Source organism: Collinsella sp. TF09-1AT (genome assembly GCF_003436895.1).
Classification (GTDB): domain Bacteria; phylum Actinomycetota; class Coriobacteriia; order Coriobacteriales; family Coriobacteriaceae; genus Collinsella.
Genome location: NZ_QSRC01000006.1, coordinates 57,672 through 114,156 on the forward strand (window position 1 = coordinate 57,672; position 56,485 = coordinate 114,156).

A 56,485-nucleotide genomic window follows, 5' to 3' on the forward strand; every position below is an offset into this window, starting at 1 on the left:
TGCAGGTCGATGGCGTTAGACATGTGGTGCAGGCCGGTAATAACCAGCGGCGCATAAAACGCACCAAAGAGAGCGCCGAACAGGGCGCGGAACGGGCCGGTGATGCCGGCGTAAATGATGGCGGAGACACCGCTACCGAGCCACCAGCCAATGGGTCCAAGGACAAAGTGGGCGGCCATGACGGCAAGCAGCAGGCTGCAGAATGGAACGACGATCATCGAGACGACCTCGGGCGTGATCTTGCGGAAGAAACGCTCCAAGAAGCCAAGTGTAACTGCGGCGAGAATCGCGGGGATGACCTGCGCCTGATAGCCGATCATATTGACCTGGGCAAAGCCAAAGTCCCACTGCGGAATCTGATCAGCCGGCGTGCCGGCAACGGAATAGGCGTTAAGAAGCTGCCCGGAGATAAGCGTCAAACCCAAAACGATACCGAGCATAGGCGTGCCACCCATCTTTTTGGTGACCGACCAACAGATGCCTACTGGAATGCCAGTATGGAAGACCGCCTCGCCAATCAACCATAAAAAGCTGTCGACGCCAGCCCAAAATTGACTCAGCTGCACGAGCGTCTGCGTACCGTCGCCAAACACATACAAAGAATCGATGCAATTGCGGAAACCGAGAATGAGGCCGCCGACGATAACAGCGGGAATGATGGGTGCAAATACCTCGGCGATAACCGTCATGGCGCGCTGAATGGGACTCTGGTTTTGGACGGCGGCAGCCTTGGCTGCGTCCTTGCTCACGCCCTCGATTCCGGCGATCTCAGTAAACTCCGAATAGTAGGCTTTGACGTCGTTACCAATTATGACCTGGAACTGCCCAGCCTGCGTAAAGCTGCCCTTGGTATAGGGAAGCGCCTCGATACCCGGCACGTCGGCCTTCGATTCATCGTTGAGGACAAACCTCATACGCGTCATACAGTGGCTCACAGCGGCAATATTGTCCTTGCCTCCCACCAGCTCGAGCAGCTTGGTCGCGTCGTCCGCATACTTACCCATGCGTTCCTCCTTCTGCGCTTTTCAACAGAACACTGTAGGTGGCCCACCCGCCTTTAAATGACAACTTATTTGAATAAGTTGTTTGACAGCAACTAGTTTAGCCAGATTGGTTCTACGTTTCTTGACTTATTTGAATAAGTTGCTGAACGGTCGATTTTTCACTGCGAACGGAGAGCATCGGATTCGAACGGTATACTGAAATACAACTTATTTAAATGATTCAAAGGACAGCTATGAAGGCCATCTGGCAAGGCATCTACACCGATATCAAAGGCGACATTCTTGAGGGAACGTATCCTTTTCAGTCGTTTCTCCCCTCCGAGGCCCAACTCGTCCAAAAATACGAGTGCTCGCACAACACACTTCGACGCGCCCTCACGGCTCTCGCCGACGAGGGGTTGGTGCAGCCGATCCATGGCAAGGGTGTCCGCGTCATCTGGCGCCCGCGAAGCCGCGCCCTCTTTGAAGTTGGCGGCATCGAGACATACGACGAATCCATCAGGCGCCTGGAGCTTGATTCCGAAACAAAGGTGACGCTCTTTGAGCAAGTCAAAGCCACCGAAAAGGCAGCCCACAGAACAGGGTTTGAAATCGGGTCAGATCTCATTCATCTCGAGCGCGTTCGTTCCATAGCCGGTTGCCCAGTCATTCACGATGAAAGCTATTTTTTGGCAAGCGACGTACAGGGGCTCGATGCCGATAAGGCCTCAAGCTCCATTTATCGATATCTCGAGCAGGACCTTGGCCTTAAGATTGCCCAAAGCCGTCGCGAAATAACCGTCGAACCCGCCACCAAGCGCGACTATGAGCTGTTGGACCTTCCCGAAGGCTGCTACATGGCCGTTATGTCCAACCAAGTCTTTACCGCCGCCGGAGAAATGTTCGAATACACCTGTTCGCGACACCGCCCCGACTACTTTGTCTTTCATGACATCGCTCGACGCAAGTAGCAGCGAAAAACGGCTCAAATCCAAACCCGGATTTGAGCCGTTATTACTACGCATCTGCGATGTTACGTAACCAAACCAGCAATAAACCTAGTCACGCGTCAGCTTGCGGTGGATGCGATGCGGCTGAGCTGCGTCCTCGCCCAGGCGCTCGATGCGGTTGGCCTGATAGGCCTCGAAGTTGCCCTCGAACCAATACCAGTTGCCCGGATTCTCGTCGGTGCCCTCCCACGCCAGAATGTGCGTGGCGACGCGGTCCAGGAACATACGGTCGTGGCTAATGACCACCGAGCAGCCCGGGAACTCGAGCAGCGCTGCCTCGAGCGAGGACAGCGTCTCGACGTCGAGGTCGTTCGTGGGCTCGTCGAGGAGCAGCAGGTTGCCGCCCTGCTTGAGCGTAAGCGCCAAGTTCAGACGATTGCGCTCGCCACCGGAGAGCACACCGGCGCGCTTCTGCTGGTCCTGGCCCTTAAAGCCAAAACTCGCCACATAAGCGCGGCTCGGAACCTCGGTCTCGCCGACCATCATGTGGTCCAGGCCGTCCGAGACGACCTCCCATAGGTTCTTATCGGGATCGATGCCGGAACGGTTCTGGTCGACGTAGGAAATCTTGACGGTCTCGCCCACCTCGAGCTCGCCCGAAGTCAGCGGCTCCAGACCCACAATCGTCTTGAACAGCGTGGTCTTACCGACGCCGTTGGGGCCGATCACACCCACGATGCCGTTGCGCGGCAGGGTGAACGAAAGATCGTCGATGAGCACGCGGCCGTCGAACTCTTTGTGCAGGTGATGGGCCTCGAGCACCTTGTTGCCCAGACGCGGACCCACAGGGATGCGGATGTCGGTCCAGTCGAGCTTCTGGCTTGCGCGGGCCTCGGCCTCCATCTCCTCGTAGCGAGCCAGACGGGCCTTGTTCTTGGCCTGGCGGGCCTTGGGCGAGCTGCGCACCCACTCGAGCTCGGCCTCCATGCGCTTGGCGAGCTTGGCATCGCGGTTGCCCTGAGCCTCGATACGCGCGGCCTTGGTCTCCAGATACGTGGAGTAGTTGCCCTTGTAGGGGTAGAGGTGGCCGCGGTCGACCTCGCAGATCCACTCGGCGACGTTATCCAGGAAGTAGCGGTCATGCGTGACGGCAAGCACAGCGCCCTGATAGTTATGCAGGAAGTGCTCGAGCCACAGGATCGACTCGGCGTCCAGGTGGTTCGTGGGCTCGTCAAGCAGCAGCAGGTCGGGAGCCTCGAGCAGCAGCTTGCACAGGGCCACGCGGCGGCGCTCGCCGCCGGAAAGCACGTTAACCGGCATGTCAGAATCGGGCAGCTGCAGGGCGTCCATGGCCTGGCCGAGCTTGGAATCGATATCCCAACCGTCGGCGGCGTCGATCTCGTCCTGGAGCTTGCCCATCTCGGCCATGAGGGCGTCCATGTCGCAATCCGGGTCGCACATCTCCTCGCCGATCTTGTTGAAGCGATCGACTTTGGCGATCATGTCACCAAACGCCATGCGCACGTTCTCGATGACGGTCTTGTCGTCGTCGAGCGGCGGCTCCTGCTGCAGGATTCCTACGGTGTAGCCGGGGGTGAGCCTGGCATCGCCGTTGGAAACTTCCTCGATGCCAGCCATAATCTTGAGCAGGGTCGACTTGCCCATGCCGTTGGGGCCCACGACGCCGATCTTGGCACCGGGATAGAAGCTCAGGGTCACGTCGTCAAGGATCACCTTGTCGCCATGGGCCTTGCGAGCCTGATACATGCTGTAAATGAACTCAGCCAATGTCCGTTTCTCCTTATCTAGCTGCGGAAATCTTCTCCCCCTGTCCGTTTTGGAAAAGCGGGGGGCAATCCGCGCGTTCTAATAAAAGGGGGCATGGTCGCCCACACCCCCTAATACTACCTGGGAAAAGTCCCCCGGAACAAAATATGAACTGCGTACGCTAGTTTTCCGCAACCTTAGCGAACAGCCCGCTGAGACTTGCGCCACAGCAGATACGAGTAGACGTAGGCAGCTCCGGCCAATCCAAACGCCAGCACCGCGATCACTGTGGCGACGACTTCACTCGATAGCACGCTGCCCGCTACACCCATCACAATCAGACCAACGCCCAGCACCATAAAGCAGGCGCCACCAAAACGCTGTGTACGGCGCCAGTTCTCGGGGTCGGCAAGCGCCCAAGGCGTCTTGATGCCCAGCGTGTAGTTTTGCTTCACACGCGGCAGGTAGTTGCCCATTCCAATAAAGAGCAAACCGATAGCGCCCGATACCAGCAAATTGACCGTGCCAGCAGCAGGCACCACACCCCATACGGTAAGCTCCCCCAGCCAGCTTATGGCACACATGGCCAGCGTGAAGGCGATTACGAAACCCTGATAGAACTTGCCCGAAGTCCGATACGCCTCGCCCTTGGGGTCGATGCGCGGCACCACGTAGAACACCGCCAAAAGCACCAGCGGCAGTGCGCCGAGCGCAGAGGCCATCCAACTGGGACCCCAACCGTTAACGGCGCCGCTCGCTCCCCAGTGCGCGGGAATCTGCGCAGGCAAGCTCGGCATCACCATAAGGTGTGCCGCGACATTGGCAACGCACAGCACCACGAGCACGGCCCACACGCGCGGCGATACCCCCGTGGCGTGAATGCCCTTGTTTTCGTTATTCATCCTTACCACCTTCAGTGTTTCTAAAGCTCATAAACCAGCCAATCAAGTCCTGCATGACAGTGGTGTTTAAGCTGTATACGATGTTTTGACCATGACGCTCGTCGGTCACCAACCCAGCGTTTTTAAGCGTCGCCAAATGATGGCTCAATGACGGTTTGCTGATGTCAAAATGCTCGGCAAGCTCTCCGGCCGTACAATTGCCCTCGCGCAACAGTTCCAAAATGTGACGCCGTGTAGGATCGGCCAGCGCTTTAAAACCCTCTCCCGGCATAGGACCTCCTCTCAGTATTTCGTTCGACGCGCACACTATACTCAATATTTAGATATTTGTCTAACTATCTAATCTTATACTCAAAAAAATAGCTGCCCCCGCGTAATGCGAAGACGGCCACTTCTCACGCTACAAACGTGTTTGGGAGTTGGCCAACCCGCGGCAACGGGTGCCACCTGCTTCATCTTATGCGAATCCCGGTCTCGTTTCAACAAACCCCTAGGGCTCAAATGGAATCGCGATAATACCTATAATGGCGATAGCCAAAACACGACCCGCTTCCCCATCGGAGGATATCTATGACCGAAACCGCAGCTGCAGCTCCCGTCGAGACACGCGACACCAAGCTCGAGATTATCATGGGCCGCGAGGCGCTCGATAAACTCGCCAACGCCACGGTGCTGGTGCTTGGCTGCGGCGGCGTGGGCTCCAACTGCTGCGAGGCACTTGCCCGTGGCGGCATCGGTCATTTTGTGATCTTGGACAAGGACATCATCGCGCCCAGCAACATCAACCGCCAGGCTATCGCCTTTCACAGCACCATCGGCAAGCGCAAAGTGGATGTAATGGAAGCCATGATCAACGACATCAACCCCGCCGCCGCTGTCATCAAACGTACCGAATACCTGTTGAGCGACAACATCGATGAGTTCTTCGCAAGTGTTTTGGAGCAGACGGACGGCAAGCTCGACTACGTCGTCGACGCCATCGACACCATCTCGGCCAAGCTCACCATTGCCAAATATGCTCAGGACCACGACATTCATTTGGTTAGCTCCATGGGCGGGGCCAACAAGCTCCACCCCGAATGCCTGCGTTTTGCCGACATTTTTGACACCGTGCGCGACCCTATGAGCCGCATCATGCGCAAAGAGTGCAAAAAGCGTGGCATCAAGAGCCTTCGCGTGTTGTTTAGCTGCGAGGAATCGGTTAAGACACAGCCTCGCGACCCTTCCAACATCCACGAGCGTACCGAGCTGGGAACCGCGAGCTTTATGCCGCCCATCATGGGCCAGATGATCGCCGGCGAGGTTATCCGCCAGATCAGTGGACGCGGCACCGAGCGTGTGCGCGCCGACGGCCAACGCCTGGACTAGCGGAGTGCGCCGAGATGGAGCCCCGGTTATTTGATGCACACTGCCATCTTGATTTGATGGCTCACCCGGACGCCGTTGCCGATGAGGCAACGGCGCTGGGCTTGGGTCTATTTGATTGCGGCGTCGATCCACGCGACTTCGCTAGCGCACATGGGCGAACCCGTCGCCCTCCTACCGTCATCAAGGGTATCGGCCTCCATCCCTGGTGGCTCGCCGACGGGCGATGCGGCAACGCAGAAATTGACCTGCTCTGTCAAATTGCCGTCCAAGAGCGCTACATCGGCGAAGTCGGACTCGACCTTTCCGCGCGCTTTGCTGGAAGTGAGCCGCTACAAATACAGGCATTTGACCGACTCTGCGATGCGCTCGTGCAGCATCCTCTTACCGGGCGCGTAATATCAATTCACGCCGTTCGTTCGGCAGGAGCCGTACTGGACGTCCTCGAATCGCATGGACTACTCATCCCAAACTCCAACTCCCCCGCTATCATCTTCCACTGGTTTAGCGGCACTTCGGACGAACTCGCCCGCGCGCGTAATGCGGGCTGTAATTTTTCCGTCAACGAACGCATGCTTGCGTCTAAACGTGGACGCGAATATGCCCGGCAGATTCCACTCGATCGTTTACTGCTCGAGACCGATGCGCCGGCCGAGCCAAACGCAGAAACAAGCGCGCAATCGCTCATCAAATCGCTCACAAGAACCTCAGAACGCATCGCCTCGCTCAAAGACTGTGACGCAAAGCGCATCGAGTCGGCAGTTTTAGCAAATGCGCACTCTGTTTTTGACCTTCGCTAACCCCTGTGGGAAAAAATGCCAAGGGACATGCGAATCGCACCACGCAGTCCCTATTGGAAGGCAGTACAATTCGGCAGCATTACACCAATTCATGCATGAGATCACGGTTGCGCGCATACAATTCGTCAAAGATATGGCGGCGCGACGCATATAACTCGCGGGCAGCCATATCGGGCACGATTGTTTGCGCAACGCCAAGGACTTGGGCGAGCTCATCCCATGATGCATGGGCGCCACCTGCGAGAGCTGCCATGATGGCATCACCGAAGCATGCGCCCACTGTAACCTTGGCAACCGAGACCTCGCGCCCACATACGTCGGCGATAGCTTGCATCCAAACTGGATTCTTGGTTCCACCTCCGACAAGCATAATGCGCCCAATTGGCAGCCCATGCTCTCGCTCGATAATGTCGACATGGGATGCAACGGTATACGCGACGCCTTCCAAGGCGGCGCGAACCATATGGGCTCGCGTATGCCTTCCGGTCAGGCCAAAGAAGACGCCGCGTGCCTCGGGACCGTTGAGCGGAGTACGCTCCCCCGTAAAGTACGGCAGACACAGGAGCCCATCGGCACCCGGCGCCACATCGGCGGCATCATGCGCCATAACCGAATATGCATCGGGGCCACCGTGGCCCTCGGCCTCTACGGCGTCGCAATACAGCTCTTGGCGCAGCTACGATGCGAGCACACCCGCCGTATTGGTCCCCGCGCAGATCCCGTAAGTTCCGGGAATGATAAACGTCCCTGACCACAGGCGGGCATCATCGACCATATGATCAGCTAAGTAGATGAAATACGCCGTGCTCCCCAACTGAACCATCATATCGCCGGGACGGAATACACCCGTCGAAATGGCCTCGGCACCAGAGTCGCCCGTTCCCACTAAGACAGGTGTCCCCGCCGCGAGCCCCGTCGCCTCAGCCGCACGCTGCGACGCTCGCGGACCTCATCGGCAAGCTCGCCCGAAGCGCCACGACCGGCAGCCGAACCGCCGACGACCATCGCATCCGGTAGGCAATTAAGGAGAAGTGAATCGGCAACGTCCACAGTCGAGCGGTCGTTGAGATACCCCCCATTACAGTCTGAAATAGGCCATCGATAAATTTCGATGGCGAGCATTCGGCGCATTGCCTACGATACGGGCAAGCCCCGAGGGGCCGCCGATCGGGCGCCTCCGGATGGCCGTCTGCCCCTGCCCCGTAGAGGGCCCGGGGGGTGTTGCCACCGGGGGCGCTCGCCGCTCCGGACGACTGATAGGAAACTGCCGGGCGCAAGCGCCACGGCCAGGTAATGTGGGTGTCGCGGGGAGGGGTTCCGATCGGCCTACCGATTGGAGGATACCACCGTGGCACCAATTAGAATGCCGGAAGCCGTCATCGGGCTCGATGTCGGGAAATCGTCCCACTGGGCATGCGTCGCGACTCGAGATGGCGAGGTGCTGTTGAGCACCCCCGTCGCGAACAGGGAGGACGACCTGGACTCGCTGTTCGGCCGCTTCCCCGATGCGCTCGTGGTCGTCGACCAGTCGCGCAACATAGGCGCCCTCGCGCTCGCCCGCGCCAGGGCGGCCGGGATGTCGGCGGCGTACCTGCCGGGACTCGCGGCGCACGGGGCCGCCAGGCTCTTCGCCGGCGACGCCAAGACCGACGAGCGAGACGCGATGGTCATCGCGAAGACGGCGCTCGGCATCCCCGACGCGCTCCTGCCGGTCGGAGACCCAGGTCCGACAATTGCGGCGGCGAGGGCGCTGGCCGCCCAGAGGAACTTCCTGACCTGCGAGAACACTAGGAATAAGAACCGGCTGCGCAGCATCCTGCTGGAATCGTGCCCCGCCTTCGAGGCACTGGTCGACCTGTCCGACGGGTGCCAGCTGAGGCTCATGGCATCCCTCGGCGGGGCCTGGTCGGTAGCCGACGCCGGGCCCCGCAGGGCGGCGGCGCTCACGCGTGGGGCGGCGCGCGGTAAGATCGAGGCCCTCGTCCGCTCGACAACCTCCTCGACAAGGCCGGATGCGTCGGTCGTCGCCGCCGAGGACCGGGCGGTGAAACTGCTCGCGCGCAGGATATCCGAGAACTCGGCGGAGATCGAGGCGATCACGGCGGAGATCTCCGCCCTGCTCGAGGGCGACGATACCTACCGATGCCTCCTGACGGTGCCGGGCATCGGGCCCAAAACCGCTTCCGAGCTTGCGATCTCCATCGACATCGAAGACTTCCCCAGTCACGACAGGCTCGCGTCGTACTGCGGCCTGGCGCCGCGCAACCGCCAGTCGGGAACCTCGATCTCCTCGGTGACGGCATCGCGCCAAGGCAACAAGAGGCTGAAGAACCTGCTCATATTCTCATGCAACTGCCTTACCCGGACAGAGGGGAGATGGGGCGACTACTACACCAGGTGCCGAGAGCGGGGCATGTCGCACGGCAAGGCGCTCAAGGCGCTGGCGCGAAAGAGACTGAAGGTCATCTACGCGGTCATGCGAGACAGGGTGCCTTACGCAGCCTAGCCGAAACGCACCGAGCAGACTGAAGCCCACCGGCCTAATGGCTTGGCGTCAGCATGCCGCGATCCGGTCGCACGGAGAGCATTTCCCAGTTGACAAAACTATAGGAACACCCCCCGCTCGTGATGAAGTGAAAAAGCTTAAGGTCGTCCAAGCGCAGCGCCGCCTTGCGACGCATGTTGTTAGCATAATCTCGGTTAATCAGCCCGAGATCACCGGCCCAGGCACCGCAAAAAATGCAGCGCGTGAACTGCGCTTGGCGGCCTCCACGACCCGCGATACGATTCCACCCGGATAATACAACGGATCACCTGACAGAGGACGCAGACTAAACTGAAGGGACTGACCCCGGAGGAGTTCCGGAGCCAGTCCCTTGCGGCGTAGTTCTTATTTAAGCCGTCCAAGTTTTGGGGTGCAGCTCATTATTGCAGGAACGTTATTCCCCCAGCACCTCGACGTACACTTTTCGCTTCTGCGGACCGTCAAACTCCGCAAGATAGATGTTCTGGGCACCTCCGCACACGATGTGGCCATCTTGGACGGGAAAGAAGCAACTGTTTCCACAAATCATGCTCTTGATATGCCCACAGGAGTTGTTGCCGGTGGCTCCATAGCTCGGCAGGAAATGTGCATGCGCATAGGGAGCATCGAGTGGGGCGATGCGATCAAGCGTCTCCATAAGATCCGTCTCCACGCAGGGCAGCCCCTCGTTTACCACGATTCCACAGGTCGTATGCGACAAAATAATCGCTGCCAAGCCATTCGTCACCGAGCTGCGCTCGATGGCAGCGTGCACGTCTTCGGTAATATCGATGAACTGGTCCGGAGCAGTCGATAGATAGCTCAATGTCTCGAGCGTCACCATGTTCACTCATCCCCTTCAAGAAAACGCAGGGCATTACCCCAGTAGAGCCTTTCTCGCGCATCATCGCGCATGGACACGGTATCGAGCGCCCGCTTGAGTTTGAACGCACGGAAGCGCGGCGTATTGCTGGCGAACATCACTTGATGCGATAGCGCACGCTCATACCACAGCGGCCCCATATCGACCGTGAAAAGACGCTGCATCATCTCCTCGGGCGAATCGATGTAAGTGATAGAGGTGTCCGTGTAGCAGTTGGGATACTTGAGCAGCATCGCCACGGTCTCGCGCACCCAGGGCCAGCCAAAGTGTGTCAAACTAAAACGCACATTTGGATGCGTTGCGATTGTGTGCTCAAATGCAAGCGGGTTACTGCGCGAGAGCTCTGCACCCGGTTCCCAAGACATACCGGCATGGAAAACCACCGGTTTGTTATAGCGCTCGCACAGCTCGTAAAGCGGCTCGGCCGCGGCATCATCGGGGGCAAAACCTTGCTTTGCCGGATGCAGGCAAAGCCCCTTTGCCCTCAACTCGGTAAAGGCGCGCTCCAATTCGTCTGCGGCACCGCTCACCTGCGGATCTACGCTCGCAAATCCCCACAGACGATCGGGATGCGCGGCAACCAGCATGGCAATCTGGTCATTGGTGCCAAAATGCCCTCCGCATGCCGTGGTTACATCGAGCGGCATGAGCACGCTCTTCTGCACATCGCAGACGTCCATCTCGACTTGAAGCTCATCCCAATCCATGGGGCCCATATGCCCCATACCAAATTCTCGTGACCAAAAACCGAATCCATCGGGCTCATCACCCGGCGTACAGATCTCGCCGTAGAGCATGGGCTGAACCAACATGTCGATAACCATTTCGTACTCCTTTCCAGGCATTTGACCCTAGTACGGCTCAAAAGAGCCGATGACGCGGGAGGACAGCTCAGCGCCCGCCTTCATACACGCCGGAATATCAAGGCCATCGATCACGCCCTTGGTAAACCCGGCAATATACGAGTCGCCGGCACCCACGGTATTAACGACCTTCTCCGCCGGTACGATCCCGCACTCATAGAAGCGCTCACCGTCATAGGCAATGCTTCCCTTCTCGCCAAGCGTGGCAACCGCAACGCGCGGTCCCAATCCCTGCACGTGACGTACCCAGTCTCGTAGCTCCGGAGTGTCCTCTTCAAACGACATGAACGCATAGTCAACGTAGGGAAAATGATTCTCGCAGGCATATTCGGGATCCCGGCTGAACACCGAGAAGTCCATAACCACCGTCTTGCCCGCATCATGCCATTCGGGCAGGAGGTCCAAACAATTGCCAAACAGGTCGGTGTGAATGATGTCATGTTCTAGGATAAACGCCCGGTCATCTTCATTCGGTCGATATGTCTCCATAACACCATCGATTGCTTCGAGATGCACACGATCGACGCCGTCTTTCAATGCCATGAGCATCACCGAAGTGTCGCCATCCTCCACCCGCAGGTGTGAGATATCGAACCCCTCAGCGGCCAGCGCCTCCCTCATCTTGTCTCCGTACTCGTCCTTGCCGACAACCGACACGGCGGATACCGAAACGCCCATTCGTGCAAGATGGATACCCCAGTCAATGCCGTTACCAGTCGGATAGAACACGCCGATGTTTTGATAGACGTCCGCGCAGCAAAAACCAGCCGCACACGCTTTAATACCCATACTCTTCTCCAATGTTCAAAAGGGGACCCACCACATAACGAGCCCCCCTTTTTGCGTTTCGCTTATTGTTTTGCATCGGCTGTCCAAGGCCTCATAGCCAGACCGCCGTACGCTTTCTTAAGCTATTCGACGATTGGTGCTCCGTGGCCCCAAGAGCCTTCCATGCCGCACACGGTCGAGGCAAACCCGGCAGCAAAATCGAGCGCGCGCTCGATGGCCTCGGCGCCATCCTCACCACGCTTGGCGGAATCGAGATAGCACATCAAAAATGAGGTGAGGAACGAGTCGCCCGCCCCCATGGTGTCCTTCATGTCCGTTACCGGTTTAGCCAGCTGGCGGTAATAACGCTCGCCGTCGTAAGCAATGCAGCCCTCGGCACCCGCCGTAGCCGACACAAAACGCGGACCCAGGCCCTTCACCCATGCCAGACGCTCGCGAATCTCGTCCTCACTCGCGGCATCCGCCGCACTAAAGAAAGCAAAATCGACGTAGGGCGCAATCTGCTCGTAGTACTCGTCGGTGGAGTCGTCCGAAAAGTCAAAAGAGACCGTGACGCCCGCAGCCTTCAACTTGGGCAGCTCGCGCTCGGTAAAGCAATAGTTGCCCGAATGAACCACATCGAACTGCTTCATGTACGAAAGGTCAAAGCGATCGAGGACATAGCGCGCATCGCCACGGATACCGCCCTCGTTGGAGCCGAGGAAGACACGGTCACCGTCAACGACGGTCACGCGAGCCGCTCCGTTCTCGCCAATCATCTGCTCGCACTTGTCAAGTTCGATACCCTCATCCTCGAGGCTTGCAATGACATGCTCGGCAGCGGCGTCATTGCCAAAAATGCCCATGTATGCGGAGCGTGCGGCACCGCATTTCTTGGCATAAACGGCGAAGTTCACCGCGTTGCCGCCAGGATACATGGTGTGGATATGCTCGTAGCGATCGACGACGTTGTCGCCAAATCCGAGCGCGTTAACGTTAAATGCCATGGTATTTACCCCTCTAGTACTCGACGACGCCCATGTAGCGACGGAAATCGGGATCATGGTCAAACACCTTGCCGCGTGCGGCACGCAGCTCGCAGTTCATGGCGTAGAACAGCACCGGGTCCAGATAGGCACGGACGCTCGCCGGCACGGCTTCCATACCGTACTCCTTGGCATCGAGCACCATCAGCGTATCGGTATGCGTCTTAAGGAACGCCAGGGCGCGCTCGTCCATAGCACGGCACTCGCTGGAGCCCATCTGCAGGAAGTAAAAAACGCCATCCTGAGTAGCCTCGAAGGGGCCATGGAAGTACTCGGCAGAGTGGATGTAGCTGCAGTGCTGCCACTGCATCTCCATAAGAGAGCAGATAGCGAAACCGTAGGTCTGGCTAAAGTTGGGACCGCTGCCCAGAATATAGAAGAACTCATGCTCCTGGCAAAGCTTGGCAAAACGATCGCCCAGCTCGGCATTAACCTTCTCGCGTGCCGGGGGAAGAATCTTATCCATCTCGGCGATACCGGCATACATATCGGCAAGATCGGCGTAGCCCTCCTGCTGATCGAGCAGCTCTGCCGCAAGCGACAGCGAAATGCCAGCGGGGACCTCGGCCTGCGGCACACCCTCGCCCCACGGGTAGACCCACGTGGTCCACTTGCCGGAGTCAATCTTGGATCCAGCGTTGTCGGTCTGGGCGATTACCGTAGCGCCGGCAGCAAGGGCAATCTCACAGCCCTCGACGACCTCGGGGGTGTTGCCACTGTGGCTGCAAGCAATGACCAGGGATTTCTCACCCAAGCGGCGTGGGCGCATGATATCAAACTCGCGAGCCGTATAGATATACGAAGTGAAGGTGGTTGCCTCGCGCTGCAGAAGCTCATGAGCCGGGATCAAATCGATCATGGAACCACCGCAAGCAATCCAGTAGACGCTGTCAAACTTGCCCTTCTCGGCAATTGCCTCTTTGATCAGATCGTGTGCGTTCATATCCAGTTCCTTTCTTGTTTAGTCCGCAATCAATGACGTTGACTGCGTGGCCGATAGTTGTTTTAGTCAATCAGATATTTCTCGAATGCGGCCATGTTCTTGGCATCTGCCGCCGCCGGGTCATCGTAGTAACGGCCATCCGTGATTTCCTGGCCCAGCATGCCGTCGAAACCATGGGCGTTGAGTGTGGCGACGAAGGCGTCCATATCGTGCTTGCCATCGCCCCACACCAGATGGCCATACGGGTCGCCGTCGATAAAGTGCATCTCGTGAATTGCCCCATCACCAAAGGCGGCAAACCAGTCCTCAAGCGTCTCGCCTGCAACGCCCATCGCGGTTGTATCAACCATGGGCTGTAAGTACGGGCTCGCGACCTCGTCAATCATGCGCTTCGCATCGGAAACCGTCGTCACAAGGTTGCTCTCCTCGGGACGCAGGCTTTCCATCGTAAGCACCAGACCGTGCTCGCCGGCATACTCCGCCAGAATGGACAAGTGCTCGCGGCTGCGCTTCCAGGCTTCCTCGCGGTCCTCGTCCCAGTCGCCCCAGCCCGAGTTGACGGACATACGGTCGCACCCAAGTACCTCGGCAAGCTCAATGCCGTGCTTAAAGTACGCCAGGCTGCGCTGTTCATGCAGCGGTTTGCGTGCGCAGTACTGCCAAGGATAGACAACATTCTCGGGACACAGAGTACGATACCTAAGCCCACGGTCTGCAGCTTTTTTCGCCAGGACCTCAGCCTCAAAGTAGCCCGTATGGTCGAGTGTCACATGCGGCTCCGCACACCACAGCTCAATGGACTCAAAGCCCAAACGCTGCTGCACATCAAGGAAGTAATCGAGCGACCACATGATGTAGTGGATATTCATGCCCGCAATCTGTTCGCGGCGCAGCGTCGGCTTGGATTCAGACATCTTATGCCTCCCTATTTCTATCGAACACGATTTGTCCGTCCGACATCGTCATATCAACCGCAAGATTGCGTGCGTCGTGATAATCGAGGTCGAACACATCCCGATCGAGCACGCAGATATCGGCAAGCTTGCCGACCTCGAGCGTACCCAGCTCGTCTTCGCGCATCAGATCGTACGCGCCGCCGGCAGTCCAAGCGCGCAAGAGCTCGACAAGTGTCAGCGCGTTGGCCTCATTCACGGGCAGTCCATCGTCGAAGTATCCGCCGCACGCGCTGTAGATTGACTCGCCCAGGCTCGGAATCAGCAGCGGCAAATCCGTACCACAGCACACCGTGCATCCGGAATCTTCCATGCCGCGGCGATTCCAGCTGTGCAAAAGTCGCGTCTCGCCAATTTGTCGACACATCATCGACAGGCAATCCTCGCGCCGGTCCAGCGTCAAAATCTGCGGATAGACCTCGCAAATTCCACCTAACTTGCCAAACTCGACAAGATCGGTCGGATCAGAGTTCTCGAGATCGGTAATCGCATGGCGGCGAAGCAACCGTCCATGCTCGTCTCGAGGCAGCGAGGCATAGAGCGCCACGGTGCGACGAACGGCGCCATCGCCCTGGCAATGCAAGGAATATCGGAAGCCGTCAGCATCAATTGCGCGCAGCTCGTTCTCAATCAGATCCCACTCGGGCTCCTCGACAACCGTCTTGCCGGCAGCGCCCGCATCGGCCGTGTCCTCATAGGGGTCAATCATCTCGGCAAGCCCCGCCCATACGCCGCGATCGGTCATACGGTTGAAGCCAGAAAAACGAACGAACGGACCCCGGAAGCGCTCTCGTGCCTCGCGAGCATATGACAGATTTGCACCGGCACCCACCGGCTGCGACATCATAGAGACGCGAACCGTCAGCTCACCAGATTCCTCACGGCGAGCCATTTCGTCGGCAAAACCGTAGTAGTCATCAAACGCCATCTCCTTGATGGCGGTAACGCCGCGCTCGTTAAGCATGCCCATGTAGTCCGAATACCCCGCACGTACCTCGGGCAGCGAGAGGAAATCGCTCATCATGCGCCAGATCTTCTCGGCATAACACGCCTGGGGTGTGAAGCCGTATCGCGCACTGGCGGCAGCATTGAGAACGCAGGTCTCCGCACCCGGTGTAAAGCAGACGACAGGGATATCGCCAAAACAATCGTCAAACACAGCTGCCGTATTTGCGTTCTCGGCATCCGATGCCAACGTTTCGGGCAGGTTGTGGCCAAAAGCCGCCGCGCAATCCGGATGATCTTCTTTCCATGCACGCAAGAGCGACACGGCCTCTTTGGCATCAGCGATGCCGGACAGATCAGACCCCAACGTCCGCAGCGCCCAGCCTGTATAGAAGGTATGCACATCGATCAGGCCAGGCATGACAGTGCGGTCGCCCAGGTCAACTACCTCGTCCGCCTGGGTCAAATACGAAGCTACCTCACACTTGGTGCCAACCGCCTCAATTCGATTGTCACGGACCGCTACGAAACCTTCAAACGGCAGGTCCCCCGTACCGGTAAAGACGCTCTTAGACGTCAGGACCGTCAAACGATCGGACATTATAATCACCTACGCCGGAAGCATGCCAGAAATGGCAGTAATGACCAAGCCAAACACGACCATGAAGATGAAGAACTTCCAAATGGTCTTCCACCATTGGCCAAACGAAATCTTAGCCACGCCAAGGCCGGCAACCGTCATGCCCGCCACGGGACTGATGGTGTTGATGGTCTGGTTGGCAAACTGGAGCGCGGTAACGGCCGCCTCGGGATTGAGGCCCATGAGCTCGGTCAGGGGGCCCATAACGGGCATGGTGAGTGCCGCCAGGCCAGAACTCGAGGGAACCAGCAAAGAGAGCAGGCCAAGGACGATATACATAAACGTGGTGTAGACGGCGGCGGGTGCACCGGCGAGCGCAGTAGCGAGCGCCTGGAGGATGGTGTCGATGATCATGCCGCCCTCGGCGATGACCAGAATACCGCGAGCGATACCGATAACGATGGCGGCGTACGCAAAGTCGGCGAGGCCTTTAACGAACTCCTCAGCAATCGTCTGCTGGTCAAGACCGCCCAGGATACCGGCAAGCAAGCCCATGCCAAGGAACACGGCGGAAATCTCATTCATGTACCAACCCTGGGTAACAAGACCCCAGACGATAATGCCCATACCGCAAGCAAAATCGATAAGCACGAGCTTCTGACGGATAGTGAACTCTTCCTCGATGGAGGCATCGATCACGGAAAACTCGATACGCTTGAGCTTATCGTCCTCGTACGTAATGGACGACTCGGGGTTTTTCTTGACGCGCATGGCGTAGCGCATGGCCCATGCGATACCGACGGCAGTGAAGATGACCCAAGAAACGGCGCGCAGCCACAGTTGCGGATTGCCCTCGATGCCAATGATGCCTTGGGCGATCAAAACATTAAACGGGTCGATGGTCGAAGCACAATATCCCAGGTTAGGACCAAGGAAGCAGATGATGAATGCCGTCATCGAGTCATAACCGATACCCATCATGATGGGAATGAAGATGGCATAGAACGGCAGGGCTTCCTCAGACATACCAAACGTGGTGCCGCAAATGGACAGCAACGTCATCGTGATGGGAATGATGAGGATGTCCTTGTTCTTGAGCTTTTTAATCACACGGCTCATACCGGCATTCAAAGCGTTGGTCTTGGTGATAATTGCGAACGATCCGCCAATCAATAAGACAAACGCAACGACGTCGGCAGCCTCCTGGATGCCCTTAGTGGGCGCTTGCAGGACCGCGAAGATATCCTGACCCAGATTGATGGTCTCGCCGGTCTCGGAATCTGTGTAGTTCTTATCGACCTGTTCATAGGTTCCAGCAACGGCGACTTCACGCTCGCCCGCCGCTGTCGAAATCGTCTTGCGCTGATACTGACCAGAGGGAACGATCCAAGTCAAGACCGCAAAGACAACGATCAGCAAGAACATGATCGTATAGACATGCGGTAATTTGAACTTAAAACGTCTGTTTGTCTTCTTCGCCTTCGTATCTGACATAGATACCTCCAAAGAACTCGAGACTGCATCGCATCTCGCTTCAACGTTTGCACAAAGCAAACGTTCTATGACGTTCTATAGATTACCAGCAGCTTTTCTCGTCATCAAGATAATTTCAAACTGATTGCCGCAACGCGGTTGAACGGTTGCGTTTGCGCCGTGAACGGTATGGAAACGTCCGGTGAGATGATTCACCGGACGTTTCCATACGCAATGTCCTAGATGTCAAAAACGTAGCGAGACCCAACGATCCGCTGACGACCGATGATAAACGGCCGCCGCTGCTCATCGAAAAAGAAGGCTTCCATATAAAACATGGGTTCGCCAACGGGAACTGCCAACAACCGAGCGACCTCGGGCGACGCGCACGCGATCTCAAGCGTGCATGGGTCGGTAAACGCGGGCGTGCGGCCCGTCCGGTTGCGCACGAACTCAAAAATGGATTGGTTAGATAGAGGTGCCGTTGATAGATAGGCGTTGTCCTCGTAAACATATATGTTGTTCTCGAGCATGACAGGGACGCCATCGGCAGTACGCACGCGCTCAACGCAGATCAAGTCAGTTCCAACGGGAACACCAAAGAACTGTGCTTCGGTGGAATCCGCCGGCAGTATCTTTCTCGAAATGACACGCGCCCCCGGTTCCATTCCGTTAACGCGGCATGCGTCCGAAAAACTCTGGACGTCATCCTTCTGGCGAATCTTACGCTTGAGCTTGGGGGCATTGACAAACGTGCCTTTCCCCTGTTGCTTCGTTAGATAGCCCTGTTGGACGAGCTCCTCAATAGCGCGTCGCACGGTAACGCGGCCAACTTTATAGCTCTCAGCCAATTCGAATTCGTTGGGTATCCGCGCGCCTGCCTTGTAGGCACCGGAGTTGATTTCGTTTTTGATGATATCGATAACCTGTTGGTACAGCGGTATCGCTGCTTTACCGTCAGTTAGCCCTTCAGTCGGTGGCATATACCCTCTCCAAGCACAATTAAGTCTAAAACGGGCTTAGGGGCATTCAACAAGTCCTTAAGCCCGCATTAGCTTAAAGTATGCTAGGTGTCGCACCAAAATGTCGGCAATTTACTCATCAGACCCGAAAAACGCGCAACTACCGCGCTCCTAAGAAAGCGTGAGCAGCTCCGGCAGCTGGTCGATAATCTTGTCCGCGGCATCCTGGCTAAAGCCAAAGCGCTCCTCGCGCTTGGCAATCACCGTTAACCCCGCGCGTTTGCCGGCAGTGATACCAGGCACCGAATCCTCAACACAGCAGCAACGGTCCGCAGGCAGCCCCAACAGATCCAGCGCATGCAGGTAGATGTCGGGCTCGGGCTTGCTCTCCTTAAACTGTTCGCCGCTCACCACATACTCAAAGGCATCCGACAGCCCGCATGCATCGAGCACTTCCTCGATGCTGTCCATGGGAGACGAACTCGCCAGCGCCACGCGAACGCCGCGGCGCGGCAACTCTCGAATCGTATCCACAGCGCCCGGGTTAATCAAAGCCTGGTAGTCACGCGGACGCTTATGCGCCCACTCGTCCCAACGGGCCAACGCTTCCTCGCCAGTGAAGTGCCCTTTACCGGCGCGTTCAAACCAATCGACCAGCATATGCAGGAAGAACTGATGCGAGGTGCCAATCTGCCCGTTCAGCTCCTCTTGGGTCAGGTTCAACCCAAGCTCCTTGGCAAACGCGGCAGTCTCCCCCAGGTAGTAATACTCGGTATCGACGATGACGCCATCCATGTCAAAGATAACGGCGTCGAACGGAAATGCGGACACGGCACCCTCCCTAACAAAAGGACGCCCGCGAGCAGGCGCCCGAACCATGCATTAATCGGCGATTCTAACCCAGCAGCTTATCCAGCGCTACCGCAATACCGTCTTCGTTGTTATTGGCGGTCACCATCTGGGCTACAGCCTTAACCTCATCGACGGCGTTGCCCATGGCAACACCGGTGCCGGCCCACTCAATCATGGACTTGTCGTTCTGGCCATCGCCAAACGATACGACCTCGCTGGCATCGATGCCGAGCTTGGGCAGGGCACCCTCGAGCGCACGAGCCTTGTCGATGCCGGGCGCCGTATATTCAAAGTACCAGTCAGCCGTAAACATACCCGACAGCGTCTGGGTAAAGGGCGCGTACATCTCCTCGTGATGCGCCTGCAGATAGGCCGGATCGCCCGCGGTGAGTAGCTTGTCCACCGGATAGGCATCCGCCACCTCATGAAGGCTCTCGACTTCGCGAATCTTAAGATCGCAGGCGTCGCGCTCGTATTTGACGATATTCTTCTGCGAGCCGTCCGGCAGCGTAATCATGCAGCGATACGAGTCCTCTACATGCAGGTCACGCCCGAGCGAAATCATAGGGATCACGTCAAAGCTGCGAAGATGGTCAATTAGGCGATGCAATTCGTCGACCGGCATGGCCTGGTCGAACAGCACCTCATCGGTCTGGGCATCGACCACGTGCGCACCGTTAAAGGCGACCAGCAGGCCATCGTGGTTGTGAAGATCGAGTTCTTGACCCAGGGCGCGAAGACCCCAGGCGGGACGACCCGAAGCCAAGATGAGCTTAATGCCCGATTCCTGTGCCGCGAGCAGCTTCTCGCGCGTACGCGGGCTGATCACCTTCTGATCGTTGGTAAGCGTACCGTCGATATCCATTGCGATGGCTTTAATTGCCATATGTGCCTCCCTGTCATTGAACAACCTTGTCTGAGCCATCATACAGAACACCCACGGCAGCTCTGTCTGCAACGGGTAAAAAGTCATATTGTCCCGAACATGAACGACGCGTGGTCGTGAAGCTTTATCGCTCAGGTCAAATACGCCTGCTAACGACGCTCCTCCGTCGGTGCACCCTCGACGATCGCAATGCCCGCCGATGCACCCAACGCGCTAGCGCCGGCCTCGATGAATGCGCAAGCCTCTTCGTAATTATGGATACCGCCCGCCGCCTTGATTGCCACGGAATCGCCGAGCACCTCGTGCATCAGCCGCACATCCTCGAGCTTAGCGCCGCCAAAGCTTCTACCAGTCGATGTCTTAAGGAATCCCGGCTTAGCCTCCAGCGCAATCTCACACACACGGTGCTTGGCGGCATCGTCGCCGTCCAGCTTGCACATCTCGACGATCACCTTCTCAGTGATGCCATGCGCGCGACAAAAATCAGCAATGGCAGTCATCTCGCGCTCGATGGCATCAAAATCGCGGTTCTCGACCGACTCCTGATTCAAAACGTAGTCAATCTCGGTAAAGCCGCACGCAGCGTATTCCTCAAACCTCGCAAGCTTCTCATCAAGCGTCATAGTGCCCTGGGGAAAGTCGATAGCACCGGCAAGGATAATGTCAGAGCCCTCGAGCATTGCGCGACCCGTCTCGTACTCCTGCAGGTTCGCAAATACACAACGGAAGTTGTACTTTAGTGCCTTCTCGACATACTGCTCAAATGTGTCCTCGGGAGCGTCGATATAGTCGATGTATTTATTGATGGGTTTGGCAAGCGTCATGCTGGGCCTCCTTGTTCAGGACCGACAACCGATTTGTGTTTTCACGCGAAATACCACGTCCAATGTACGCCCGATACGCAAGGACAGCGTCCGCATTCCGGCAAGCGGTATGAAATTAGCTGTAGAAGTATATCTACGGAAAGCGAATGGCGCCACATGCGGATGCCGACAGCCAGGCACCCCCCCCTCAATACACCCTCATGCCCATTCAAATAGCAAAGGACCCATATCTGTTGGGATGCGGGCCCCTTTACTGTTTGCGATCAGAAATGATGGGCTGCGCAACGTCGTTAGCGATCGAAATCGACCTGAGCGCTTTGGGCTTCGGGGAGCTCTGTGTAGAGCGGGTGATCCTCGAACTTAAAGCGCTCGACCTGCTGGGGAGCGCGGCCGCGTACGAACAGCCAGGAGCGGTCGACGGGCGTTGCCATGAGTGTACTGGGTAGCACGTCGGCACGCTCGGAAAAGACGCGGGCGCTCTCGGGGTCCTGGAAGGCTAGTACGAGCTGCGTGTCGCAGTTGCCCATGATGGAGCGAGCGCGCGCCTCGCCATAGAGCGCATCGAGTTGATTGGTTGACTGCAGCAATAGGGTTGCCCAGATCTCGCGGCTGCGGATGATGGACAGAACGTTGTCGATTTGCGGCATCTGCAGGTTGGCAAAGTCATCGAGCATAAAGCGGACCGGTATCGCAAGGCGGCCGTCGGGCTGCGCGTCGGCGTGGCGGATGAGTTCCGCGAAGGCCTGCGGGCGCCAGTGCCCGGTAGCCGTCGAAGAGACGATTGGGGCTGAGTATGCGGAGCATGTCAATCAGGGTGCGCACCGTTGCCGGGCCGGCTTGAAACCGGGCGGTTGCGCGGTTGTAGCGTTCGCGGTCGAGCACCATGATGCCCGGCGGGCCCTGCATGTCATCTTGCCCGCAGGTTGTCTGCTGATGCCGCGCCTCCAGGGCGTTGAGGCCCATGGCGAGGTCATGGATGGGAAAGGTCAGGGCGTTCTGCAGGTCATATCGATGATCCATCAATGTCATCCGCGTCTCATCGTCCATCTCGAGCCGAAGCTTAGTGTCGAGTGCAGTAATCATGTGTGCCAGATGACCCATGGTGTACGGGCCTTCGGTCTTACCATGGGATCCGAGATAAGGGTCGGAAAGTTTGTGGACGGCCGGATCGTTCATAATTTCGGCGCAGCGATTTGCCGAAAACTCGTGGTTGCTCAGTGCCTCGTCAACTGGCAGCAGGGCAAAGTTTGCGATCGTTGCGGCGGCGAAGTCAGTGTCGTAGCTGCCGTGCAGAGCACGGTCGATGCGTGCCTTGAGGACGGTGTTTGCAGTCTGGGTACGGGTAGTGTTCATGGCGTTTCCAATCTGTGATGTGCTTGCCTGTTGGTGATGTGCTGGGTGTCGTTGACGATGTGCTTGCTGTGCTTGATATGCTGGGTTGGATGCTAAGGAGTGGTGTGCTCGAGGGCGGCTTGTCGTGCGGAAGATGGCTCGATGCCTATACGGAACGGTCGGCGTGCCGTGAGCTGTTTTACCCTGTTATTTAGTTGTCGATAAAAGATGCTTGGTGTTCATATGCCGATCTTCTTTCTCTTACACGCTGAAAACTGAAACTTAATATGCTCGATCAAATGACGACCACCGGAGCGGTCTTCTTTAAGGGAAACAGGATTTGGCGTTTTGGAAAGTATCTTTTTCAAAAAATGTTCTTCGACGAGCATTCGACTCGGATATGGTGGTTCGCGACAAAAATCAACAATGGCAGTCATCTCGCGCTCGATGACATCAAAATCGCGGTTCTCGACCGGCTCCTGATTCAAAAATTAGTCAATCTCGGTAAAGCCGCACGCGGATACCGACAGCCAGACATCCCCCCAATACGCCCTCATGCCCATTCAAATAGCAAAGGGGCCCGTATCCCAACGGATACAGGCCCCTTTCGGCAATGACCTATCTCAGCAACAAAGACTACTTGCGGTGAGCGCGGTAGAACTCGATGAGCGCCTGGGTCGAAGCGTCCTGCTCGGCCTTGGCGGCGTCGTCGTGGAAGGCCGGGGTGATCTGCTTGGCAAGCTGCTTGCCCAGCTCAACGCCCCACTGGTCGTAGGAGTCGATGCCCCAGACCGTGCCCTCGACAAACGTGATGTGCTCGTACAGGGCGATGAGCTCACCGAGTGCGAACGGGGTCAGCGTGTCGCCAAAGATCGAGGTCGTCGGGCGATTGCCCTCAAAGCAGCGAGCCGGGACGATCTGCTCGGGCGTGCCCTCGGCGCGCACCTCGTCGGCCGTCTTGCCAAAGGCGAGCGCCTTGGTCTGGGCCAAGAAGTTGCCCAGGAACAGCTCGTGGACATCCTGACCGCTGTCGGTTGCGGGGTTGGCAGTGTTGGCGAAGGCGATGAAGTCGGCCGGGACCACCACGGTGCCCTGGTGCAGCAGCTGGTAGAAGGCATGTTGGCCGTTGGTGCCGGGCTCGCCCCAGAAGATCTCACCGGTGTCGGAGGTCACGGCGCTGCCGTCCCAGCGGACATGCTTGCCGTTGGACTCCATAGTGAGCTGCTGCAGGTAGGCCGGGAAACGGTGCAGGTACTGGCAGTACGGAAGCACGGCGTGGCTCTTGGAACCAAAGAAGTTAACGTACCAGACGTTGAGCAGGCCCATCAGCGCGACGGCGTTGTTCTCGAGCGGGGTGTTGCAGAAGTACTCGTCGATGGCGTGGAAGCCCTCGAGGAACTGCTGGAAACGCTCGGGGCCGAGCACGACGATCAGCGACAGGCCCACGGCGGAGTCAACGGAATAGCGGCCGCCGACCCAGTTCCAAAAACCGAAGGCGTTGGCCGGGTCGATACCGAAGGCCTCAACCTTCTCGAGTGCGGTGGAGACGGCGACGAAGTGCTTTGCCACGGCCTCGGCGTTCTGCTCATCGGAACCATCGATGGCGCCCTGAGCCTTGAGCTGCTCGAGCATCCAGGTCTTGACCTCGCGGGCGTTGGTGAGGGTCTCGAGCGTGGTGAAGGTCTTGGAGACGATGATCACGAGCGTGGTCTCGGGATCCAAACCCTTGAGCTTCTCGGCCTGGTCGTTGGGGTCGATGTTGGAGATGTAGCGGCAATCGATACCGGCGTCGGCATAGGGACGCAGGGCTTCGTAAGCCATGACCGGGCCCAGGTCGGAGCCGCCGATGCCGATGGACACCAGGTGCTCGATCTTCTTGCCGGTAACGCCCTTCCACTCACCGGAGCGCACGCGCTCGGCGAAGGCATACATGCGATCGAGGACCTCGTGCACGTCGGCGACGACGTCCTGGCCGTCGACGATGAGCTGGCCCTTCTCGCTTGCCGGGCGGCGCAGCGCGGTGTGCAGGACAGCGCGGTCCTCGGTGGTGTTGATGTGCTCGCCAGAGAACATGGCGTCGCGGCGCTCCTCGAGCTTCACCTCGCGAGCAAGATCGCACAGGAGCTTGACGGTCTCATCGGTCACCAGGTTCTTGGACAGGTCGAAGTGCAGGTCACCGGCGTCAAAGCTCAGCTTGTTCACGCGCTCGGCATCGGCGGCGAACCAGGCCTTGAGGTCGATACCTTCGGCCTCGAGCTTCTCCTGATGGGCCTCGAGTGCCTTCCAAGCGGCAGTCGACGTAGCATCGATAGGTGCGGCAACAGTTGCCATAGAGTCCTCCTCAGCATACGGGCGCACGCCTCCATGCGCCCGGACATTCAGATGCCACTATTCTAGCGCAGGTCAAGACTACAATCAGCGAGCGTTGCCAATCGGCCCCCAAACGGCAACCGACCAAAAAGGGACAGGTTTATTTTGGCAGGTCAAACGCTTTATCAACCAAAAATAACCCGTCCCTTTATGGCAAATATTAGGCCGCGGCGCACACACTGCCGAGCAGCTCACGCAGAGGAGACCCAATGCCCTCCAGCAGTTCGGGCGCGATAATGGCAAAAACCGGAACCTCACCGGTGCCCACGACAGCAGGCACCTTGCCCTCCGAGACAATGCATCCATAAGGCACAAAGCCGTCTTCGCCGGCATCGAGCGTCGCCATGCGACGGGCGAGTTCGCGTGCAAAGCCGGCAGTATCGGCATCGCCAATCGCCAAGACAAAGTCCACGCCTTCGTCGGTCGCCAGGGCCACGGCTTCGTCGATCGGCTCGTCTCCCCCGTCGCCCTCAACCGAGCCGCAGCGGAAAAGCACGCGCTCGAGCAGAGCTCGATCAAGCGAGCCGAGTGCCGCCGAGACAAGCTCATCGCGCGCGTGCTTGTCGCCACCCAGCACGACCAACGCCTTGGTGCCACCGTAGTGAGCGACCAATCGTCCGCACCAGCGAGCCACGTCTCCATCCGCAACAAGGCGCGTCGGCATACCAAACCCATAATTGACCATCTTTCCCACAACCCCTCCGTGCGTATAGGCGGTATCAATCGTTAGGCCCATGCTACGAAGCGAGGTTTTCCGAGCTGTTTCGCACTCTTTAGAGCCGCGTTAAAAACCCGATGCAGCCGCACGACCATACCTACCAAAACAAACCAGTCCCTTTTTGACAGGTTTTGACGATGTCCGCGCAAGCAGGTATTATCGAACAGGTATTCGATAAGAACATGTGTTTGATGGGAGGGCACGCGTGGAACACGAGCAGCATACCTATATCTGCATCGACCTTAAGACGTTCTACGCCAGCGTCGAGTGTGTCGACCGCGGGCTCGACCCACTCACCACGTGCCTGGTCGTTGCCGACGAATCGCGCGGACGCACGACCATCTGTCTTGCCATCACGCAGGCCATGAAAGACCTCGGGATACACAACCGCTGCCGTCTGTTCGAGATTCCCGACGGCATCGACTACATCAAGGCCGTACCGCGCATGCAGCACTACATGGAGGTGTCGGCGAAAATCTACGGCATCTATCTGGAATACGTGAGCCCGCAAGACATTCACGTCTATTCAATCGACGAGTGCTTTATCGACGTGACGCCCTATCTAGACCTCTACCACACCGATGCCGAAGGGTTCGCCTGCATGTTGCGCGACGAGGTCCTCGCGCGCACCGGCATCACGGCCACCGTCGGTATCGGCCCCAACCTATTCCAGGCTAAGGTGGCGCTCGATATTACCGCAAAGCACGTACCCAGCCGCATCGGCATACTCGATAACGAAACCTTTCGCAAGGAGATCTGGCCGCATCGACCCATCACCGATATCTGGGGTATCGGCCCCGGCGTGGCGGCCCGGCTCGAAAAGTACGGCGTCTACGACCTGATGGGCGTAGCCGCGCTCGACGAAAACCTGCTTTACGATGAACTCGGCGTCAATGCCGAATATCTCATCGACCACGCCTTCGGGCGCGAGCCGACAACCATCGCCGATATCCAAGCCTATCGCCCGCAGGCAACCTCAACCACCACAGGACAGGTGCTCTCAAAGGGCTATGCCTACGAGCAGGCCTACACCGTCTTGCGCGAGATGGTCGACAACGCCGTACTGGACTTGGTCGATAAGCACGTGGTGTGTGACAGCATCTCGCTCTTCGTGGGCTACGCGAGCGAGCGAGCCGACATACGCCGACTCGATGCCAGCGGCACGGCGCAATATGTAGACGGATGCGGACACCTGCGCTCGAGCACGTCAGGTATCGAGCCTACCGCGACCGCCGGCCCCGAACTCGCGCCCCGTGCGCCCAAGCCCGTCCAGCGCGATGACGAACGGCGTCGCCTGGTGCGCGAGGCGCAGGCAATCGACGGCATCTTTGTGGGGGAACACGGCGGCAAACCGCGCGGTGGCTATGCCGCACTCTTCGCGCACTCCAACGCCTCGCGAAAACTGCCCGAGCGCACCAATTCATTTAAGAAGATCATGGGTTACTTCGATGAGCTCTGGGCGCAGACTGTCGACCCCAAACGACCGATCAAGCGCATCAACCTGGGCTTTGGCAATCTCATGCCCGAGGAATTCGCTACCGTCGATCTGTTCAGCGACGTCGAGGCCGACGAGCGCGAACGCGATCTGGCGCGCGCCGTGTTGGCCGTGAAAGGCAAGTACGGCAAGAACGCCCTGGTCAAAGGATTGAGCTTTACCGCCGGCGCCACCGCACGCGAGCGCAACGATCAGGTAGGAGGACATCGTGCCTAAGCCCCAACAACAACCGATGCGGCCGCCGACACCATTTGAGCGCCTGGCGGACCCCGAGGGAAGACGTCGTTCCGCCGACCCCAAACTCACCGCCAACGGCGCCGTTCGCGCCGGGCGCGCCGCGCAGTTTATGCCCTTCGCCGCTCTCACGGGATACTACGAGCTCGTACGCAAGCAAGAAATCACTGTCGAGCCCAAATGCGAACTCACGGAAGAAAAAGCCCTCGAGCTTTCGAAAAAGCTCGAGGGCCTCAAACGCGGCGACTTGGTTCGCGTCACCTATTACGATACGTACGGTTATCGTAGCCGTACCGGCATTCTCGATGAAGTGCTCCCCGCATTCAAGCTGCTCAAACTTAAGGATATCGCCATTAACTTCGACGATATCCAAGACGTGGAGCTGCGCGGCCGAGCCCAATCGAACGCCTCGGCCTCGATGCGAGCGACTAGAGCCTCATGACGTAATAACCCGCGCCCCTTACCACGGCCTCAAGCGTCTCGCGGCCAATCGGATACTTCGAGCGCACGCGCGCTGTGTGGTCCGCAAACGTCACCGTTGCCCACACGCCATGCAGCGCATTAAGGGCATTCTCAACGTTGTGCGCGCAGCCATCACAACTCATGCCGCCAATGAGCAGCTCATCGCAGTAGGGGTAGTGAGATTTGTCGGTATCGGCCACCACGGCCCTTTTAACTTTTTTGCCACTCGAACCATCGCTGCAGCAGCTTTTGCCGCGCGTCGATGCGACAATGCGGCGCAGTCCAAAGAACATACCGACGGCAATTACGGCCAGTACGATGATATTCGCAGGGTTAAGCAGATCTTCCATGCGCTCCCCTTTCCTCGTAGCTCATTCAGAGATACCCGCGTGAGGTGTCACCATCCTACCCCAAGCTCATGTCAGTTCAATCAAATAGTTTCGTATTTCTTACTTTTTAGTTGACCTAGGCTTACTTTCGTGTATAAGTTTTCCTTGTTTAACAAGTGAGGACTCAAAAGGGGAACCATGACTCGAACCATAGACATCCCAACGTTTCAGGCAGCGGTCGTGCGCAACTGCTCCCCCACGCTCGCGGGCATTAAACCAGCATCGCTTTTTACCTATCCCGGCATCTATGCCCATCAGGATGGCTCGAGTGCGACCGCGCCGATCGCCGATCGACGCGAACGCCTGCTCAACGTCATCGCCCAGTGCAACCACGAACTCGACCCGCTCGGCATCCACCTGAGTGTTTTGGTCTGGCGTCCCTGCGGGGCGCTTGTGTACGCATATCGGCCCCATAGCCTCGCCACATACCTTGCGGGCCCGCGCGCCAAAACGGCGCTCGCCAAGGAGGGCTACAACACCGACAATCTGCCGATATGTCTCGCGCACCTGGCATCACGCATCGCGCTCGCGAGCACTAACGCCGCGGAATGCGCCTGCGACCAGGCACGGTGCGCATTGGACCATCAAGCCCGCTGCAATAACAGCTGCTCCTGTGAGTTCCCCCACGAAATTGGCTACTTTTTGGGATACCCCTACGACGACGTCCATCAGTTCATCGTCCAGCATGGCGAAAACTATAAGGTCTTTGGCGCATGGAAGGTATACACAAACGTTGAGCAGGCGCTCACGACCTTCGATTCCTATCGCGCATGCACGCAATACCTTACCTACATCTATCAGCAGGGCTGCACCCTGGGACAACTTGTCCAGGCAACCCGATAGAGCATACAAAACACGGCCGCACGCCGCACAACCGAAAGGAAAACATATGAGCAAGATCGCCGTCGTCTACTGGAGCGGTACGGGCAACACCGAGGCCATGGCAAACTTCGTTGCCGAGGGCGCAACCGGTGCCGGCGCCGAGGCAGAGGTCATCTCCTGCGCCGACTTCTCCGCAGACAAGGCCGCCAGCTATGACGCCTTCGCCTTCGGCTGCCCCGCCATGGGCTCCGAAGAGCTTGAGTACGACGAGTTCCAGCCGGTGTGGGACGAAGTCAAGGAAATTCTCGGCGACAAGAAGGTCGTCCTCTTTGGCTCTTATTCGTGGGCCGAGGGCGAATGGATGGACAACTGGAAGGCAGACGCCGACGAGGCGGGTGTCAACGTCGTCGATTCCGCAATCTGCTTCGACGCCCCCGATGACGAGGGCGAGGCCGCCTGTCGCGCCCTTGGAGCCGAGCTGGCTTAACACGCCACAGGCCGACAAAGCCGAGTCATGACAATACGCATACGTGTCCTAACAAAAACGGGGACTGAATCCACATCCAGCCCCCGTTTCCTGTAACGAAAATTGCGTTTAACCGACTACGAGATATTGCCCAAAAACGCCTTGGTACGCTCGCTCTTGGGATGGTCGAAGACCTCACTCGGCGTGCCCTCTTCCACGATAACGCCGCCGTCCATAAAGACGACGCGATCGGCAACGTCGCGGGCAAAGCCCATCTCGTGCGTCACGACGATCATGGTCATGCCGTCGCGGGCCAGGTCGCGCATAACGCCCAATACGTCGCGGACAAGCTCGGGGTCGAGTGCCGACGTCGCCTCGTCAAAGAGCATCACGTGCGGGTTCATCGACAGGGCGCGGGCGATGGCAACGCGCTGCTGCTGACCGCCCGACAGCTGGCTCGGCATAAAGTCGATGCGCTCGGCAAGACCGACCTTGGTCAACTCTTCGATGGCGATCTTCTCGGCCTCTTCCTTACTGCGCTTGAGCACCTTTTGCTGCGCAAGCATGACGTTCTTTTTGACCGACAGGTGCGGGAACAGATTGAACTGCTGAAACACCATGCCCAAGTGCGTGCGTACCTTATTGAGGTCGACGCCCTTGGCACACACATCCACGCCCTCAACGACAATCGAGCCGCTCGTGGGATGCTCCAGGCGATTGATGCAGCGAAGCATCGTCGACTTACCCGAGCCCGAGGGGCCCAGGACCACGACGACCTCACCCTTGTGCACATCCAGATCGATGTCGCGCAGGACCACGTTATCGCCAAAGGCCTTCTGGAGATTCTTGATGCTGACGACGACCTCGTTCGAGTTATTGGTTTCGCTCATGATAGGACCTCCTTACAGACCGGCGATGTGATCGGCGGGCGTCGCGACGACCTGTCCGGCGCTCTTGGCGGGACGCTTCTTCTTGACTTCGGCCGTACCCAAAAGCCTCGCCTCAAGACCGCTCACCAAGCGGGCAAGCGGCAGGGTGATGACCAGATAGAACAGGGCGGCAACCACATACGGCGTAATGGATCCCGTCGTAGCCACGATGGTGCGGGCGTTCATGACGATCTCGACCACGCCCACGGCGGCAAGCAGCGACGTATCCTTGTAAAGCAGGATAAACTCGCTGGTCAGCGTAGGCAGGACATTGCGGAACGTCTGCGGAATCATAACGTAGAGCAACGTCTGGAAGGCATTCATGCCCAGCGAGCGAGCAGCCTCGTTTTGACCCTTGGGGATCGACTGAATACCGGCACGGAAGATCTCGCACAGGTACGCAGACGAGTTCATGGCCATGACGATGACGCCCAGGGCATAATCATCTACCTTGACGCCGGCCAGCGGCAGGCCAAAGAACGCGATATAGATCTGCAGGAACGCCGGCGTACCGCGGATGATATTCACGTAGATGCCGGCAAGGCAACGCAGGATGCGCGACTTGGAGATGCGCATGAGCGACAGGGCGAAGCCAAAGGGAATTGCCAACGGAAACGCCACAAGCACGATCGAGAGCGACATGAGGAAGCCCTTAAAGACGATCGGCAGGCTCTGGACCAAAATGACCGGGTTCAGGAACAGGCGCAGGAACATATTGGAGTTCCAAGCCTCGACCCACGGCTGCTCTTTAAGGTCGGCCAGGAAGTAATCGAAAGCCGTCACGCCCTTGATCTCCACCGAGGACATCTTGGAAATCTTCTTGGTTGAGCCGTCGGCCAGGGTATAGGTTCCGCTAAAGGCCTCGTCGCCGCCCTCGAGGGGGAAGGTCACGCCGTAAACCTCGACACGGAAAAAGCCGCCGGCAGGCGCCGTCTCGCCAAAGTCGATCTTGAGCGTCTGGCCATCCGCCTTGCACGTGGGCTTCATGGGGGTACGGTCCATAAGGTCCTCGCCCGAAAGCATCGTCAGGCGCGTATCGTCGGCACTAAACGTCGTGCCATCGACAAACGTCAGCGAAAGACCGCTCAGCTCCTCGTCGGCATCGGCCTGGACTTCCCAGGTAATGCGCGTCTCGGTGCCGCCGACCACATCGCTGCCCGAGCCGGTGTTGGGTCGGGCAGTGATCTTTGCGGTCTCAAGCGCCTGGGCGGTCGAGGGTGCATATGTCCCCGCACACACCAGCGCGAGCGCCACGGCCATGGCGCAGGCTAGATTTTGGAGCAAGGCGGACCGTGGAGAACGCTGCTCCGCGGTCCCTTTGTTCAATCGAGACAAGGTGGCTCCTATCGTAGAAGTTGCCTGCAAAACAAGACGGAAACGCTCTCCGTCGAGAGAAGCGCAAAGGCCCTCTCCGCAAAACGGAAAGGGCCCGCACGCAATCAAGCATTAATTTACTTGATGTTGTACTTAGCCATGAGGGCGTCAACGGTACCGTCATCGGTCAGGTCCTTGATGGCCTGGTTGATGTCGTCCTTGAGCTTGGTGTTGCCCTGATTGACGGCGATGGCGTACTCCTCGCCAGTGCTGATCTGCTTGATGGTCTGGCAGGTGTTGAACTGCTCGGCGGTCAGCTGGCTGGCGACGGAGCGGTTGGTGACTACGGCATCGCCCTTATCAGACTGCAGGGCGCTGAAGCACTCGGTGGCGTCCTTGTAGGGAACAATCTTGGCCTTGGGGAAGTTCTCCTGGGCAAAGGCCTCGGCGGTCGAGCCGGACTGGACGATGATGGTAGCGTCGGCGTTGTTGAGCTTCTCGCTGTAGTTATCGGCCGTAATGTCGGTGTTATCGACCTTGGTCACGATAGCCTGGTCATCCATGTAGTAGGAGTCAGAGAAAGCGACTTCCTCCTCACGCTCGGGTGTGTCAGTGATAGCCGCAATGGCGACGTCGTACTTGGCGCCCGAAGCAACGCCGGGGACGAGCGTGTCGAAGTCGTTGTTGACGTACTCGACATCCAGACCCAGCTTGTCGGCGATAGCCTTGATGAGCTCAAGGTCAAAGCCCTGATAGTCGCCGTTGTCGTCCTTATACTCAAACGGAGCGTATTCGGCAGAGGTGCCGACGGTCAGCGTGCCGTCCTTGACGAGCGCATACTCCTTGGAGCCGTCGACCTTCTCGACCTTCGCGTTGTCAGGGCTGCTGGAACCGGCATCGGAACCAGAGGTGGCGTTGGACGAACCACAGCCCGTCAGTGCAAGAGCGAGCGCCATGGCGCCCGTGGCTGCAAACGCGCCAAGCTTCTTGAGCTTCATAATCAGTCTCCTTCCAGTGACCCCGTTTGATTCAGAGGTCTGCAAAAACTGTTGGCTATTATGCACCCGCTTGTAGGAATCTGCAATGAGAAAACTGATTGAAACAAGCCCATAACGTGAATGAAACACCCACTTTGTGGCTGTTAATTACTGCGCAAAGACCTTAAGAGTTTTATTTCAGCCGCATAACCTGCAAGTTCGTTCGGTGTCTCCAAAATGAAAGGCAACGCACGCAGACGGTCATTCGATACAATATTCTGCATAACCTGCATACCGCCGCCAAGCTCCTCGCTACCAAGGTAGCCCTTACCGATGCACTCGTGACGATCTTTATGGGCGCCACAGGGGTTCTTCGAATCGTTGATGTGTACGGCACGCAAGCGGTCGATACCCACCACGCGGTCGAACTCGTCGAGTACGCCGTCCAGATCATGGATGATGTCGTAGCCGGCATCGCTCACATGGCAGGTGTCTAGGCAAACGCCCAACTTGACCGACAGCTCGGGGCGTTTGCCGGCAACGCCCTGGATGATGAGCGCCAGCTCCTCAAAGCTACGGCCCACCTCGGTACCCTTTCCCGCCATGGTCTCGAGCAGCACCGTCGTCTGCTGCCCCTCAAACATCACCTGACACAAGGTGTCGACGATCATCTGAATGCCGGCATCAGTCCCCTGCCCCACATGCGCGCCGGGGTGGAAGTTGTAGTAGTTGCCGGGCAGCGCTTCCAGGCGCTGCAAGTCCTCGGCCATTGCCTCCAAGGCAAACTCGCGCGCCCGCTCTTTGGCAGAACAGGGGTTATAGGTATACGGGGCGTGTGCCACGAGCGGACCAAAATCGTTTTGCTCCATAAGCTCGCGCAGGGCTGCCACGTCATCCATGTCAAGGTCTTTCGCCTTGCCGCCGCGCGGGTTGCGCGTAAAGAATGCAAAGGTATTGGCGCCAATGGACAGCGCCGTCTCCCCCATTGCCCGATAGCCCTTCGTCGTGGATAGGTGACACCCGATCGTCAGCATCCCCAGCTCCCCCTCATCAGTTGCGGTGAAATACGGTCTATTGATGCCTTATTTTGGCGCAAACAGACCGTATTCCACCGCACGTTATAAAAGGGTCATGAGGAGCGCGTTTTGCCGAAGGCCCTAAGCGCCGCCGTCACGGGGCCGGGCTGAAAACGGCGGCGTACGGCGTCCAAGCGCCCGGGGATATCGATGTGCTGCGGACAATGCCGCGCGCATTTGCCGCATTTGACGCAATTGCTCACCAACTTGGGCTCGCTCGTCCGCACCGCGCTCGCCGTAAAATACTGCGATAGACCCGTAAACCAGCTGTGCGCATAACTTGCGTTGTAGGCGGCAAAACATCCAGGGATATTGATGCCTTTAGGACACGGCATGCAATAGCCACATCCCGTGCAGGGCACGCGATTCGATTTCTCAAACTCTCCCAGTACACGTGCGATGGTATCGAGCTGCTCTGTCGTCATCGAATTCGGCAGGGCCCGATCGGCCAACGCCGCGTTCTCATCCACCTGCGCGGTATCGGTCATACCCGAAAGCAGCATCGTGACCTGAGGATGGTTCCACACCCACGAAAGCCCCCAGGCGGCAGGGGTGCGCAAATGCGGATCACGGACGCTCTCGAGCACAGCGCGGGCCCGCGGCGGCAGCTTGCCCGCCAGACGCCCGCCTAGCAGCGGCTCCATCACAAACACCGCGAGCCCGCGCTCCGCAGCCGCCATGAGTCCTGCCGTTCCCGCTTGGTAGCGCTCGCCGGCATAGTTGTACTGTATCTGGCAAAAATCCCAATCGTATGCGTCGAGCATCGTCAAGAAATCCGCCGCGCTGCCGTGATACGAAAAACCAATCTGGCGAATGCGCCCCGACGCCTTTTGGCGCGCGATCCAATCCTCGACGCCCAACGCCACCACACGTTCCCACTGGACGGGCGAAGTGATGTTATGCATAAGGTAATAGTCGATATGGTCGGTCCGCAGACGACGCAGCTGCTCGTCAAAGAAACGGTCGAAATCCCCGGTGCATGCACACGAAGCGTGCGGCAGCTTGGTCGCCAGCAGCACCTGGTCACGCAGCCCCAAACGCTCAAGCGAAGCGCCCACGCATGCCTCGTTGCCGGGATAGAGATATGCGGTATCCAGGTAATTAATCCCCTGCCCCACCGCACGGGAAATGATGGCGTCGGCCGCCTTCGCGTCCGGATGACCCGGTGCACCGGGAAATCTCATACAGCCCAGACCGAGAGCGGATAATCGGTTACCACTTTTGGGGTCAACGCGGTATTGCACAGACCCTCCCTTCGCCATAAGCGCCCCGGCAAGGAGAAACACAACGGTCACGCGGCCGAAACATCATGGAATCGCAATCGAGAACGTATCGTAACGCAGCAGAAATCGAGCCGTCACGGCACCGCTTTAATATCAGCAAAAAGCCCGATGAAAGGAGCCGGGCGTGACCACGCGCGAGGACGCCTACCCTTACCCGGGCGAGCAATACATCCTTTCGGTCGACCGTTACCAAATCGAGGTCATGGATCATCTGGATGAGCTTCCCGCCACGGGTGCTGTCATCTTCTGCACCTTCCCCAAAGTGCGTGATGGCGTCGGATACCCCGCACGCGTCTTTGCGGTCTGCCCCGCGTCATAAGTTCCCGTGTTCCCATGCGTTCGTTCTTCTAAATACCGCTATCCGGCGCACACAACATACCCCGACAGCATACAATCCATCAGGCGCCCCGTACGTGGGCGCCTTTTTATGGGGAGATGATTCATATGCAGATCAACAAGGTCGCCTTCATCGGCAAGGGCGGTGTCGGCCTACTCTACGGCAGCATGATCGCCCAAGCGCTCGGCAACGACGCTGTTGAATATGTCATGGACGACGCACGCTTTGAGCGCCACGCGGGCGATGCGCTCAATATCAACGGCAAGCCCTGCGCGCTCAAGTCCGTCCGCGCGAGCGAGGCGACGCCCGTCGACCTGGTCATTCTCACTGTCAAGACAACCGGGCTCGATATGGCACTCAAAACCATGGAAAGCGTCGTGGGTCCCGACACGCTGATTGCGTCACTGTGCAACGGCATCACGAGCGAACAAAAGATTGCCGAACGCTTTGGCTGGAAGCACACCGTCCTGGGCATCTGCCAGGGCATGGACGCCGTATTCCTCAACGGAGAGCTCACCTATGCCAATGCCGGCGAAATCCGCTTTGGCGCGGCAGCAGGCACCGAGCTCGCAACCGTCACCGCCATCGACGAGCTCTACACGCGTTGCAGTATCGCCCACACCGTCGAGCACGACATATCACATCGTATGTGGGCCAAGCTCATGCTCAACGACGGCATCAACCAGACCTGTATGGCCTACGGCGGCACGTACGGAAGTGCCACGGAACAGGGCTCCGAGCAGCGTCGCTGCTTTGTTTCCGCCATGCGCGAGACGCTTGCGGTCGCCAACGCCGAGGGCATCGAGCTCACCGAAGCGGATCTGACGCAGATGGTGCACCTCATCGAAGGGCTCGATCCCGTCGGCATGCCCTCGATGGCACAGGACCGCATCGCACGACGCAAGACCGAGGTCGAGGAGTTTGCGGGTACCATCTGTCACCTCGCGGCCAAGCATGATATCCAAGTGCCGCAAAACGAATGGCTCTATTCGCGCATCCGCGAAATCGAGGCCAGCTGGTAGCGCTCGACATACCGCAGCCAACAGACTCAACGGCAAAACCGCCGCAAGGGACATTCCACTTGCGGCGGTTTCCTGCTTCATCTATAGCTAAAACCAGCTTCACGGCTGTTAGAGTTGCGAGCCCCGCATCTCGTCCTCATCCTCACGGCAAAGGACGACGCCGGCGCTTCCCAGCGCAGCGACAGCAATCAGGGCCCCCACAACGATAGGAGCAGCTCCGCACAAGCCCTGCATGCCCGCGACAAGCGCGGCTGTAGGACCAAGACAACCCAGCGCAAGTGCAACGGCGGCAATAGCGATATCTCGAGCGTTCATGAGACCACTTCCTCCACGGGAAAGACCTTGCTTCTCATGACTTAGTGTGCCCCGCATCCATACGCCCAGCGTACCGCCACGGTAAGCGCTCTGTTAACTCAAGCACGCACAAAAAAACGGGCGTCCTTACGTTGCCCTAAAGCTCGGTAAAGACGCCCATCCGCCAAATATCCGTGATGCAGAATAATTACCAACCGGTGTAGTAGTCGGTGGTTCCGGCAGCGCAGCCGGAGTCATAGACCTTGCAATCACCCTTGGAGCCCGTAAAGGTCGAGCCCTGGGCCATATCGCCCGCCGCAACAACGTAATAGCCGTCGGAATCGCGCCAAAAGCCCTCAGAATCCTGAGTCCATTCGCCCGTGCGATAGTGATAAAGCACATTGCTGCTGTAATAGGTCTCACGACGCCCGTTGTAGTTATTTACACCCGCAGAGCGCGTCAGGCCCGATCCGTTCGCGTAGGACGCGGCAGACGCGTAGGACGGATTGTAACCGGCGTTGTAGTACGAAGCCTGGGCGGCCTCGGCAGCCTCGAGCGCTTCGCACTTGGCATCCTCAAGCGCAGTGCGCAGCTCATCGAGCTCGGTCGACCTGGCGTCGACCTCCCCCATCGTCAAAAGGCTACCCGCACCGTCGATGCAACCCTGCAGCACAGCGCGCTCGTCATCGGTAGCATAGTCGCCATACATATTCATAATGATCTGAGCGCGCATCTCCAAGGAATCGCGCTTGGCCTCCATCGAGGCGTTCCACTCCTGCATAGAGCCATAACCATCGCCGCGATAGTCAACGGGCTGTACCAGTGTCGTCTCGGACGGCGTAGATCCAACCGTATCGGACAGTGTTGCGGCGTGGGCATCGGTTGCGCCGGCGCCCACCAAAAGTGCCACGGTCAGAGCGGCGGAAAGGGCGGCGACTTTCGGTTTTCGTGAATCGATCCTCATGTAGCTGGAAACCTCCGTAGTGCGTTTTTGCTGCGTTTGAGCTGTGTGTGATTCGATCGCGCTGCATAGTACCCCGAGCAAATCGCGACCTGCGGTTTTACTCAAAAGGCGCACGTCAATTGCGTAAAACTCACATCCTCTCAACAGGAGTTTTCCACAACTCGAATGCATAAAGCATGTCAAAAACCCTGTAATATCGCCTTCCCTATGCAAAAAAGGCGCCTGCGCAACCATTGCTTGCGCAGGCGCCTTGAGCAGGCATTTTATGCAGTTATACCTATCGAGTCGCAAGGGGTCCTTGCACAAGTCGCCTTACTCGTCCAGCGCGGCGAAAGCCTGCTTCAGATCCCAAATGATATCCTCGGCGTTCTCGGTACCGATGGAAAGACGGATCGTGGAGGGCGTGATGTTCTGTTCGGCGAGCTCCTCGGCAGAGAGCTGGGAGTGCGTGGTGGTAGCCGGGTGCACGACGAGCGACTTAACGTCGGCCACGTTGGCGAGCAGCGAGAACACCTGCAGATGATCGATGAACTTCCAGGCGGCCTCCTGGCCGCCCTTAATCTCAAAGGTGAAGATCGAAGCGCCGCCGTTGGGGAAGTACTTCTGATAGAGCTCGTGATCGGGGTGCTCAGGCAGGCTCGGGTGGTTTACCTTGGCGACGTGGCTGTCACCAGTCAGGAACTCAACGACCTTCTTGGTGTTCTCGACATGACGGTCAACGCGCAGCGACAGAGTCTCGGCGCCCTGGAGCAGGACCCAGGCGTTGAACGGGCTGATGCAGGCGCCCTCGTCACGCAGCAGGATAGCGCGGACATAGGTTGCGAAGGCGGCGGGACCGGCAGCCTCGGCAAACGAAACGCCGTGGTAGGAGGGGTTGGGCTCAGCGATCTGGGTGTACTTTCTGCTCGCCTTCCAATCGAAGTTGCCACCGTCGACGATCACGCCGCCCAGCGAGGTGCCGTGGCCGCCGATAAACTTGGTCGCAGAGTGAACGACGATGTTGGCGCCGTGCTCCAGCGGACGGAACAGATACGGGGTGCCGAAGGTGTTATCGACGACGACCGGAAGGCCATGCTTCTTGGCGATCTCGGAGATGGCGTCGATGTTGGGGATATCGGAGTTGGGGTTGCCGAGCGTCTCGAGGTAGATAACCGTGGTGTTGTCCTTAATGGCACCCTCGACCTCGTCCAGGCTGTGGGCGTCGACAAAGGTGTTCTCGACACCAAACTGGGAGAGCGTGTGCTCCAGCAGGTTGTAGGAACCGCCGTAGATGGTCTTCTGGGCGACCACGTGGTCACCGGCCTGGGCGAGGGCCTGCAGGGCATAGGTGATGGCGGCAGCACCCGAAGCGACAGCGAGACCAGCCACGCCACCCTCGAGCGCGGCGATGCGATCCTCAAAGACGCCCTGGGTGGAGTTGGTCAGACGACCGTAGATGTTACCGGCGTCGGCAAGACCAAAGCGGTCAGCAGCATGCTGGGAGTTGCGGAACACATAGCTCGTGGTCTGGTAGATAGGCACAGCGCGGGCGTCGGATGCGGGGTCGGCGCTCTCCTGGCCAACATGAAGCTGCAGGGTGTCGAAACCAAAGGTGTGCTCGGGGTTGTTGATGAACTGGCTCATGATGATCTCCTTGATCGAATAAAAAGTAACTAAGAGCGAGAGAAGTTAGTCGCTGCCTCCTGATCACGCCAACGGGCGCAAACAGGAGCCCGGCATTCGTCTTGGTAAGCAGTGCATATGCGGTCCCCCTTTTTGACGTCCCGGTTCCGTGGTCGGCTTAATTACCTACCGCATTTGTGTGTTTTGAATAGTACGAGCGTTGCATCGCTCGGTCAATCACTTAAAATCGCTAACCTGTTATCGGTTTTTTAGATAGCTATCGAAAGGACGGGCGCCGATGACCCTCCAGCAGCTTCGTTTTCTTATCGCCGTGGCGGAGTCTGGCTCAATTAACGCCGCAGCCCAGCGCCTCTATACCGCGCAGTCCAATATCTCCAACGCCGTCAAAAGCCTAGAGCAGGAGCTCCATCTGGAGATCTTCACGCGCTCCAGCCGCGGCGTCACGCTCACCAACGACGGCACCGAGCTTTTGGGCTATGCGCGCCAGGTCGTAGAGCAGGCCGATATGCTCGAGGCCCGCTACGAAGACGGCGGCACACCCCAGGCGCGCCTTGCCATCTCGGCCCAGCACTACGCTTTTTCGGTCGAGGCCTTTATCAACGTCGTCGAGCGCTGCCGCGACAGCAAGTTCGAGTTCATCATGCGCGAAACCACCACGTCGCAAATCATCGACGACGTCCGCGCATTTCGCAGCGATATCGGCATTCTGTATCTGGATGACTTTAATGCCCGCGTCCTGCAGAAGACCTTTACCGACGCCCGCGCGAGCTTCCATCCCCTCTTCGATGCAACAGTCCACGTCTTCGTGAGCGAACGCCACCCACTCGCACGTCGTGCCCAGCTATCGCTTGCCGACCTCACGCCCTACACGCGCTACAGCTTTGAGCAGGGAACCTCAAATTCCTTCTATTACGCCGAGGAACCGTTTAGCTATATCCCTTGCGACCGCAACATACGAATCTCGGACCGCGGAACGCTCACCAACCTGCTCATCACGTCGAACGGCTACACCTTGTCGACCGGCGTCCTCTCCAATGAAATGCAATGGGGCATGGCATCGATCCCGTTGGCAGACGCCCCGACGATGCATGTGGGCTATATCATGCACGACGAGCGCAAGCCCTCTCCCCTCTTGCAGCAATACCTCAACGAGCTCGACCGCATCATCCACGAAAGCCAGCCATCTGGAGACGGGATAGATATCATAGATTGCTAGCCCTCGCCGAACGCGGCGCTACAATGGACACCCACGCGAGAAGCGCCTAACGAAAGGAACCATGTGAAGGTCATCATCCATACCGACGGCTCGGCCCGATCAAATCCGGGACGCGGCGGCTACGGCGCCGTGCTCAAATACACCAACCCCGCCGGCAAGACCTTCACCTCCGAGCTTTCACGCGGCTACGCCAAGACCACCAACAACCGCATGGAGCTCATGGCAGTCATCGTGGCACTCGAGGCGCTCAACCGCCCCTGCGACGTCGAAGTCCATTCCGATTCGCAGTACGTCGTCAACGCCTTTAACAAGCACTGGATCGACGGCTGGAAAAAACGCGGCTGGAAGACCGCCAACAAGCAGCCTGTCAAGAACCGCGATCTGTGGGAGCGCCTGCTCACCGCAAAGAGCAAGCACAAAGTGGAGTTCATCTGGGTTAAGGGCCACGCCGGCCATGAGCTCAATGAGCGCTGCGACGAGCTTGCCACCACGGCGGCCGACGGCAACAACCTCGATATCGACGCCGGCTTTATCGAGAGCGACCTGTAACGGCGTTTTCGCACGCTATTTCCTGCCCCCTCGCGCTACACTCATCCTGTAAACCGAACGGCACGAGGGGGATACATGCTGCGTATAGCGACCATCGGCACATCCATGATTACCGACGACTTTATCCAGGTCGTCAACGCCAACGACCAAGCCGCGTTTGTGGGCACGCTTTCGCGCGATGCAGATCGCGGCGCCGCCTTCACCACTAAGCACGGCGGCGAGCGTAACTTCACCGCACTTGACGAGCTTGCGTCCGCCGACGACGTCGACGCCGTCTATATTGGCAGTCCCAACGCACTTCACCACAAACAGGCGCTCGCCTGCATCGCCGGTGGCAAGCACGTTATCGTCGAAAAGCCCTTCTGCGCCACCGAGGCACAGGCGCTCGAGGTCTTCCGTGCCGCCGAGGCCGCCGGCGTCGTTGCCCTCGAGGCTATGCGCCCGCTCCACGACCCCGCCTTCCATGCCACCGAGGACGCCCTGGGCGAAATCGCGCCCATTCGCCGCGCCTCGCTGCGCTTTGGTAAGTACTCCTCGCGCTACAACGAGATTCTCGCAGGACGCGCCACCAATATCTTCGACTGCCACATGGCATCGGGTTCCCTTATGGACATCGGCGTCTATACCGTCGAGCCCATGGTCGAGATCTTCGGCATGCCCTCCGGCATCGCCAGCATGACCACGCTGCTCGACCCTGCCACGCAAAAGCTCACGCACGGGCCCATTGACGGCTGCGGCTCCATCCTTGCCAGTTACGGCGGCGGTCGCATCTCGGTTGAACTCGCGCATTCCAAGATCACGAATGACCTGCTGCCCTCGCAAATCGAAGGCGAGCGAGGCACCATCCAGATCGACCATCTGTCCACGCCCCGCAACGTACGCATCGACTATCGCGGTGACGTCGTGCGCGGATCGGCGACCGAGGCCCCACGCGAGCAGGATGACAGCGGCATTGTGCTCGACCTGCCCAAATCGAATAACACCATGGAGTACGAGCTCGCCGACTTTATCACCGCCATCAGCGGCATCGACAACGTCAACGAAGAGATTTGGGAAACGCCGGCCGGGCACCATGAACTTGGCCACTATCGCGATGTCACGCTTGTCTCGCTGCGTATCATGGACGCCGTGCGCCAGCAGGCCGGCATCGCCTTCCCCGCAGACTCTGAGAAGCAGGCCTAGCGATGGGCTTTCTTGACAAGTTCTTCTCCGGCGTCAATCGAGAGCCTCAAAAACCGTCCGGCGTTGAGCTCGAACTGCGGCGCAGGCTTACGGTGTTGGTAAGCGACACGGCCACTCAAAACGCCCCTCAGCGCTATTTTCTTCGGTGGGAGGGCCAAGTCCAGGGCGTCGGCTTTCGCTTTACCAACACCAATCTCGCACAGGCACACACACTCACCGGCTGGGTACGCAATATGGAAGACGGTTCGGTCGAAATGGAGGTACAAGGCGCGCCTGCGAATATCCTGTCTCACCTCGAAGCACTCCACGCCTCCTACGAGCGAATGGGCATTCGTTTTCGCCTCGAGGACGCACAAGCCCGCGCCACGCTTACCGGTGAAGATGGTTTCGACCCTCACTATTAGTATTGTGTGCTAAATACGGTATCATTTACTTACCTACCGTGACGGAAAAGAGGTGAGGCGCATGGCCGTGCAAAGAAGAAACACCAAGCAGCGGAAGCTGGTTCTTGATGCCGTGCGCCAAAGCTATAACCATCCCACCGCCGATGAGATCTACAACGCCGTGCGCGAACAGGACGACAAGATCAGCCGCGGCACGGTGTACCGCAACCTCAACCTCTTGGCCGATGCCGGGGAGATTCTCTCCATCAAGACGCCGGGCGGCAGCCGTTTCGATCGCACCATCGAGCCGCATGCGCATATCATCTGCACCTCGTGCGGCCGCGTCATCGATGTGCCGCTCCCCTTCGATGCCCAGCTCGATACCAAGGCATCCGAACAAATCGGTTGGAACGTCACCTCGCACTACACGATCTTCGAGGGCCTCTGCCCTAACTGTAGGTAGTTTTTGGGACATGCCTTAAAATCTACCTTTCCACCGATTACGGCAAAAGTAGATTTCTAGGCATGTCCCAAATATCTACTCAGCAAGCAAGCGATGCAGCTCTTCTTCGACCGTACGCACATAGCGGACGCGGTCATTGATACCGCGCATAGTGGGGTTGCAGTTCTCCATCAGGCAGGGATGACCCACCACGTTGAGCATGTCGCGGTCGTTTTCATTGTCGCCAAATGCCATCATCTCGTTGGATGAGATCCCCAGCGCACGGCCATAATCGGCAAGCGCGGACCCCTTGCCCGAATCAAAGCCGATAAAGTCCGTCCATTCGGTTCCCGACGTCATCACATCGACCCGGTCGCTAAAGCGACGCACGAAATACTCCAGCGCCGCCGGCTGCTCCGCCTCGGGCGTCTGGAAGGCAATCTTAATGACGTCTTCGTCGATGTCCTCGGGGCGGTCGACCACCGCCACATCGCAGTGGACCTCATAGCGCAAATGGTCGACGAACGCATCGTTGCCGCTCATGGTGTAGAGGTGTCCCTCACACGAAAGGGTCACGTCGGCATGGGGATACGCAACCACGGCATTCGCGATATCCATAGCAAGGCTACGCTCCATGGAACGCTTGACAACGGCACGCCCCTCGCTCATCACCAGGGCTCCGTTTTCGCATACATAGGCGAGCTCATCGGCCACCGGGGCAAACAGATAGCGCAAGCTCGCATATTGACGGCCGCTCGCCGGCATAAACACGATACCGCGACGATGCAGTTCGTCGATGAGCTCAAAGGCCTCGGAACGCGGCTCGCGCTCCCCCGGATGCAGCAACGTGCCGTCCAAATCGCATGCAATCAGCTTGATTCCTTCAAGACCCATATGCTTTCCCCCACAGCATCTCATCAACAGAAAGACGAACTTTGAATAGTTGCCTCTCAAAGTCCGTCTTACTCATACACACGTTAATCGCGCGCCTTTTTTACGATCGTAAAGTCTGGAGCCATACTCACAACGGCATCCGCCGCACTCGACGCAAAGCGCCGGCCCGCATCGAGTTCACGGGTAACCACCGAGAGCCGAACGCCTTCAATACCCCGGAGCATGCGGCCCAAAACAGGCTGCACCGGCGTATACATGCGCACGGTATGCTCGTCCGAGTCGCCTCGGAAAAGCGGCGCGTGCATATTGCCGATCTCCCAGCACGCATGCGCGAGCGCAATCGGGTCCATGCGGTCAACTTCGACCAAATAGACCTCGGCGCTACGCAGACGCACGACAACCGCCACGGGCAACGCACCCGTGCGGTCGACAGCGAGCACGTCGCCGTCGGCAAGGCGCTCAACGTCGGCGGCATCCAGCTGGACATTCACCGTGCGCCCCAGCTCCGTCATGCCCGCAAACGCGCGTGTGTCAGCCTGGTCCCAATCGAGCAGCAGCTCGTCAGTCTCAAAGACACCGCCCAGCTCCCGACGAAGCAAAAGTTCATAGGACGGGTCGTTGAGATTTCCCAAGCGCTCCGTAGCTACCAGGTCCGCGGGCATCAACTAGTCCTCGACCTCGACGAGCTCGATATCAAAGTTGAGGTCCTTGCCGGCGAGCTCGTGGTTGGCGTCGAGCGTCACGGCCTCGGGCGTTACGTCGATGACCACGGCGGGGACGGGCATACCGCTCGGCGTGGACAGGAAGAGCTTCATGCCCTTCTCGATCTGCTCGATGTCGGGAACCTGTTCGGCCGGGAAGGTCAGAACCATCTCGGGGTTGTGCTCGCCGTAGGCATCGGCAGCAGGAATGTGCACGGTCTTCTTCTCGCCCACCTGCATGTCGACAACAGCGGCGTCGAAGCCCTTGATCATCTGACCGGCGCCGCAGGTGAACTCCAGCGGCTCGCCGCGATCGTAGGAGCTATCGAACTGCGTGCCGTCGTCGAGCGTGCCGCGATAATGGGTCTTGACCTTCTTGCCCTGGTTGGACATGGTAACCTCCGTGATAAGGGCGGCGCACAACGCGGGCCGCCGTGAACATATGGCGCTAACTATACCCTAGTCATACAATTCAAAAACAGTTTGCAAAGAAACGCTGCAACCGGAGGAACCATGGCATATCCCGTATTCGACCTACACTGCGACACCGCCGACCGCATCGGCTGGGCCACGCTCGATCTCGACCTGCGCTTTACCGCCGGCACCGACGGTTATTTCCCCGGCGACGAAACGCATCCGCAAGATTTCGACCTCATCGAGGGCAACGCCTGCGCCATCTCGCTCGCAAAGATCGGCAACACGCCGTGGGCACAGTGCTTCGCCACGTTTGTCCCCGACGAGATTCCCGCCGCCCACGCAGCGCGTTTCCAGGCGCAGATCATGGCGCACATGAGCGGCCAAGCCATGCTCAATCACGACCGTATGGTCAACGTGCGCAGCGCCGCAGACATTCGCCCCGCGCTCAAAGACGGCAAGGTCGCCTGCATCCATACCATCGAAAACGCCACGTTCTTTGCCGAGGACCCCGCGCTGATCGAAGTGCTCAAGAGCCTGGGCGTACTCATGTCCTCGCTTAGCTGGAACGCGCAGGGACCGCTCGCGAGCGGCCACGACACCCACGCCGGCCTCACCGCCGCCGGCATCGAGGCGCTTACGCAGATGGAGCACGCCGGCATGGTGCTCGACGTCTCCCACCTCAACGATGAGTGCTTTAACGAGGTTGTCGCCCGCGCCACGCGCCCCTTCGTCGCCAGCCACTCCAACTCCCGCACCGTCTGCGGCGTCAAGCGCAACCTCACCGACGACCAGTTCCGCACCATTCGCGACATGGGCGGCATCGTCGGCCTCAACTACTGCAGCGAGTTCCTATCCAACAGCGCAACCGACGAGACCGCCGCGGACGTCACCTTCGACCAGCTGGCGGCGCATATCGAACACTGGCTTGACCTGGGTGGCGAGGACGTCATCGCGCTCGGCGGCGACTGGGACGGCGCCAAGGTACCCGCCTTCCTCTCCGATGCCAGCAAGATGCCAGAATTCCAGAACATGCTCTCCAAGCACTTTGGCAAGACCGTGATGCAGAAGCTCTGCAGCGACAACGCACTTGCCTTCTTTGAGCGTTATTAATTTCACATCCCCTGAGCGGGCCGGCATGCCGAACGGTCGACATGCCAGCCCGTCCCCAATCTGAAGGACCGCTTTTGACGCAGCAGTTTACGATTTCCGTATCCCGACCGGATGGGACGCCCATCCCCGTCGTCGTTACCAAAAAGCGCGTCAAGAACTTCAACCTACGCGTCACATCGAGCGGCGAGGTCCACGCCAGCGCACCGATCGGCGCCAGCCGCGAGCGTATCGAAGCGTTTGTGAAGCGCAACAGCGCCTGGATTATCAGCCGACTTGTCCAGCGCGAGCAACGTCAGGCGACGGCGCGAGAGCCGCGCAGTCCCTCGTCCATCATTGCGCTTTGGGGCAAGCCCATCACGGTACAGGACGCGCTCGATCATAACTTTGCATCACCCGCACCGCGGCCCAAGCAGGCCACCTTCGCAAGTTTTATGGGTACCGACGAATCGAACGAAGGCCCACAGGCCAAGCGGTGCGCAATCCTCGACGGCCTAACGTCCGACGAGCTCCAAACCCACATCGACCAGCTCTATACGTCCGAGGTCACCGCAGCGTTGCGCGATATTGTGCACGCATACGAAATCGCAATGGGCGTCGCCGTCTCCCGCGCCTCCGTGCGCAGTATGAAGACGCGCTGGGGCTCCTGCACGCCCAAATCCGGCGCCATTCGCATCGCGCGCGAGCTCGCCGCCTACCCTGTCGAATGCCTCGACATGGTTGTTGCCCACGAGCTCGTCCATCTACTCGAGCCGAGCCACAACCAGCGGTTCCACACCCTGCTCGACACGTACTGCCCCAACAATAGAGCCCTGTCGCAGCGGCTCAAGCAGCCACCCATAGAGACGTATTAGAACCGGTTAGCGCACGCGCTCGATCTCGACGCCGCAGCTTGCCAGAGGCAGGCCAACAGGAGCCCACGGCTTATCGAGCTTGATGCGCACACCAAGCAGCAGGGGGTAACGACGTAGCAGCATCTGGGCTGTCCCCTCGGCTGCCGCTTCGATGAGTTTAAACGTATGCTCGCGCAGATAGCCATCGACATCGTGGCACACCGAGCCATAGTCAATCGAGGCATCCAGGTTATCGTGCTCCCCCGCCGCGCGCAGGTCGGCATAGAGCACCAGAGAAACGATGAACTTCTGACCCAGCGCGTTCTCCTCGGGATACACGCCATGGTTGGCAAAAACCTCAAGGCCGTCAATGACAATACGATCGGCATGGCGCAAATCGTCATAGCTCACGTGAGGCACCGCCGTTGCGGTGGATATTTCGCCCCTTCCACGGCGGGCGAGCTCGGCACCCTCAACCTTGGTTGCATTCTCGGGCAGTTTCTTGTTACTCATCGCGATCGTCTCCTTCGTTTAGAACCCCGACCGCGCAAACTAACTACACGCGAATCGACAGGTTCTTTTTATCATCGCTCCAATTGCAAGCATTGCGCGCGGGGCATGCAAAGCAGGCACGCGACGCTTTGTCGGCTGCATAGAGCAGACGCTCAAGCGGCTGGCTGTTCACGCGCAACTTTCGATGGCCCAAAATGGCCGTCTTAATGGCTGCGGTATCGGCCGGCTCAAACGCCACGTCACCGGGCATGCCGGCGAGTATTGCATCAGCGACGCGCTCGCTTGCAACATCATGGGATATACCCGATTCATACTGTTCATCTTTGCCGATATCGTGAAGAAGTGCCGTGGCGTAGATGACCTCGCGGTCAAATTCGAGCTGTTCCTCGAGATTCTTGATCCACATAATGCGAGCGACATCGAGAAGATGGTCAATACCGTGGCGGCAGAAGATGCGCCCCGATTCCAGCTGTGCAATATTGCCCAGGTGCCGCCGGAACAGCCCGTTGGCACAAATGTAATCGATGCGAGGCATGGATCCAAAAGGGGCCAGGCCCGAAGCCATAAAGCCGCGACGCGACGTTCCCTCATCGGTCTTCGATGTAAAGTCGTTGACGACTCTCATGGCTAGCGGCCCAGCATCCTAAAGAACCGCTCCTCGAGCGCGGGATCGGTCTCAAAGACGCCGCGGCGAGCGAGCGTCACGGTCTTGGTGCCAGGCTTTTGCACGCCGCGCATGGTCATGCACATATGCTCAGCTTCCATGAGCACAATCGCTCCCTGGGGAGCGAGATAATCCATGAGGGCATCGGCAACCTGCGCGCACAGCTGCTCCTGCAGCTGCAGACGGCGGGCGTAGACCTCAACCGTGCGAGCAAGCTTAGAAAGCCCAGCCACGCGACCGTTAGGGATATAGCCGATCGCAGCCTTGCCACAAAACGGCAGCAGATGGTGCTCGCACAGCGAGTAAAACGTGATGTCGCGCTCGATAACCAAATCGTTCGAAGCGACGGCAAAAGTTTTGGACAGATGCTCCTCGGCACTCTGGTCCATACCGCCGGCAATCTCGCCATACATACGGGCAACGCGCGCCGGGGTCTCCAGCAGGCCCTCACGAGTTGGGTCCTCGCCTATGCCCTCAAGCAACAGCTTAATGGCGGCCTCGACTTTTTCCTGATCGACCATCTGGGCCTCACTTTTCCGATTTCACGTTCGCGCTATGGTACCACGCCCTCCGGCATCGACCACAAGCTACATAGTATGGGTCGAATAGACCGGATCATCACGCCAAAGTTCAACCGCATCACAAAGCGCAACGCCCTCGCGCTCAGCACGGGCACGCGTAGCGTTCATATCGATCACGCGCTGGTTGCTCGAACCCCTAAAGCGCAATGAGATATCGTACAGATCCTGAACAAACGGGCCATCCACCAACATATCGAGGCAGGCAAGGATACGATCCGTTGCCTCGGTATGGTGGCGACCGCCCGGCATAAGCTCCTCGAGCACGTCGCCGGTAAAACACCAAATGGTCTTTCCTGACCCCGCAGGATAAGCGGCACGAACACGCTCAACAAACTCAACGAGCCCCGCCTGATTCTCGGGCTCCATAGGCTCGCCGCCCAGAATCGTCAGGCCGTCAATAAAGGGATGATCGAGGCTCTCGATAATCTTGTCCTCGACGGCACGATCGAACGGCTCGCCCGCGGCAAAGTCCCACGCGACGGAGTTAAAGCAATTCTTGCACCCACGACGGCACCCGCTCACAAACAGAGAAGTGCGGACGCCTTCCCCATCAGCAATGTCGAAATACTTAATGTTCGCATAGTTCATAGGTAACTCTCCCGGGAGGCCGGGACATATCATCCCATCCTCAAACATTCTCGGCCTGCGGCCTGCGAAACTGCGGGCGGGACGATATGTCCCGGCCTCATGCAAAGGGTAACTCAATGAACGAAGCGAACATCGAGCATAGGGTTCGAGGTCCAATAAAAACTGGGTTGCAGCTCAACCGTCATCGCAAGCAAAGCGTTGTTGCAAGTCAACTCATTTCCGCTAAGAACTTCGAGGGGTGAGCAGACCGCATGCTGCATCTCAGCTACATCAACTTGGCTGTCCCGTAGCGAGGCCCCGGACCTTTGCTCGATATGAGTTCCGCACGAACAGGAGGCGCCAGTGGCGCCTCCGTCGTGAGCCAGGACTGTCCGAAATAGCGAGTAAAGGTCCGGGGCCTCGCTACGGGACAGCCTGGGATGATTATTAGAGATGCAGCACGCGGTCGCGGATCTCCTCGGTTCGACCCTGATTCCAGAACTGGGTACCGATGTAGCCGCACGTACGACGGGCGACGTTCATCTTCTCCTGGTCGCGGTTGCCGCAGCTGGGGCACTCCCACACCAGCTTGCCGTCATCCTCGACAATCTTGATCTCGCCATCGTAGCCGCACACCTGGCAGTAGTCGCTCTTGGTGTTGAGCTCGGCGTACATGATGTTGTCGTAGATGTACTGCATCACGCGGATGACAGCCTTGAGGTTGTCCTGCATGTTGGGAACCTCGACATAGGAGATGGCACCGCCCGGCGAAAGCTGCTGGAACATGCCCTCGAACTTGAGCTTGTCGAATGCGTCGATCTCCTCGGACACGTGGACGTGGTAACTGTTGGTGATGTAGCCCTTGTCCGTCACGCCTGGGATGATGCCAAAACGACGCTGTAGGCACTTGGCGAACTTGTAGGTCGTCGACTCAAGCGGGGTCCCGTACAGCGAGAAGTCAATATCGCTTTCTGCCTTCCACTCGGCGCACTTGTCGTTCATGCGCTGCATGACGGCCATGGCAAAGGGCGTGCCCTCCTTCTCGGTGTGGCTGTGGCCCGTCATGTACTTGACGCACTCATACAGGCCGGCATAGCCCAGGCTGATGGTGGAGTATCCGCCCACGAGCAGTTTGTCGATCGTCTCGCCCTTCTTCAGACGCGCCAGGGCGCCGTACTGCCAAAGAATCGGTGCGGCATCCGAAAGCGTACCCATCAGACGCTCATGACGGCACACCAGGGCGCGATGGCACAGCTCAAGACGTTCGTCGAAGATCTTCCAGAACTTGTCCATGTCCTGATGCGAGCTCAACGCGACATCGGGCAGGTTGATGGTCACAACGCCCTGGTTAAAGCGACCGTAGTACTTGGGCTTGTTCGGGTCATAGTTAAGCGCGTTGGCCACGTTGTTAAATCCGTTACCGGAGCGGTCGGGCGTCAGGAAGCTGCGGCAACCCATGCAGGTATAGCAGTCGCCGTTGCCCGCGGTCTCGCCCTTCGACAGCTTGAGCTCGCGCATCTTCTTCTCGGAGATGTAGTCGGGCACCATGCGCTTGGCGGTGCACTTCGCAGCCAGCTGAGTCAGGTAGAAGTACGGGGAATCCTCGTAAACGTTATCGTCCTCGAGCACGTAGATAAGCTTGGGGAACGCCGGAGTGATCCACACGCCGGCCTCGTTCTTAACGCCCTCATAGCGCTGACGGAGCGTCTCCTCCACAATCATGGCAAGGTCGTGCTTCTCCTGCGCTGAACGAGCCTCGTTGAGATACATGAAGACCGTCACGAACGGCGCCTGACCGTTGGTGGTCATAAGGGTCACGACCTGATACTGAATCGTCTGGACGCCGCGACGGATCTCGTCACGCAGACGGTCCTCAACAACCTCGCGGACCTTTTCGGGGGATGCGGAAACGCCGAGCTCCTCGAGCTCGCGGGTGACCTCGCCGCGAATCTTTTGACGGCTCACCTCAACAAAGGGAGCGAGATGGGTCAGCGAGATGGACTGGCCGCCATACTGGGAGGATGCAACCTGGGCGATGATCTGTGTCGCGATGTTGCAGGCCGTCGAGAAGCTGTGCGGCTTCTCAATCAGCGTACCCGAGATAACAGTACCGTTCTGGAGCATATCCTCCAGGTTCACAAGGTCGCAGTTATGCATGTGCTGGGCAAAGTAGTCGGAATCGTGGAAGTGGATCAGGCCCTCATTGTGGGCATCCACGATCTCTTGGGGCAGCAGCACACGCTGAGTCAGATCCTTGGAGATCTCGCCGGCCATGTAGTCACGCTGGACGGAATTGACGGTCGGGTTCTTGTTGGAGTTCTCCTGCTTGACCTCTTCATTGTTGCACTCGATGAGCGACAGAATCTTGTCATCGGTCGTGTTCTTCTGGCGCTTCAGGCTCTGAACATAGCGATAGATGATGTAGTGGCGGGCAACCTCGTAGCAGTCGAGACGCATGATCTCGTCCTCGACCAAATCCTGGATCTCCTCGACCGAAACGGTGTGTCCGGCATTCTCACATGCCTCGGCAACGTTTTGTGCCGCATAAACCACCTGACGGTCGGTTAGACGAGAGCTCTCCTCGACCTCCAAGTTTGCGGCGCGGATGGCATTGACGATCTTTTCGATGTCAAAGACGACCTCGGTGCCGCTGCGCTTGATGATCTTCATCCTCTTGCCTCTTTCGCGTCGTAGTCTCATTGCGCTTCAGAGCCAAACGATGCCCGGCAGGGCGTGCCCCTGTCTTGCGGCGCCGTCGCGCAATCTGTGTTCTCGATAAACCATATGCCTCCATGCGGACATGCCCAGGAGCCGATCAAGCGGCTCAGGGACACGTTCAAAAGAGGCAGTTAAGGTCTTCGTTCTCTGTCCGCCATCTATCATACGACAAAGACGCATCTATATCCTGTATTCTTTTTTTAGATCAAACACAACATATAGTGTTTTAGCAGGTCAAAGCAATTGGTCATTTTGCAGACACATAAATTATGAGGGGCTCTTGGCAAGTCGGTAAAACGTTACCAACACGGCTACCTGCATGGCAGTTATAAAACCCCCTTAGTCAAGCCGCCGACAAATCCTACCAAAACCAAGCCGCTCACGCCAAAAGAATCCAAAAGATTATGCTTGACCAACATGTTGCGGTCGAATGCCGGCGGACGGAGTGACAGGACTGCAAACGCTCGGAAGACTGCAGCCCCGGCACCCCGTCCGCCGGCATTCGATAGACGAGGAACTATTTCTTCTCTTCGCGAGCTGCCATGCAGCCGAGAGCCGCTGTAAAGGGATCGAGCAGCACGCCGGCGATAACCACAAAAGCCCACCCCTTTGTGACAAGACCTGCCCAACGCGCGAAGAACGTACGGCCTTCAATCGTTCCGAATCCTCCCCGGAAGGCAATCTCGCCAAAACCGATTACCATAAAAAGGAGCGTGGCACCGATGACCGTACCGGCGATCTTGTGTGACGCACTCCCCCGCTCAAAACCAAAAAAGTCCAGGCACATACCAACCGTTTTGCCAAACAGCGGGAGTGCGCTCAGAACCTCGGCGATCACCGTGGCCACGATGAGTTGTCCCCAAAAGCCCGTGGGGCTCGTCAGATCCAAGCCGGGCGCCCCTTCAATGATGGGGAGAAACGCGCAGAGCAATAGCGGGTTAAAGAAGCCGTTGAGAATACCGGTAACGCGGTTGACAGGTAACTTCATAGCCGTAAGCCTTTCAAAGTCATTGATAGAAAGAAGGCCGCCGGCATATGTCGGCGGCCCCGATAAAACATGATGTGCGGCAAAGCAACTACTCGAACGGCTACTCCGCCTCGCCGCCGGCCGCCATCTTCTCGGCCTCGGCAAGCTGGGCCGGGGTGAGTTTGCGATACTTGATGGCGCCAAAGACGACACAAGCCGCACAGACGATCATGCCGGCGATGAACTTCTGGTCAATCGTCGCACCAAACGGCGACGTCACGGCCTCAAACACAATGGGAGACAGTGCCATGCCAAAGTTGATGCCGGCCATGCCAATGGCAAGGTTAAACGCACGTCCCTCGGGGGCAGAGTTGCCGGCGGCAAAATTGCCCTCCAGCGGCACGTAGGTCTCCTTGCCTAGCGCAACGACAAAGCCCGCAACGCACAGCACCATAAAGGCGGGCGCAACCAGCGTCAGGCCCAGGCCAACGAGCGTCACGCCCCACGCAATCGGCATAGCCAGGTTCTTAAACTTGGCAAACAGCGGACCGACCAAAAGACCAGCCGCAATACCGGCAACGGTCATAACGGTAGAGGCAAGACCGGCCTCCACGGTACCGCCAAAGCCGCGACCCACAACAAGCAGCGAAACGTTGGAGCTGAAGAGCTGGAACGTGAGTACGAACACAAAGCTCATGAGCGTGATAATCGCGACCTCTTTAGGCATATTGGCAAACACATTGACCTTGCGCTTGGGCTCAAGATGACCCTCGGGAAGACAAACAGCCTCAATCACGATGAAAATGATCATGATGAAGTACGCCGCATAGCTATGAAACCATTCGGCGGAACCCAAAATACCGGACACCATGGTCCAGATAATGCCGCCAAGAGCAACAAAGGTGGAGTAGATGCCCATGACAAACGAACGCTGCTTTCCGCCAAAGTAATCCGCGATAAGAGCGTCCGTTGAATTCTGCACGGCACCGAGACCAAGGCCCATGACAGCAGAAGCCGCTAAGACTTGGCCGAGCGAGTCGTGGAACACCAGCACCGAGACGCCTGCCAGCATCACGATAACGTGACCGACGAGCGTCGTCTTCTTCTTGGACACGCGCGAAGCGAGCTGGGAAGACACGAGCATGGCGGACAGCGCCATCATCAACGGGATGATGCCGATAATCATCTGAACGGCAGCGATGTTCTCGTTGGAAAACGCCGCCGCGACAGAGGCCACGATGGGGACGGGCACCAACATGCCCATAATGCACATGGCGGCAGCATAAATGCCCACCAGGTACTTGATCTTGCTTTTATCCATGATCCATCCTTACACTTAAAGAAAAGGGTCGGAGCTGCCAGGCATCACCAGCGGCCGCCCCAAACACAGCACTATTAGTCGTTGAATCCGGTGAACACGGGTTCTCCGCTGTACACGAGCGCTTCCTCGACACCATCGAGCACGCGGCAAGCGCCAGACGCCATCGCCTCGAGCTCAAACTCGCCGGGATAAGCCGACACGGGGGCGATCCAAGAGCAGCATTCCTCAATCGAGGCAACGAGCTCCTTGCTGTGGACCATGCCACCTCCGAGCAAGATGCCGTCGACGTCGCCCTTCAGCACACAGGCCATCTCGCCAATCCACTTGCAGATTTGGTAAACCATTGCATCCCAGGCGCGAGCTGCAGCCTTATCGCCCGCAGCGGCACGCTCGCACACCTCGATGGCATCGGAGGTACCCAAAAGATCGACAAAACCGCCGGTCTTCATGCAATGGGCACGGGCGACATCAAGGCCGTGTTCCGCGGTGTACTTTGCGACCTCGATCGCGGGAACCGATCCGCAGCGCGTCGGTGCCATGGGGCCCTCGCCGCCGACGATGTCGTTGCCGTCCACCATCTTGCCCTTAAGATGAGCCGAGATAGAGATGCCGCCGCCGATATGGCAAACGATGAAGTTGCACTCATCATAGGGGCAACCGAGCTTTGCCGCATGGCGGATGGCGGTCTCTTTGAGATTAAGGGCGTGCAGATGCACGTTTCGATACACGCCCTTAATGCCCGTCATACGTGCGAGGTCGCACAGCTCGTCAGTATCGGGAGGATTCACCACAAAGGCGGGCTTGCCACATTTCACGGCAAATTCGTAGGCAATCTGGGGTCCCAGCTGCGCCGGGTGTTGAATGCCATTTGCGCCAACGCGAGCATGCTCGAGCATGACCTCATTGATGGCATACGTACCACCGGGCAGCGAAAGCAAGCCACCGCCGCGACCGACAAAAGCATCAAAGACCTCGAGCTTTAGGCCCGCCTCCTCCAGTGCCCCGAGAATCAGATCGCAGCGATACGGCATCTGAGCCGAAACCCCGTCGAATTGGGCAAGGTCCTTCGCATCGTGCGCAACGTTCTTACTGAGCTTGCACTCATCGCCCTCAAAAACGCCCACCTTCGTGGAAGTGGAACCCGGGTTGATTACCAGGATGCGCCAGGGAGTCTTTTTATCGGACATACCTTAAGCCTCCTTAAGCGCCTGAGCGCGCACGCAGCTCATCACCACGTTGCCGACGATCTCATCGACGGGCGCAGAGCGCGAGCAATCGCACACGATCTTCTTGAAGCCCTGAAGCATGGGACCGTAAGCATTGGCGCCGGTCAGATTCTGGATGATCTTGACGCCGATATTGCCCACGTTGATATCGGGCCAGATGACCACGTTGGCTTGGCCCGCAACAGCGGACTCACGATGCACCTTCTTGGCCGCAACCTTGGGGTTAATTGCCGAATCAAACTGGAACTCGCCGTCGATGGCAAGATCGGGACGGCGATCGTTGGCAATCTCGCGAGCACGGCGCACTTTGTCGACAAGTTCATTGTCCATCGAACCGTCAGTCGAATGCGAAAGCAACGCGCAACGGATATCCCATCCGGTCAGAGAGCGCACCGTCTCGCTCGACGAAATCGCGATCGAGGCAAGCTCCTCGCTCGTGGGGTCAACGCAAACGGCAGAATCGCCAAAAGCCAAAAGGCCACCTTCGCCGCCGTTCCAGTTGGGAATGTCGGCGATACCGCACGAGCTCACAGTGTCCACCCCGTCAGCAAGACCGACGATGGCCTGACCCGCCAGGATGATATCGCCCGTAGCGTTATCGATACCGGCGAACATAACGTCGACATCGCCGAGCACCTGCAAAATCAGGGCGCGCTCAAGCGGACGCGTCATACGGCGCGCAGCGCCCTTGGGCTTAAACTTGCAATCCGGATGAGAAAGGTAGCGCTCGCAACAAGCGGCGTTCGCCTCCTCGTCGGTCACATCGACAATCTCGATGCCGTCAAGGGAGATACCACGCTCGTCGGCAAGCTCCTTGAGCTTACCGCC

Annotated in this window: 61 protein-coding genes and 1 pseudogene (2 of these 62 only partly in view); 19 read left to right on the forward strand and 43 right to left on the reverse strand. The window is 58.3% G+C overall.

Annotation, left to right across the window (positions count from 1 at the left end):
* Positions 1-1,004, reverse strand: partial view of a PTS system trehalose-specific EIIBC component gene (gene treP, locus DXC90_RS06565; protein WP_117735282.1) — the 5' portion only. The gene continues 472 nt to the left of window position 1, outside the view; only the first 1,004 of its 1,476 coding nucleotides appear in the window; its start codon is at positions 1,002-1,004; its stop codon lies off the left edge, out of view.
* A gap of 233 nt (positions 1,005-1,237) precedes the next feature.
* On the opposite strand from treP, the gene DXC90_RS06570 reads away from it, so the two are divergent.
* Positions 1,238-1,954 (forward strand): UTRA domain-containing protein, encoded by a 717-nt coding sequence (locus tag DXC90_RS06570; RefSeq protein ID WP_117735283.1) that lies wholly within the window; start codon positions 1,238-1,240, stop codon positions 1,952-1,954.
* 87 nt (positions 1,955-2,041) lie between these two features.
* Here DXC90_RS06570 and ettA read toward each other — a convergent pair whose 3' ends face one another.
* The 3 genes from ettA to DXC90_RS06585 form a co-directional block, all read right to left on the reverse strand.
* Complete coding sequence (gene ettA / locus DXC90_RS06575; RefSeq protein ID WP_117735284.1) at positions 2,042-3,721, reverse strand: energy-dependent translational throttle protein EttA; 1,680 nt, start codon at positions 3,719-3,721, stop codon at positions 2,042-2,044.
* A 176-nt stretch (positions 3,722-3,897) separates the two neighbouring features.
* Entirely contained in the window at positions 3,898-4,602 is a 705-nt protein-coding gene (locus DXC90_RS06580; RefSeq protein WP_117735285.1) for an SdpI family protein, read from the reverse strand.
* The gene (locus DXC90_RS06585) at positions 4,595-4,873 is read right to left on the reverse strand and encodes an autorepressor SdpR family transcription factor (RefSeq protein WP_117735286.1); all 279 of its coding nucleotides are present in this window, start codon (positions 4,871-4,873) and stop codon (positions 4,595-4,597) included. Before DXC90_RS06585 ends, DXC90_RS06580 begins: the two co-directional genes overlap by 8 nt.
* Positions 4,874-5,172: 299 nt before the next feature.
* On the opposite strand from DXC90_RS06585, the gene DXC90_RS06590 reads away from it, so the two are divergent.
* Both DXC90_RS06590 and DXC90_RS06595 read left to right on the forward strand, forming a co-directional pair.
* Positions 5,173-5,970 carry a ThiF family adenylyltransferase gene (locus tag DXC90_RS06590; RefSeq protein ID WP_117735287.1) on the forward strand — a complete coding sequence of 266 codons (798 nt, stop codon included), beginning with the start codon at positions 5,173-5,175 and terminating at the stop codon, positions 5,968-5,970.
* Positions 5,971-5,984: 14 nt separating this feature from the next.
* Complete coding sequence (locus DXC90_RS06595) at positions 5,985-6,767, forward strand: TatD family hydrolase (RefSeq protein ID WP_117735288.1); 783 nt, start codon at positions 5,985-5,987, stop codon at positions 6,765-6,767.
* 79 nt (positions 6,768-6,846) lie between these two features.
* On the opposite strand, the gene DXC90_RS09760 is transcribed toward DXC90_RS06595, so the two are convergent.
* A complete protein-coding gene (locus tag DXC90_RS09760) occupies positions 6,847-7,443 on the reverse strand; it encodes an FGGY-family carbohydrate kinase (RefSeq protein ID WP_370446338.1) in 597 nt (198 codons plus the stop codon).
* A 672-nt stretch (positions 7,444-8,115) separates the two neighbouring features.
* On the opposite strand from DXC90_RS09760, the gene DXC90_RS06605 reads away from it, so the two are divergent.
* Both DXC90_RS06605 and DXC90_RS09870 read left to right on the forward strand, forming a co-directional pair.
* Complete coding sequence (locus DXC90_RS06605; RefSeq protein WP_233502230.1) at positions 8,116-9,273, forward strand: IS110 family transposase; 1,158 nt, start codon at positions 8,116-8,118, stop codon at positions 9,271-9,273.
* Positions 9,274-9,588: 315 nt separating this feature from the next.
* Positions 9,589-9,654 (forward strand): annotated as a pseudogene (locus DXC90_RS09870) (IS3 family transposase); the annotation flags it as partial.
* A gap of 52 nt (positions 9,655-9,706) precedes the next feature.
* Here the strand turns inward: DXC90_RS09870 and DXC90_RS06610 are convergent.
* The 14 genes from DXC90_RS06610 to DXC90_RS09605 form a co-directional block, all read right to left on the reverse strand.
* Complete coding sequence (locus DXC90_RS06610) at positions 9,707-10,135, reverse strand: secondary thiamine-phosphate synthase enzyme YjbQ (RefSeq protein WP_117735290.1); 429 nt, start codon at positions 10,133-10,135, stop codon at positions 9,707-9,709.
* 2 nt (positions 10,136-10,137) lie between these two features.
* Complete coding sequence (locus DXC90_RS06615; protein WP_233502231.1) at positions 10,138-10,998, reverse strand: amidohydrolase family protein; 861 nt, start codon at positions 10,996-10,998, stop codon at positions 10,138-10,140.
* A 27-nt stretch (positions 10,999-11,025) separates the two neighbouring features.
* Positions 11,026-11,826, reverse strand: coding sequence for a fructoselysine 6-kinase (gene frlD / locus DXC90_RS06620; RefSeq protein WP_117735292.1), 801 nt, complete (start codon positions 11,824-11,826; stop codon positions 11,026-11,028).
* Positions 11,827-11,948: 122 nt separating this feature from the next.
* Positions 11,949-12,812 carry a PfkB family carbohydrate kinase gene (locus tag DXC90_RS06625; protein ID WP_035138847.1) on the reverse strand — a complete coding sequence of 288 codons (864 nt, stop codon included), beginning with the start codon at positions 12,810-12,812 and terminating at the stop codon, positions 11,949-11,951.
* Between the two features lie 13 nt (positions 12,813-12,825).
* A complete protein-coding gene (locus tag DXC90_RS06630; protein ID WP_022094440.1) occupies positions 12,826-13,794 on the reverse strand; it encodes an SIS domain-containing protein in 969 nt (322 codons plus the stop codon).
* 62 nt (positions 13,795-13,856) lie between these two features.
* Entirely contained in the window at positions 13,857-14,708 is an 852-nt protein-coding gene (locus DXC90_RS06635) for a sugar phosphate isomerase/epimerase (RefSeq protein ID WP_117629752.1), read from the reverse strand.
* A 1-nt stretch (position 14,709) separates the two neighbouring features.
* Positions 14,710-16,293: an amidohydrolase gene (locus DXC90_RS06640; protein WP_117735293.1), complete on the reverse strand. Its 1,584-nt coding sequence runs from the start codon at positions 16,291-16,293 to the stop codon at positions 14,710-14,712.
* A gap of 9 nt (positions 16,294-16,302) precedes the next feature.
* Entirely contained in the window at positions 16,303-17,766 is a 1,464-nt protein-coding gene (locus tag DXC90_RS06645) for a YfcC family protein (RefSeq protein WP_117735294.1), read from the reverse strand.
* Positions 17,767-17,984: 218 nt separating this feature from the next.
* Entirely contained in the window at positions 17,985-18,728 is a 744-nt protein-coding gene (locus DXC90_RS06650; RefSeq protein WP_117735295.1) for a GntR family transcriptional regulator, read from the reverse strand.
* A gap of 150 nt (positions 18,729-18,878) precedes the next feature.
* Positions 18,879-19,538 (reverse strand): HAD family hydrolase, encoded by a 660-nt coding sequence (locus DXC90_RS06655; RefSeq protein WP_369831507.1) that lies wholly within the window; start codon positions 19,536-19,538, stop codon positions 18,879-18,881.
* A 64-nt stretch (positions 19,539-19,602) separates the two neighbouring features.
* Positions 19,603-20,445 carry a Cof-type HAD-IIB family hydrolase gene (locus DXC90_RS06660; protein ID WP_117735297.1) on the reverse strand — a complete coding sequence of 281 codons (843 nt, stop codon included), beginning with the start codon at positions 20,443-20,445 and terminating at the stop codon, positions 19,603-19,605.
* Positions 20,446-20,594: 149 nt separating this feature from the next.
* Positions 20,595-21,269, reverse strand: a complete 675-nt coding sequence (deoC, locus tag DXC90_RS06665) for a deoxyribose-phosphate aldolase (RefSeq protein WP_117735298.1) — start codon at positions 21,267-21,269, stop codon at positions 20,595-20,597.
* Between the two features lie 290 nt (positions 21,270-21,559).
* Positions 21,560-22,051 (reverse strand): type IV secretory system conjugative DNA transfer family protein, encoded by a 492-nt coding sequence (locus tag DXC90_RS06670; RefSeq protein ID WP_233502242.1) that lies wholly within the window; start codon positions 22,049-22,051, stop codon positions 21,560-21,562.
* Positions 21,933-22,622, reverse strand: coding sequence for a hypothetical protein (locus DXC90_RS09605; RefSeq protein WP_147326614.1), 690 nt, complete (start codon positions 22,620-22,622; stop codon positions 21,933-21,935). The genes DXC90_RS06670 and DXC90_RS09605 overlap by 119 nt, the downstream gene beginning before the upstream one ends.
* Positions 22,623-22,636: 14 nt before the next feature.
* Here DXC90_RS09605 and DXC90_RS09540 point away from each other — a divergent pair, with 14 nt between their 5' ends.
* Positions 22,637-22,816, forward strand: coding sequence for a hypothetical protein (locus DXC90_RS09540; protein ID WP_158550235.1), 180 nt, complete (start codon positions 22,637-22,639; stop codon positions 22,814-22,816).
* 24 nt (positions 22,817-22,840) lie between these two features.
* Here the strand turns inward: DXC90_RS09540 and DXC90_RS09460 are convergent, their stop codons facing one another.
* From DXC90_RS09460 to DXC90_RS06690, 3 genes are all read right to left on the reverse strand, one after another.
* Entirely contained in the window at positions 22,841-23,089 is a 249-nt protein-coding gene (locus DXC90_RS09460) for a hypothetical protein (RefSeq protein ID WP_147326615.1), read from the reverse strand.
* Between the two features lie 148 nt (positions 23,090-23,237).
* Positions 23,238-24,932: a glucose-6-phosphate isomerase gene (gene pgi, locus DXC90_RS06685; protein WP_117564424.1), complete on the reverse strand. Its 1,695-nt coding sequence runs from the start codon at positions 24,930-24,932 to the stop codon at positions 23,238-23,240.
* A gap of 199 nt (positions 24,933-25,131) precedes the next feature.
* Positions 25,132-25,656: an iron-containing alcohol dehydrogenase gene (locus tag DXC90_RS06690; RefSeq protein ID WP_158567363.1), complete on the reverse strand. Its 525-nt coding sequence runs from the start codon at positions 25,654-25,656 to the stop codon at positions 25,132-25,134.
* Positions 25,657-25,894: 238 nt separating this feature from the next.
* Here DXC90_RS06690 and DXC90_RS06695 point away from each other — a divergent pair, with 238 nt between their 5' ends.
* Positions 25,895-27,400, forward strand: coding sequence for a DNA repair protein (locus tag DXC90_RS06695; protein ID WP_233502232.1), 1,506 nt, complete (start codon positions 25,895-25,897; stop codon positions 27,398-27,400).
* Complete coding sequence (locus DXC90_RS06700) at positions 27,393-27,860, forward strand: hypothetical protein (protein ID WP_233502234.1); 468 nt, start codon at positions 27,393-27,395, stop codon at positions 27,858-27,860. Before DXC90_RS06695 ends, DXC90_RS06700 begins: the two co-directional genes overlap by 8 nt.
* On the opposite strand, the gene DXC90_RS06705 is transcribed toward DXC90_RS06700, so the two are convergent.
* Positions 27,847-28,230 (reverse strand): heavy-metal-associated domain-containing protein, encoded by a 384-nt coding sequence (locus DXC90_RS06705; RefSeq protein ID WP_117735304.1) that lies wholly within the window; start codon positions 28,228-28,230, stop codon positions 27,847-27,849. The two genes, DXC90_RS06700 and DXC90_RS06705, sit on opposite strands and share 14 nt — an antisense overlap.
* A 177-nt stretch (positions 28,231-28,407) precedes the next feature.
* Here DXC90_RS06705 and DXC90_RS06710 point away from each other — a divergent pair, with 177 nt between their 5' ends.
* Positions 28,408-29,112: a DUF3793 family protein gene (locus tag DXC90_RS06710; protein WP_117735305.1), complete on the forward strand. Its 705-nt coding sequence runs from the start codon at positions 28,408-28,410 to the stop codon at positions 29,110-29,112.
* 46 nt (positions 29,113-29,158) lie between these two features.
* Entirely contained in the window at positions 29,159-29,578 is a 420-nt protein-coding gene (locus DXC90_RS06715) for a flavodoxin (protein ID WP_117735306.1), read from the forward strand.
* Between the two features lie 116 nt (positions 29,579-29,694).
* Here the strand turns inward: DXC90_RS06715 and DXC90_RS06720 are convergent, their stop codons facing one another.
* The 5 genes from DXC90_RS06720 to DXC90_RS06740 all read right to left on the reverse strand — a co-directional run bounded on the left by DXC90_RS06720 (position 29,695) and on the right by DXC90_RS06740 (position 35,115).
* A complete protein-coding gene (locus DXC90_RS06720) occupies positions 29,695-30,447 on the reverse strand; it encodes an amino acid ABC transporter ATP-binding protein (RefSeq protein ID WP_117629740.1) in 753 nt (250 codons plus the stop codon).
* 12 nt (positions 30,448-30,459) lie between these two features.
* On the reverse strand, positions 30,460-31,770 hold the full coding sequence (locus tag DXC90_RS06725; protein ID WP_117735307.1) for an ABC transporter permease subunit: 1,311 nt from the start codon (positions 31,768-31,770) through the stop codon (positions 30,460-30,462).
* A gap of 167 nt (positions 31,771-31,937) precedes the next feature.
* Positions 31,938-32,798 (reverse strand): ABC transporter substrate-binding protein, encoded by an 861-nt coding sequence (locus DXC90_RS06730; RefSeq protein ID WP_117735308.1) that lies wholly within the window; start codon positions 32,796-32,798, stop codon positions 31,938-31,940.
* 143 nt (positions 32,799-32,941) lie between these two features.
* On the reverse strand, positions 32,942-33,811 hold the full coding sequence (locus DXC90_RS06735; protein ID WP_117735309.1) for a deoxyribonuclease IV: 870 nt from the start codon (positions 33,809-33,811) through the stop codon (positions 32,942-32,944).
* Positions 33,812-33,906: 95 nt separating this feature from the next.
* A complete protein-coding gene (locus DXC90_RS06740) occupies positions 33,907-35,115 on the reverse strand; it encodes an aldo/keto reductase (protein WP_255413370.1) in 1,209 nt (402 codons plus the stop codon).
* Between the two features lie 145 nt (positions 35,116-35,260).
* On the opposite strand from DXC90_RS06740, the gene DXC90_RS06745 reads away from it, so the two are divergent.
* Together DXC90_RS06745 and DXC90_RS06750 are read left to right on the forward strand one after the other, a co-directional pair.
* On the forward strand, positions 35,261-35,455 hold the full coding sequence (locus tag DXC90_RS06745; protein WP_117735311.1) for a hypothetical protein: 195 nt from the start codon (positions 35,261-35,263) through the stop codon (positions 35,453-35,455).
* A 125-nt stretch (positions 35,456-35,580) separates the two neighbouring features.
* Entirely contained in the window at positions 35,581-36,495 is a 915-nt protein-coding gene (locus DXC90_RS06750) for a ketopantoate reductase family protein (RefSeq protein WP_233502237.1), read from the forward strand.
* A 108-nt stretch (positions 36,496-36,603) separates the two neighbouring features.
* On the opposite strand, the gene DXC90_RS06755 is transcribed toward DXC90_RS06750, so the two are convergent.
* The 3 genes from DXC90_RS06755 to DXC90_RS06765 form a co-directional block, all read right to left on the reverse strand.
* Positions 36,604-36,810 (reverse strand): hypothetical protein, encoded by a 207-nt coding sequence (locus tag DXC90_RS06755; protein ID WP_117735313.1) that lies wholly within the window; start codon positions 36,808-36,810, stop codon positions 36,604-36,606.
* A 187-nt stretch (positions 36,811-36,997) separates the two neighbouring features.
* A complete protein-coding gene (locus tag DXC90_RS06760) occupies positions 36,998-37,753 on the reverse strand; it encodes a hypothetical protein (RefSeq protein WP_117735314.1) in 756 nt (251 codons plus the stop codon).
* A gap of 312 nt (positions 37,754-38,065) precedes the next feature.
* Positions 38,066-39,376, reverse strand: a complete 1,311-nt coding sequence (locus DXC90_RS06765; RefSeq protein ID WP_117735315.1) for an O-acetylhomoserine aminocarboxypropyltransferase/cysteine synthase family protein — start codon at positions 39,374-39,376, stop codon at positions 38,066-38,068.
* Between the two features lie 277 nt (positions 39,377-39,653).
* Between DXC90_RS06765 and DXC90_RS06770 the strand changes: the two genes are divergently transcribed.
* The 5 genes from DXC90_RS06770 (at position 39,654) to DXC90_RS06790 (ending at position 43,169) form a co-directional block, all read left to right on the forward strand.
* The gene (locus tag DXC90_RS06770) at positions 39,654-40,592 is read left to right on the forward strand and encodes a LysR family transcriptional regulator (RefSeq protein ID WP_117735316.1); all 939 of its coding nucleotides are present in this window, start codon (positions 39,654-39,656) and stop codon (positions 40,590-40,592) included.
* Positions 40,593-40,655: 63 nt separating this feature from the next.
* A complete protein-coding gene (gene rnhA / locus DXC90_RS06775) occupies positions 40,656-41,141 on the forward strand; it encodes a ribonuclease HI (protein ID WP_117735317.1) in 486 nt (161 codons plus the stop codon).
* Positions 41,142-41,216: 75 nt separating this feature from the next.
* Complete coding sequence (locus tag DXC90_RS06780; protein ID WP_117735318.1) at positions 41,217-42,323, forward strand: Gfo/Idh/MocA family protein; 1,107 nt, start codon at positions 41,217-41,219, stop codon at positions 42,321-42,323.
* A gap of 2 nt (positions 42,324-42,325) precedes the next feature.
* Complete coding sequence (locus DXC90_RS06785; protein ID WP_117735319.1) at positions 42,326-42,727, forward strand: acylphosphatase; 402 nt, start codon at positions 42,326-42,328, stop codon at positions 42,725-42,727.
* Positions 42,728-42,788: 61 nt separating this feature from the next.
* Positions 42,789-43,169 (forward strand): Fur family transcriptional regulator, encoded by a 381-nt coding sequence (locus DXC90_RS06790; RefSeq protein WP_117799023.1) that lies wholly within the window; start codon positions 42,789-42,791, stop codon positions 43,167-43,169.
* Between the two features lie 75 nt (positions 43,170-43,244).
* Here DXC90_RS06790 and DXC90_RS06795 read toward each other — a convergent pair whose 3' ends face one another.
* The 3 genes from DXC90_RS06795 to DXC90_RS06805 form a co-directional block, all read right to left on the reverse strand.
* A complete protein-coding gene (locus DXC90_RS06795) occupies positions 43,245-44,042 on the reverse strand; it encodes an HAD-IIB family hydrolase (RefSeq protein ID WP_158550237.1) in 798 nt (265 codons plus the stop codon).
* An 83-nt stretch (positions 44,043-44,125) separates the two neighbouring features.
* Positions 44,126-44,704, reverse strand: a complete 579-nt coding sequence (locus DXC90_RS06800) for an urease accessory protein UreE (protein ID WP_117735321.1) — start codon at positions 44,702-44,704, stop codon at positions 44,126-44,128.
* A gap of 3 nt (positions 44,705-44,707) precedes the next feature.
* On the reverse strand, positions 44,708-45,136 hold the full coding sequence (locus DXC90_RS06805) for a peptidylprolyl isomerase (RefSeq protein WP_117735322.1): 429 nt from the start codon (positions 45,134-45,136) through the stop codon (positions 44,708-44,710).
* Positions 45,137-45,256: 120 nt separating this feature from the next.
* Between DXC90_RS06805 and DXC90_RS06810 the strand changes: the two genes are divergently transcribed.
* Both DXC90_RS06810 and DXC90_RS06815 read left to right on the forward strand, forming a co-directional pair.
* Positions 45,257-46,270 carry a dipeptidase gene (locus DXC90_RS06810; RefSeq protein WP_117735323.1) on the forward strand — a complete coding sequence of 338 codons (1,014 nt, stop codon included), beginning with the start codon at positions 45,257-45,259 and terminating at the stop codon, positions 46,268-46,270.
* Between the two features lie 74 nt (positions 46,271-46,344).
* Positions 46,345-47,121: a M48 family metallopeptidase gene (locus tag DXC90_RS06815; protein WP_158550238.1), complete on the forward strand. Its 777-nt coding sequence runs from the start codon at positions 46,345-46,347 to the stop codon at positions 47,119-47,121.
* A gap of 6 nt (positions 47,122-47,127) precedes the next feature.
* On the opposite strand, the gene folB is transcribed toward DXC90_RS06815, so the two are convergent.
* From folB to DXC90_RS06860, 9 genes are all read right to left on the reverse strand, one after another.
* Complete coding sequence (gene folB, locus DXC90_RS06820) at positions 47,128-47,613, reverse strand: dihydroneopterin aldolase (RefSeq protein ID WP_117735325.1); 486 nt, start codon at positions 47,611-47,613, stop codon at positions 47,128-47,130.
* A 43-nt stretch (positions 47,614-47,656) separates the two neighbouring features.
* On the reverse strand, positions 47,657-48,238 hold the full coding sequence (locus DXC90_RS06825; RefSeq protein WP_199406644.1) for an HD domain-containing protein: 582 nt from the start codon (positions 48,236-48,238) through the stop codon (positions 47,657-47,659).
* A 2-nt stretch (positions 48,239-48,240) separates the two neighbouring features.
* The gene (folE, locus tag DXC90_RS06830) at positions 48,241-48,798 is read right to left on the reverse strand and encodes a GTP cyclohydrolase I FolE (RefSeq protein WP_117735326.1); all 558 of its coding nucleotides are present in this window, start codon (positions 48,796-48,798) and stop codon (positions 48,241-48,243) included.
* Positions 48,799-48,864: 66 nt separating this feature from the next.
* Positions 48,865-49,446: an anaerobic ribonucleoside-triphosphate reductase activating protein gene (nrdG, locus tag DXC90_RS06835; protein ID WP_117735327.1), complete on the reverse strand. Its 582-nt coding sequence runs from the start codon at positions 49,444-49,446 to the stop codon at positions 48,865-48,867.
* Positions 49,447-49,872: 426 nt separating this feature from the next.
* Positions 49,873-52,095 (reverse strand): anaerobic ribonucleoside-triphosphate reductase, encoded by a 2,223-nt coding sequence (gene nrdD / locus DXC90_RS06840; protein WP_117735328.1) that lies wholly within the window; start codon positions 52,093-52,095, stop codon positions 49,873-49,875.
* Between the two features lie 565 nt (positions 52,096-52,660).
* Positions 52,661-53,131, reverse strand: coding sequence for a hypothetical protein (locus tag DXC90_RS06845; protein ID WP_117735329.1), 471 nt, complete (start codon positions 53,129-53,131; stop codon positions 52,661-52,663).
* 100 nt (positions 53,132-53,231) lie between these two features.
* Positions 53,232-54,431: an MFS transporter gene (locus DXC90_RS06850; protein WP_117735330.1), complete on the reverse strand. Its 1,200-nt coding sequence runs from the start codon at positions 54,429-54,431 to the stop codon at positions 53,232-53,234.
* Positions 54,432-54,505: 74 nt separating this feature from the next.
* A complete protein-coding gene (gene buk / locus DXC90_RS06855) occupies positions 54,506-55,618 on the reverse strand; it encodes a butyrate kinase (protein ID WP_117735331.1) in 1,113 nt (370 codons plus the stop codon).
* A 3-nt stretch (positions 55,619-55,621) separates the two neighbouring features.
* A protein-coding gene (locus tag DXC90_RS06860) for a phosphate acyltransferase (RefSeq protein WP_117735332.1) crosses the window boundary here: on the reverse strand, positions 55,622-56,485 show its 3' portion. 144 nt of this gene lie beyond the right edge of the window; the window shows 864 of its 1,008 coding nt (coding positions 145-1,008); the start codon falls outside the window, past its right edge; its stop codon occupies positions 55,622-55,624.

Coding starts and splice junctions, on each gene's coding strand:
- DXC90_RS06570 (WP_117735283.1), top strand. CDS start 1,238: ATGAAGGCCATCTGGCAAGGCATCTACACCGATATCAAAGGCGACATT.
- DXC90_RS06580 (WP_117735285.1), bottom strand. CDS start 4,602: ATGAATAACGAAAACAAGGGCATTCACGCCACGGGGGTATCGCCGCGC.
- DXC90_RS06585 (WP_117735286.1), bottom strand. CDS start 4,873: ATGCCGGGAGAGGGTTTTAAAGCGCTGGCCGATCCTACACGGCGTCAC.
- DXC90_RS06590 (WP_117735287.1), top strand. CDS start 5,173: ATGACCGAAACCGCAGCTGCAGCTCCCGTCGAGACACGCGACACCAAG.
- DXC90_RS06595 (WP_117735288.1), top strand. CDS start 5,985: ATGGAGCCCCGGTTATTTGATGCACACTGCCATCTTGATTTGATGGCT.
- DXC90_RS06610 (WP_117735290.1), bottom strand. CDS start 10,135: ATGGTGACGCTCGAGACATTGAGCTATCTATCGACTGCTCCGGACCAG.
- DXC90_RS06615 (WP_233502231.1), bottom strand. CDS start 10,998: ATGGTTATCGACATGTTGGTTCAGCCCATGCTCTACGGCGAGATCTGT.
- frlD (WP_117735292.1), bottom strand. CDS start 11,826: ATGGGTATTAAAGCGTGTGCGGCTGGTTTTTGCTGCGCGGACGTCTAT.
- DXC90_RS06625 (WP_035138847.1), bottom strand. CDS start 12,812: ATGGCATTTAACGTTAACGCGCTCGGATTTGGCGACAACGTCGTCGAT.
- DXC90_RS06630 (WP_022094440.1), bottom strand. CDS start 13,794: ATGAACGCACACGATCTGATCAAAGAGGCAATTGCCGAGAAGGGCAAG.
- DXC90_RS06635 (WP_117629752.1), bottom strand. CDS start 14,708: ATGTCTGAATCCAAGCCGACGCTGCGCCGCGAACAGATTGCGGGCATG.
- DXC90_RS06640 (WP_117735293.1), bottom strand. CDS start 16,293: ATGTCCGATCGTTTGACGGTCCTGACGTCTAAGAGCGTCTTTACCGGT.
- DXC90_RS06645 (WP_117735294.1), bottom strand. CDS start 17,766: ATGTCAGATACGAAGGCGAAGAAGACAAACAGACGTTTTAAGTTCAAA.
- DXC90_RS06650 (WP_117735295.1), bottom strand. CDS start 18,728: ATGCCACCGACTGAAGGGCTAACTGACGGTAAAGCAGCGATACCGCTG.
- DXC90_RS06660 (WP_117735297.1), bottom strand. CDS start 20,445: ATGGCAATTAAAGCCATCGCAATGGATATCGACGGTACGCTTACCAAC.
- deoC (WP_117735298.1), bottom strand. CDS start 21,269: ATGACGCTTGCCAAACCCATCAATAAATACATCGACTATATCGACGCT.
- DXC90_RS09605 (WP_147326614.1), bottom strand. CDS start 22,622: ATGAACACTACCCGTACCCAGACTGCAAACACCGTCCTCAAGGCACGC.
- pgi (WP_117564424.1), bottom strand. CDS start 24,932: ATGGCAACTGTTGCCGCACCTATCGATGCTACGTCGACTGCCGCTTGG.
- DXC90_RS06690 (WP_158567363.1), bottom strand. CDS start 25,656: ATGGTCAATTATGGGTTTGGTATGCCGACGCGCCTTGTTGCGGATGGA.
- DXC90_RS06705 (WP_117735304.1), bottom strand. CDS start 28,230: ATGGAAGATCTGCTTAACCCTGCGAATATCATCGTACTGGCCGTAATT.
- DXC90_RS06710 (WP_117735305.1), top strand. CDS start 28,408: ATGACTCGAACCATAGACATCCCAACGTTTCAGGCAGCGGTCGTGCGC.
- DXC90_RS06715 (WP_117735306.1), top strand. CDS start 29,159: ATGAGCAAGATCGCCGTCGTCTACTGGAGCGGTACGGGCAACACCGAG.
- DXC90_RS06720 (WP_117629740.1), bottom strand. CDS start 30,447: ATGAGCGAAACCAATAACTCGAACGAGGTCGTCGTCAGCATCAAGAAT.
- DXC90_RS06730 (WP_117735308.1), bottom strand. CDS start 32,798: ATGAAGCTCAAGAAGCTTGGCGCGTTTGCAGCCACGGGCGCCATGGCG.
- DXC90_RS06735 (WP_117735309.1), bottom strand. CDS start 33,811: ATGCTGACGATCGGGTGTCACCTATCCACGACGAAGGGCTATCGGGCA.
- DXC90_RS06740 (WP_255413370.1), bottom strand. CDS start 35,115: ATGGCGAAGGGAGGGTCTGTGCAATACCGCGTTGACCCCAAAAGTGGT.
- DXC90_RS06750 (WP_233502237.1), top strand. CDS start 35,581: ATGCAGATCAACAAGGTCGCCTTCATCGGCAAGGGCGGTGTCGGCCTA.
- DXC90_RS06755 (WP_117735313.1), bottom strand. CDS start 36,810: ATGAACGCTCGAGATATCGCTATTGCCGCCGTTGCACTTGCGCTGGGT.
- DXC90_RS06760 (WP_117735314.1), bottom strand. CDS start 37,753: ATGAGGATCGATTCACGAAAACCGAAAGTCGCCGCCCTTTCCGCCGCT.
- DXC90_RS06765 (WP_117735315.1), bottom strand. CDS start 39,376: ATGAGCCAGTTCATCAACAACCCCGAGCACACCTTTGGTTTCGACACC.
- DXC90_RS06770 (WP_117735316.1), top strand. CDS start 39,654: ATGACCCTCCAGCAGCTTCGTTTTCTTATCGCCGTGGCGGAGTCTGGC.
- DXC90_RS06780 (WP_117735318.1), top strand. CDS start 41,217: ATGCTGCGTATAGCGACCATCGGCACATCCATGATTACCGACGACTTT.
- DXC90_RS06785 (WP_117735319.1), top strand. CDS start 42,326: ATGGGCTTTCTTGACAAGTTCTTCTCCGGCGTCAATCGAGAGCCTCAA.
- DXC90_RS06790 (WP_117799023.1), top strand. CDS start 42,789: ATGGCCGTGCAAAGAAGAAACACCAAGCAGCGGAAGCTGGTTCTTGAT.
- DXC90_RS06795 (WP_158550237.1), bottom strand. CDS start 44,042: ATGGGTCTTGAAGGAATCAAGCTGATTGCATGCGATTTGGACGGCACG.
- DXC90_RS06800 (WP_117735321.1), bottom strand. CDS start 44,704: ATGCCCGCGGACCTGGTAGCTACGGAGCGCTTGGGAAATCTCAACGAC.
- DXC90_RS06805 (WP_117735322.1), bottom strand. CDS start 45,136: ATGTCCAACCAGGGCAAGAAGGTCAAGACCCATTATCGCGGCACGCTC.
- DXC90_RS06810 (WP_117735323.1), top strand. CDS start 45,257: ATGGCATATCCCGTATTCGACCTACACTGCGACACCGCCGACCGCATC.
- folB (WP_117735325.1), bottom strand. CDS start 47,613: ATGAGTAACAAGAAACTGCCCGAGAATGCAACCAAGGTTGAGGGTGCC.
- DXC90_RS06825 (WP_199406644.1), bottom strand. CDS start 48,238: ATGAGAGTCGTCAACGACTTTACATCGAAGACCGATGAGGGAACGTCG.
- folE (WP_117735326.1), bottom strand. CDS start 48,798: ATGGTCGATCAGGAAAAAGTCGAGGCCGCCATTAAGCTGTTGCTTGAG.
- nrdG (WP_117735327.1), bottom strand. CDS start 49,446: ATGAACTATGCGAACATTAAGTATTTCGACATTGCTGATGGGGAAGGC.
- nrdD (WP_117735328.1), bottom strand. CDS start 52,095: ATGAAGATCATCAAGCGCAGCGGCACCGAGGTCGTCTTTGACATCGAA.
- DXC90_RS06845 (WP_117735329.1), bottom strand. CDS start 53,131: ATGAAGTTACCTGTCAACCGCGTTACCGGTATTCTCAACGGCTTCTTT.
- DXC90_RS06850 (WP_117735330.1), bottom strand. CDS start 54,431: ATGGATAAAAGCAAGATCAAGTACCTGGTGGGCATTTATGCTGCCGCC.
- buk (WP_117735331.1), bottom strand. CDS start 55,618: ATGTCCGATAAAAAGACTCCCTGGCGCATCCTGGTAATCAACCCGGGT.